This window comes from Bradyrhizobium sp. BRP56 (assembly GCF_020194035.1).
Taxonomy (GTDB): domain Bacteria; phylum Pseudomonadota; class Alphaproteobacteria; order Rhizobiales; family Xanthobacteraceae; genus Bradyrhizobium; species Bradyrhizobium australafricanum.
Genome location: NZ_JADYVV010000059.1, coordinates 1 through 57,193 on the forward strand (window position 1 = coordinate 1; position 57,193 = coordinate 57,193).

The following is a 57,193-nucleotide window of genomic DNA, read 5'->3' on the forward strand; positions in this document are numbered from 1 at the left end:
CGCAAAACTCGGCGGATGGACCGGCTACGCCTCCCACCGTCCACCTGGACCAATCACCTTCCACACCGGAATGGCCCGCTTCCAAATCCTCGCAAATGGCCCGACAAACGTGTAGATGCACTAGTGCGAAAGCGGGGACCCACAACCACGGATGCTCTTTGTTACGCGATTTGGAACGACGAGTCCGATTCACAACATCCGCCGCGGCGACGACAGCGGTGTATGAGGCGACTGCCTCTACTCCGCCATCTCCGCCGGCGGGTGGGCGGCGGGACCAGCGAGCGGGCGCTCTTCCATCGTGATCATGCAGATCGAGGCGGTGGTCAGCAGCACGGCGGCGGCGCCGAACACGTAGCGGAACGCATGGATCATGTCGGCCATCGGGATCGCGCTGACGGTGCCGGCGGAGGCGGCATGATGCTCGCCGGCGAGCGAGATGTCGGTCCCCAGCGTCATCAGCAGGATGGTGGTGAAGGCGGCGACCGTGAAGGAGGCCATCATCGCGCGAAAGAAGTTCATCGCACCGGTGACGGTACCGACCTGCGGCCGCGCCACCGCGTTCTGCAACGACACCACGCTGATCGGGAATGTCGTGCCGAGGCCGAGCGCGAACACGCTCATCAACAGCAGCAATCCCCACAGCGGCAGCGTCGTCACCGCCATGCCGACGGCGCAGATCGCCGCCACCGAGGTGCCGACGATAGCGACGCGCTTATAGTGTTTGGCCTTCGCCATGGTCCGGCCGGCGATCGCCGCACCGAAGGTCGAGATCGCCGCGAGCGGGATCAGCGCGAGGCCGGCCTCGCTGGCGGTGAGGTGATAGACCACCTCGTAATAGAGCGGCAGGTGCACGGTCAGGCCGACCATGGCGCCGAGCGCACAGCCGCCCGCCCCCATCGCGAACGGCACCACCGAGCCGCCAAGCAGCGACAGCGGCAGGAACGGCTCGTCGGCGCGGCGCGCGTGCCAGACGAAGGCGCCGGCGAGCGCGATCGAGGCGCCCACCATCGCGGTGATGGTCGGCGACAGCCAGGACAGACGGGTGCCGCCCCAGGTCAGCACCAGCATCAACACGACGGCCGAGGCCATCAGCAGGATGCCACCGAGCCAGTCGACCTTGCGCTTGCGGTGGAACACCGGGATCTTGCCCATCTTCGGCAGCAGCAGCGCCAGCGCCGCCGCCGCGAGCGGCAGGTTGATCCAGAAGATCATCGACCAGTGCAGATGCTCGGCGAATACGCCGCCGACCACCGGGCCGAGGATGCCGCCGGCCATCCAGACGCTGGAGAAATAGGCCTGATAGCGGCCGCGCTCGCGCGGGCTCACCACGTCGGAGATCACGGTCTGGACCACCGGCATGATGCCGCCGCCGCCGAGCCCCTGCAGGCCGCGGGCGACGATCAGCATCGTCATGCTGGGCGCGATCGCGCACAGCACCGAGCCGACCACGAACAGGCTGAGCGAGGTGATGATCATGACGCGGCGGCCATAGATGTCGCTCAGCGTGCCGAACACCGGCGCCACCGCGGTGGAGGCGAGCAGATAGGCCGTGATCACCCAGGACAGATTGGTGACGTCGTGAAACTGGCGCCCGATCGTCGGCAGCGCGGTCGCGACGATGGTCTGGTCGAGCGCGGCCAGGAACATCGTCAGCATCAGACTGATGACGATGGTGCGGACTTCGTCCGGATTGAGCGGTGCCGGCGGCGCCAGCGGCGGCGCTTCGCTGAGTTCGATCACCTCGCTCGGAAGGCGGGACAGCTCTTCGGCAATGTCGTCGGGCAATGTCGCTTGGTCGGCAGGAATCCGGCTCTGCCGTTCATACTTGTTCATTTGAGGCGTAATGCTGCTGCGCGGGCGCGTCCCGCGATGGAATCATTCTCTGCTTCGCAACTTATGCAGCAATTGAATGCTGAGGCAGGCACCCCAGCGCATGGGTGCATCCCGCGGCGACGTTCTCGCGGTGACGTGATCGCGGACGCGGCGACGACGTCACGCTTTAGTCGTCTTGCCCAGCATTTTCGGCCGCTTCTTCAATTGTGCCCGTTTCGGCAGCAGCGCCGGCCATCGCACGATATGATCCTCGAGATCGGCGTCGTTGACGTCGAGCTCGGTGCCCTCCACCCGCCCGCGCACCGAGACCCCGGCTTCATGGACGGTGTTGGGATCGCCCGAGATCAGGGGATGCCACCAATAGAGGTCCCGCCCCTCGGCCACCAGCCGGTAGCCGCAGCTCGGCGGCAGCCAGTTCAGCGTCCGGACGTTTTCGGGCGTCAGGCGGACGCAATCCGGAACCTGGTCGGAACGGTTCGGGTAGTCCTTGCAGGTGCAGAGGCCGGAATCGAGCAGCTTGCAGGAGATATGGGTGAAATAGATCTTGCCGGTGTCCTCGTCCTCGAGCTTCTCCAGGCAGCACCGTGCGCAGCCGTCACACAGGCTCTCCCATTCGGCGTTGGACATCTCTTCCAACGTCTTGGTTTTCCAGAAGAATCCCTCCTGGTCCGACGGGCGCTTGGGCGATGCGGTCATGATATCCCTGAAATGGCGGTGCCACTCTTCTTGGGATGCCGGCAACGCTTGCGCAAGGGGGTGGTATTGCGGGGTCGAAAAAGCCGGTGGGCAGCGTTACGGCTCCCATTAAATTCACAAGCCGCGCCATTGGTTTATGGCAGCCGCTCGGATAGAACAACGAACGAGTCCCCATCGACGCAAAAGCGCCTTGGGATTGCCGCAACATCGAAGCAAGACGCTGCCCTGTGCCCGGTTTGGGCGCCCGCAGCGCAGTCGAACTGATCAAGGGTCCGGTCCTTTCAGATCATGCCGTCCCATTGGAAACAGAAGGTCCGGAACTTCTTCCTGGACCTCGATGCGCGTATCGACTCGACGCTGTTCTCGTCGGGCAAGGGCCTGCGCGAGCTCTACGAGCGCTATTCCACCTTCATGGACCGCTTCTATGTCGGCCGCTGGAAGCGCTGGGTGTTCATCGAGCCGCTGTCGGAGGCCGCGACCCTCGGGCTCGGCGGCATGATCCTGATGCTGACACTTGCGATCCCCGCCTTCCGCGAGACCGCCGACGAGGACTGGCTGAAGAAGTCCGACCTCGCGGTGACCTTCCTCGACCGTTACGGCAACCCGATCGGCAGCCGCGGCATCAAGCATAATGACTCGATCCCGCTGGAAGACTTTCCGGACAATCTGATCAAGGCGACGCTCGCGACCGAGGACCGCCGCTTCTACGACCATTTCGGCATCGACGTGCCGGGCCTTGCCCGCGCGCTCGTCACCAACGCGCAGGCCGGCGGCGTCCGCCAGGGCGGTTCGTCGATCACCCAGCAGCTCGCCAAGAACCTGTTCCTGAACAACGAGCGCACCATCGAGCGCAAGGTGAAGGAAGCCTTCCTCGCGATCTGGCTGGAGACGCGGCTCACCAAGAACGAGATCCTGAAGCTCTATCTCGACCGCGCCTATATGGGCGGCGGCACCTTCGGCGTCGACGGCGCGGCGCACTTCTACTTCAACAAGTCGGTGCGCGACGTGAATCTCGCGGAGGCCGCGATGCTCGCCGGCCTGTTCAAGGCGCCGACCAAATACGCCCCGCACATCAACCTGCCCGCGGCGCGCGCCCGCGCCAATGTCGTGCTCGACAACCTCGTCGATGCCGGCTTCATGACCGAGGGCCAGGTGTTCGGCGCCCGCCGCAATCCCGCGGTCGCGGTCGACCGGCGCGACGAGAACTCGCCGAACTACTATCTCGACTACGCCTTCGACGAGATGCGCAAGCTGGTCGACACCTTCCCGAAATCCTACACCGAGCGCGTCTTCGTGGTCCGCACCGCGATCGACATGAACGTGCAGAAGGCGGCCGAGGAAGCGATCGAGAACCAGTTGCGGCAGTTCGGGCGCGACTATCACGCGACGCAGGCCGCGACCGTGGTGTCCGATCTCGACGGCGGCATCCGCGCCATGGTCGGCGGCCGCGACTATGGTGCGAGCCAGTTCAACCGCGCCACCGACGCCTATCGGCAGCCGGGCTCGTCGTTCAAACCCTATGTCTACACCACGGCGCTGCTGAACGGCTTCACGCCGAACTCGAAGATCGTCGACGGCCCGGTCTGCATCGGCAACTGGTGCCCGCAGAACTACGGCCATTCCTATTCGGGTCAGGTCACGCTGACGCAGGCGATCACCCGCTCGATCAACGTGGTGCCGGTCAAGCTCTCGATCATGATGGGCGGCAAGGAAGGGCCGAAGGCGGGCCGCGCCAAGATCGTCGAGGTCGCGCGCCGCTTCGGCCTCAAGGCGCCGCTGCCCGATACGCCGTCGCTGCCGATCGGCTCCGACGAAGTCACGGTGCTGGAGCACGCGGTCGCCTATGCGACCTTCCCGAACCGCGGCAAGGCGGTGACGCCGCATTCCGTGCTCGAGGTGCGCACCGGCGCCGGCGACCTGGTCTGGCGCTGGGATCGCGACGGCCCGAAACCGCGGCAGGCGATTCCGCCGAACATCGCCGCCGACATGGCCGGCATGATGAGTCACGTGGTCAGCGAAGGCACCGCGCGCCGCGCCGCGCTCGACGGGATTCCGACCGCCGGCAAGACCGGCACCACCAACGCCTATCGCGACGCCTGGTTCGTCGGCTACACCGGCAACTTCACCTGCGCGGTCTGGTACGGCAATGACGACTATTCGCCGACCAACCGCATGACCGGCGGCTCGCTGCCGGCGCAGACCTGGCACGACATCATGGTCGCGGCGCATCAGGGCGTGGAGGTCAAGGAGCTCGTCGGCGTCGGCATGGGCCAGAAGCTGCCGCCGCAGCCGGCGCAGGCCAATGCCCAGGCCAACGCGGCTCCGCGCGTATTGGAAACCAAGCCGGGCCCGCCGCCGGTCTTGACCAAGCGCGGCGCGGATATCCTGGTGCGGGTCGAGAAGCTGCTCGATGACGCCGCCAGGACCGCCGGCAAGACCACGCTGAACGAGTCCTCGAAGACCGGCAAGGCCGAGTCCTCGAGCGCGCTGGCGTTCCCCGAAAACTACGTTGCCGCGGCCGGGCCGGACGGCGCGACACCGGCACCGCCACGCAAGAACTAACGTGCGGCTCCTCCTCACCACTTTGCTGGCACTCGTCATCGCCACCGCCGTCGGCCTCGGCCTGACCTACGCGACGGCGACCCGCGGCACCGATCTCGGCACGCTGAAGATCGGCGCCTGGACCGCGCGGCCGAAGAGCGGCACCTCCGACGTGGATCCCTATTCGCGCGCCACCATCGCGCGCAGCGGCGAGCTGCCGATCGGCACCGGCGACGGCATCGCGTTCTCGGCGATATCAGACGACAAGAACAAGCCACTCGACGGCCGCTGCGACATCGTGGTCAGCGGCGTGACACCGGCGGCGCGGTTCTGGACGCTGACACTGTTCGACCGCAAGGGGCACCTGGTCGCCAACTCGCTGCAGCGCTACGGCTTCACCAGCCAGGAGATCATGCGCGCCTCCGACGGCACGTTCGAGATCCACATCGCCTCGCGCTCGCGCGCCGGCAACTGGCTGCCGACCGGCGGCATCGAGCGCTACGCGCTGATGCTGCGGCTCTACGACACGCCGGTCGGGGTCGCGACCCGTACCCAGCGCGACGCGCCGATGCCGTCGATCGCAACGACGGGCTGCCCATGATCCGCGTGCTGCTCACCATCCTCGCAGGCGTGCTGCTCGGCGGCGTGGTGCATCTCGTCAGCGTGCTGGCGCTGCCGCGCATCGCCTCGCAGGATGCCTATTCGCGGCTGACGCCGATGACCAAGCTCAACGAGGTGACGCAGCTGCCGCTGGCCGACCCGAGCCATTCGCCGATGCCGCTGATGGATCCGGCCTTCGCGGTGGCGATCTGCCGCTACGATCTCTCCACCGGGCCGCTCAAGCTCACCGTGCCGGTCAGCCAGGCCTATACGTCGGTGTCGTTCTACACCCGCAACGAGGTCGCCTATTACGCGATCAACGACCGCTCGGCCGGCAAGAAGGTGATCGAGCTCGACCTGATGACGGAGGCGCAGCACAACGAACTGCCGGAGGACGAGGAAATCACCGCCGCCGACCGGCTGATCATCGACTCGCCGACCTCAACCGGCCTGATCCTGCTGAAGGCGCTGGCGCCGGAGCCCGGCCTGATGCCGCAGGCGCAGGCCTCGCTCGCCGCCTCCTCGTGCAAGGTGCAGACCGAGCCGGTCGCGGCCAAGCAGGAAGCGCCGCCGCCTTTGCCCGCACCGGCTCCGCCGCCTGCCGCTCGCAAGCGTTAGTTCACATCCAGTGCATGCCGGCCGCAGCGGCAGGTCTCGTAGTCGACGGGATCGTGGCTGTTGACGATCGTCACATCGGCGTCATGCGCCGCCTTCAATTGCCGCAGCCGCTCCTGGTTCTGTATGCGCGTCGCGCGATCCATGTCCGCCCGGCGCTGGAACATGCCGAGCACCAGCGGGATCCGTGGCCTGGCATCGAGCTGCGCGTGGTGGAAATAGGCGTCGCCGGCGTGCAGCAGCCATTTGTCCTTGTCGCGCACCGCGATCCCGCAATGGCCGAGCGTGTGGCCCGGCAACGGGATCATCAGGATGTCCGGCTCGCGGTCGCCGAGCGCGCGCACGCCCTTGAAGCCGAACCAGTCCTCGCCGCCGGCACCATAGAACGTCCAGTCCGGCCCGTGCTGCCACTGCGCCGTGATGTAGCGCCCCTGCGGCGGCGTAACCTGATGCGTCACCGCCATGTCGTACTCCTTGCGATGGACGTGCACCTTGGCCTTCGGAAAGTCCGGCACACCGCCGGCGTGATCGCGATCGAGATGCGTCAGCAGCACATGACGCACATCGTCCGGCGAGAAACCGAGCGCCTTGACCTGCCACGCCGCCGTCTCGGCCGGATCGAGCCGCGGCGTCGTCTGCCGCACCCATTTGCGTCCGAGCCGAGGCGGGTCGCCGATGTCGTCGAGCCCGATCCCGGTGTCGACCAGTACGAGGCCGTCATTGCTCTCGACCAGCAGGCAGTGACAGACCATCCGCGCCCGCTGGAAGATGCTGCCGCTGCCGTTCACGAGCCGCTTTCCGATCGGGCACATCGTGCCGGTGTTGAGATGGTGGATGCGCATGACAGGTCCTCCGCTGTAACAGGCGCAGACTTGCCACTCGTTTTTCCATAGGTAAAATATTGTCTTTCTATCCATGTGATAGGATATGCCTATGGATATCCGCGAACTCCGCTACTTCGCCGCAGTCTACCGCGAGCGCAATCTAACCGCCGCGGCGAAGCGCTGTTTCATATCGCAGCCGTCGATCTCGGCGGCGATCACCAGTCTCGAGGCCGAGCTCGGCACCACGCTGTTCATCCGGCACAAGAAGGGCATGGCCCCGACGGCCTCAGCCGCGCAGTTTCACGGCATCGCCCGCCGGATCATCGACGAGGCGGACGCGGCGCGAAATCTCTTCCGCAAGCCCGCGACGCGGCAGGCGCTGACGCTCGGCCTGTTGCGGACGCTCGATCAGGCCCGGACCATCGCACTGCTGAAGCCGCTGACCGGCAATACCGATCTTGCGCTCCGGCTGGTCGGCGCCAGCGAGAAGGCCGACGCGCGGATCGTCGCCAAGACCATGGTCGGCGCCGGCGAGCACTTCATCCCGCTGTGGAGCGAGCGCTATGTCGCGGCTCTGCCGCCCTCGCATCCCCTGACGCTGAAGGAGACGCTCCGGACCACCGACTTCGCCGGCGTTCCGATGATCGATCGCTGCCATTGCGAGCAGCAGGAATTCTTCAAGCGCACGTCACCGCCGCGCAAGCCGGTGGCGATCGCGGAATCCGAGGAGTGGGCGATGGCGCTGGTGGCGGCCGGGGTCGGCGTCGCCATCGTCCCCGAGGGCGTGGCGCGCGGCAATCCTGATGTCGCGATGCGCGCGATCGATATCGACGTGACGCGCCAGGTCGGCCTCGCCTACCCCTCGGCCCACCCGCCCTCCGATGCGCTGAAGGAATTCATTGCGAGCCTGCCGCGGCAAGCCAACAGTCGCCGGGTCAAATCGACGGCGAAGAAAACGAAGCGTGCCTAGACTAGCCCTTCGTCACCACGGCCTGGCCCGTCACCGGCGCGGAGATGAGCGGCGCATTGGCGGTGAGCCGGGCGAGTTCGTTGATCTGGCGTTCGGCGTCGGCGGCCATGCCGTCGGGCGCCTGGATCACCAGTCGCTCCAGCGCCCAGCGATAGGACGAGATCCGCCGCTCAAGGGCTTGCTGGACCCATTGCACGATCAGCGTGTTCTCTTCCATCCGCGCCACCGCATCAGCCCGCTCGCGCGGCGACACGTCGGCGATCATGTGGAGGCTGGCATTGCGCTTGCGATCGAGCTCGATCACCTGGATCGCGGTGGCGAAGAACGGCTCGAAGCGGGTGATGTCGTCGCGCACCTCGTCGATCAGCAGCGAATAGCGCGAGGCGAACGAGCGATGCGGCTCATCGATCAAATTGCGGCCATAGGCGGTGCGATCGAACACGACTCGCTGCCGCCACGGCGAAGGCAGCGGCTGGTAGTCGCCGAATACGCTCTTCCACGCCGGACGCGACAGCGGCGGCTCGATGAACTGATAGGCGAGGTCGCGCAGCTGACGTTCGTGTTCGGTGAGCTGGAATTGCGAGGCGTTCTTGCCGATGCTGCCGGTCGCCTCGGCACCGATCCAGCGATGCATATCGTCGTTGCGGAAATCGGCCCGGGTGCGGCCGAAATCGCCGCCGCTGCAGCCGGCGAGCGCCGAGCCCGCCAGCAGCAGGATCAGCGCCGGGAGTGACCGCCGCGCGACGGTCCGCTGCACAAGCTCCGGCATTGCCCGATGTCCGCGATCAGGAGCGGCGTCGGCGACGGCGGCCCTGCGCAGTGCCCTGCTCCGGTCCGCGACCACCGCCGGTCTCCTCCGTCGTTCGCTCGATCCGGACGACGGGAAGGATCAGTACGGTCCCCATGCCTTCGCCGGCAGCACCGGCCATGCTCGGCCGCCGTGCAGCCGCATCCGCCGGAAACTCAACGATGGTGCCCATGTTCCGTTCTCTCTGGCCCCGCACGGACATGATTTGCCCCGCGCACGCCGAGTTAAGAACGCGCATGGTTAATGACATCTTAAGCCGCCGGTACGGACGGTTACGGATATGGCGCTGTGCCTTAATAGACACGCGCAAATTCAAGCATTCACCTTCACGGCTTGTTTTCCTTAACTGCCTCTTAAAACAGCCTGCGTAGGCTCGCTGCCACAAGGTTTTCAAATCGAAGTCTACTGGCAAGTCGCGTACGCCCCGAGATGAGCGCAGCTCCGCTATTTCCTGGTTTCGATGGGCTGATGACGCTCTCCCGTCGCGAGGGCGTCGACATCCGCCCGACGCTGCTGCGCGTCCTGACCGACCTCTATGTGCAGGCGAGCGCACACTCCGCCGATGAAGAGCGCCAGTTCATCGAGTTGACGACGCGCCTGATCGACGAGGTCGACGACGCGACCCGTGCCGCGGTCCGCGCGCGGCTTGCGATCTATCCGGCGACGCCCGCACGGATCGTGGACAAGCTCGGGCTGCGCCGCGTCGGTCCCGATCAGCCGATGCCGGCGGCCGCGCCGATTCCTGCGCCCGCCCCCTCCGCGCTGCCGGCCAATATCCCGACCGAAGCCGAGCTGCGGATGGCCGCGAGCCTTGCCATGCGGCCGAACGATGCCGCTGAAATCTCCGACATGTTCTTTGCCGCCAGCACGAAGGAGCGCGCGCAGATCCTGCACAATCTGCAGGAGACGCCGCTGAAGGCCGCGGCGCGGATCCCGGCCGCGCGCGCAGCGCGCGCGATCCATATCCTGGAGATGGCAGCGTTTGCCGAGGACCTCGATAACTTCACGCTCGAACTCGGCGAAGCGCTGATCCTGCCGTCGCGGATCGCCGCGGACGTCGTCAACGATTCCGGCGGCGAGCCACTCGCCTGCGCGATGCGAGCGCTCGACGTGTCGAGCGCCGCGTTCCAGCGGATCCTGATGTTCCTCAATCCGGAAGCCGGCTCCTCGGTCAATTACGTCTATCGGCTGTCGCGGCTCTACGATCGCCTGAGCGAGCGCTCGGCGTTGGTGATGCTGGCGGCGTGGCGCGGCTCGACCATGGCGGTGGCCCGCGCCAGGTATCGCTCGTCGCTCTATGACGATGAGCGTCATCGCGTGCGCGCGACATCCTCGCAGACGCGCCCCGCGTTGCAACCCGGCAGCGCGCCCGCTGTCCGAAATCAGAAGTCTGGAAGTTAGCCCTTCGCCAGATCGAGGAAGTGCCGCCCGGCACGGTCCTCGGTCTCGACGATCCAGGCATCGGGATCGAAGCGGAGCTCCTTGGTCAAGCGCTCTTCGACAGATGGCTCCGACACCGGCTGTGGCGCGGTCGGCACGAACAGCCGCTCGACCGGACGGCTGTCGTCATAGACCGTCTGCGGCGCCGGCGCATACAGCATCGCGTTGCCGTCCATCAGCGCCACCTTGACGAACACGGCCCCGGCTTCCTCGGCGCCCTTCTTGCGGACCGCGCCGAACACGCCCTCGGTCTGGCAGCGGCGCAGATACGCCGCGACCCAAATGCTTGTTTTCAATCGCATGCGCCGACCTATAAGCCAGCGGCGCGGTCACGTCCAATTGTCACAGATGTCGTCACGCCGCGGCGGGTTGACCGAACCAATCGTCACCCATATCCTTGGATACGCGGTGCAAGCCGCGCCCGGGTCCACGGGAAGGGTTGAACCCACTTGCATCAATTGAGCGGCCACCCAAGCCTTTGTGCAGCCGGTTTTGTGGACCATCGGCGATGATGCACGGAGGTTTCCATGGACCGATCGCCCGCGCGATTGAATCTCGATCATCTGAAGAAGCAGGCCAAGGAGCTCATTCGCCTTTATCGGCGGCAGGCGCCAGAGGCCTACGCGCGTTTCCGGCATGCGCTTCCGGCTGCGGCCGGGTGCAGCGACGCTCAAATCGCCGCGCTTGATCTGCGGCTGCACGATGCGCAGTCCTGCGTGGCGCGCGATCTCGGCTTCGCCTCCTGGCCGGATCTGCGGCGCTATGTCGACGCACAATTGCCGCTTGGTAAAAGCAAGGCCGATCGCGTGCGGCGATGGCTGCAGCTGGTCTATGCCGCGGACGTCGCCGGCACCACCGACCGCGCCAATCCGCGCGTTGCGGCGCGGATGCTCACCGAGGATTCCAGTCTTGTCGCCGACGATCCCTATCTCGCCTGTGCCATCGGCGACGCAGAAATCGTTCGGCGTACCGCAATGAGTGATCCCACGTGGGTCAACCGTCCCGGCGGTCCGTTCAAACTGCCGCCGTTGGTCGCCGTAACGCATTCCAGCCTGCTGCAGCTTCCGGAATTTCAGACGCGGCTGCATCGCTGCGCACGCCTGCTGCTGCAGGCCGGCGCCGATCCCGACCAGCACATCAGCAGCCGCTGGCCGCCCGGAACGCTCGACGCACCCGATGACAGCAATCCGCTGTCAGCGCTGTACGGCGCCGCCGGCCGCAACCACGATCTCGAACTGACCAGACTGTTGCTCGAAGCGGGCGCCAATCCGAACGACAATGAATCGCTCTACCACTCGCTCGAAGGCTCGGTGACGACTGGCCTGCTGCTTGAGCATGGCGCACGGATCGCCGGCACCAACGCGATGTACAAGGTGCTCGATGACGAGAACGTGGCGGCGCTCGACCTGCTGCTGCGGCACGGCGGCAATCCAAACGAACCCGCCGGCAACGCGCCGCTGACCGAATGCGGCTCGCCGTTGCTGTGGGCGATCCGCCGGCGGCGGTCGCGAACCTGCATCGCGATACTGCTCGACGCCGGCGCAGATCCGCGCATCACAACACCAGGCGGGCTCAGCGCCTACCGCTACGCATTGCAGTTCGGACTGACCGATGTCGCCGAGTTGCTGCGCGAACGCATCGGCGATGAGACGCTTGCCGATGATGAGCGGTTCGTCGCGGCGTGCAGCAGCGGTGACGAGAACGAGGCGCGGCGAATCCAGGCCAGTCGGCCCGATCTTCCAGGTTCACTTTCACCGCAGCAATTGCGATTGCTTCCGGAGCTTGCCGCGGCAGGCGGCGACGATGCTGTGCGGCTGATGGTCGAGCTCGGCTGGCCGATCACGGTGCGTGGCGGCGACTGGGATGCGTCGGCGCTCAATCACGCCGTGTTCCGCGGCAATGCCGAACTGACGCGATTCCTGCTCGAGCACGGCGCGGAGTGGACCGAGCAGCACGGCTTCGGCGACAACGCGTCCGGCTCCTTGTCATGGGCCTCCTGCAACGAGCCGGTCAGCGGCGGCGACTGGGTGGGCTGCGCGCAGGCCCTGCTCGATCACGGCATGCCGCGCGCTATTCCGGATCGCCACGATCCGGAATGGGTGCTGGTGGCCGGCCGCAGGAAGCTGTTCTCCGACGAGGTCAGGGACGTTCTGCTTGGCGACGCGCCTTAACTCGTCATGGCCGGGCTTGTCCCGGCCATCCACGTCTTGGCTGCAACAAGTCTCAAAGACGTCAATGCCCGGGACAAGCCCGGGCATGACGAATACATCTTCAATGCCTTCGCAGAGAGACTACTCGATCGAATGGCCGATCATCGCGCCGAGCTCGCGCACCAGGCGATCGGACATCTGTCCGGTCACCGGCAGCTTGCGGGCGCGCTCGAACTTCGCGATCGCGTGCTGGGTGTCGGCGCCGATCGTGCCGGTCGGCTTGAGCTGGCCGTAGCCATACTCGGTCAGTGTACGCTGGACCGCGGCGATGCGTTTTCCGGCCGGGCTCAGATGCGCGGTCGGGATCGGTGCCGGCGGACGAACGACGTTTGACGGTCCGGCGGCCGGGGACGGTGCGGCGGCCGCCGGCGCGGTGGTCGATTTCAGCACCAGATTGGCCATCGGATCGACCGGCTTGGCCTCGGCCTTGGGTTCTGCCGGCTTGGCTTCGACGGACCTGGTCTCGGCCGGCCTGGTCTCCACCGGCTTCACGTCGACGGGCTTGCTCGGCTCCATGGCGGCCGGCTCAATCGATCGGGCAGCGGCCTCGGCCGGACGCGGCCGCGGTATCGGGCTGGTGGCCGCGGCAACCGGGGCCGGCGGCGGCAGCGTCACAACCGAACCGCCGAACATCGGCGACGGATGACGGCCGGCCTGCAGGAACAGCGCATTGATCAGGATCGCAACGATGGCGGACGTCGCCAGCACGCCGGCAACCAGATCCTTCGGACTGTGCAGCAGCAGGCGCAGGACGAGGCCACGTTCCTCCTCGGCCGCGATGGCCACTGCCTTGGCGCCGCGGCGACGGCGCGGCGTTTCATCGTCATCCAAAGTCTGTCTAGGCACTCTTCTTCACCTGATGGGTTTGCTCTTGTAGTCCGGAACGCAGCGCGGGCTTCAGGGTCGAGACGTTGCTGGACGGCTCGACGGCGGCGGGCGGGGTGAACGCCAGCGGCAGCGCGACCGATACAATGGTGCCCTCGCCCACCTTGCTCTCCACATTGATTTCGCCGTGGTGCAGGCCGACCAGCCCCTTCACGATGGAAAGACCAAGACCGGTGCCCTCGTGGCGGCGCTGATAAGTCTTGCCGGCCTGGAAGAACGGATCGCCGATCCGCTTGAGATCATCGGCGGCAATGCCGACGCCGGTGTCCGAGACACGCAGCACCAGCCGCGATCCCTCGACGCCAGCCGACACGGTGACCTTGCCGCCGCGCTCGGTGAACTTGATGGCGTTGGAGACCAGATTGAGCACGATCTGCTTGAACGCGCGCGGATCGCCGTTCACGATCGGCAGATCGTCGGGCACGCGGGTGACGAGATCGACGCCGCTCTCGCGCGCCTTCAACGCCACCAGATTGCAGCAATTGAGCAGCGCCGGCCGCGGCGCAAACGGCTCCGGCGAAATCTCGAAATTCCCCGACTCCATCTTCGACATGTCGAGGATGCCGTTGACGACCGACAGCAGATGCTGGCCGGAATCGTTGATCAGCTGCGCGTATTCCTTGCGGCGGGCCACGTCGAGGCCGAGCACGTCTTCCTGCGCGATCATCTCGGAGAAGCCGATGATGGCGTTGAGCGGGGTGCGCAGTTCATGGCTCATGGTGGCCAGGAAGCGCGTCTTCGACGCATCGGCCTGCTCGGCCACGTTGCGCGCCTGTTCGAGCGCCTGCTCCTGCACCTTGCGATCGGTCACGTCGCGGATCACGGCGACGACCTCGGCATCGGCGGCGGCCTGATCAAGCGGGCGGCAGCGCATCTCAGCCCAGATGAATTCGGCGGCGACTTCGCCCCGCGCACCGTCACGGCGCACGCGGAACTCGACGCTGCGCGAGTCACCGCGCGCGGCGTCCGACAGCGCCGTGAGATAGGCCGGGCGATCGGCGACATGAACGCGGTCGAACAGGCCGTGGCCCAACAGCCGCGATGCCGGCACGCCGAGCATGTTCTCGGCCGCGGGCGAGATGAAGCGCACCGCACCGTTGCGGCTGTGCCGCGACAGCACGTCGCTCATGTTATGCGCGAGCAGGCGGTAGCGCTCCTCCTCGACATAGAGCAGCGCCACGCTGGTGCGCGCCAGCGACTCCGCGCCGAAGGCGAGCCCGGCCGCGTAGAAGATCGCCGATACGAGGCCGAAGCCGACCAGCGTGCTGTTCGAGGCAACCGCGGGATCGATGACCGGCAGCACATGATAATGGCCGAGCACACTCAGCAGCGCCGCGCAGATCATCGCCAGCGCGAACGCAAACGCCACCACGCGCCGCGAGGCCGACAGCGCCGCCTCGATCGGAATGACGACGAGCCACACGGCGGCGAACGAGGCGATGCCGCCGGTCGTCGCCGCGATCATCATCACGAGACCGGCGAGCGCCAGCGACGACAGCACATGCGCGCCTTCATAGCGGCCGGTGCGCGACAGGAACCACGACAGCAGAATCGGCGCGATCAGCCAGGCGAATGCCGCGACCTCGATCGCCGTCGGCGCACCGCGCATCGCAAGAAAGGCAGGGAACGAGGCAAGCGCCGCCAGGCTGCCGAGCAGCCGCGGCGCCATGAAGGCACGATGGCGCGCACGCGTCAGCGCATCATATTGCGCCGACGGATGCAGCAGCGCATCCAGGCAATCGCGGATCAGACTCAAACTACTCACAGCACTCGCGCTTCGGCTCAATCGTCAACACAGACGCGCCGGAACGCCTCCTTCGTGATTGCAGGTCAACGTGTCAGAGCGAACTTAAGCGAACGCTAAGGCTGGGCGGCCTGCCGCCAAACACCGTGCATTGGAGCGGGTTTGACCCGCTATTCACCGGCCATTTGTCGGGGATGGTGAACGGCTGGTTTCCGGATGCGACATTCTATGGTTTCGAAATGGTGGACGCGGCGAATCCTGCGTATCCGGCGGGCGTCGGCCGCCATCAATCGAAAATTTACGGCGAATCAATTCAGGCGAATTTTCCGCGATTTTTCGGCGGATTTACTTCAAGGCAGATACTTCCGATTTATCGACCGATGCTAACCCTCAAGGCCAATAGCGGCATCGACCGCGCAAGAAGCAAGACAAGACAGACGACCGGGATCGCGCCATGTTCTTCCTGCTGCGTTTGGCATTCTGGCTCGGGCTTGTGCTCGTGCTGCTGCCGAGAGACAAAACACCCGAAGCGGACAAGACGCCGCAGATCAGCGCGTCGGACGCGGTGTCGGCCGCGACTGCGACGATCAACGACATGGGTCAGTTCTGCAAGCGCCAGCCGTCCGCCTGCGAGGTTGGCGGCCAGGCTGCGACCGCGATCGGCCAGCGCGCGACCGACGGGGCGCGCAAGCTCTACCAGATCATCACCGACAAGAAGCCACCCGACCACACCGGCTCGATCGGCCAGGACGAGACCAATTCAGCCACCGCGTTCCGCGACACGCTGACCGCGGAGGATCAGTCGATCGAATTCCGCCTGCCGCCTACGCCGTGAGCGGAAACCAAAGCGCGATCGAGCGAGGCAGGCACCGGTTCGCGTGAAGAAAACGCGTCAAAACAGCCGGGAACCGGTTCCATTTTCATCGCTTTCGCGGCCCGCCTTCCTATATAAGCCGTCAAGGACAGGACGCGGGCCACGATGACGACGATCGACGAAATCAGGGACAATTTTGCGCTGCTGGACGAGTGGGACGACCGTTACCGCTATGTCATCGAGCTCGGCCGCACGCTCGAACCGTTGTCGGAGGCAGAGCACTCGGCCGAGAACAAGGTGCAGGGCTGCGTCAGCCAGGTCTGGCTGTCGAAGCGGATCGAGCGCGATGCCAACGGCGAACCGCGCCTGATCTATATCGGCGACAGCGACGCCCACATCGTGCGCGGCCTGGTCGCGATCGTGCTGACGCTGTTTTCCGGGCAAACGCCCAAGAAAATCCTCGGCACCGACGCGCTCGCGCTGTTCGACGAATTCGGCTTCCGCGACCATCTGACGCCGCAGCGCTCCAACGGCCTGCGCTCGATGGTCGACCGCATCCGCAACGATGCGCGCGAGGCGCTGGCGTCCGCCGCGTAGATCTTTACTTCCGCTTCCGCGCCTGCTGGCCGAGGCCCATCTTCTTGGCGAGCTGCGATCGCGCCACCGCATAGTTCGGCGCCACCATCGGATAATCGGCCGGCAGGCCCCATTTGTCGCGATACTGCTCCGGGGTCATGTTGTACTGGGTGCGCAGATGGCGCTTCAGCGACTTGAAGCGCTTGCCGTCCTCGAGGCACACCAGATATTCGGGCGTGATCGACTTCTTCATCGACACCGCAGGCTTGGCCGGCTCGCTCGGCGTGTCGTTGCGTCCGCTCGACACCCGCAGCAAAGCGGAGTGGACCTGGCTGATCAGGTTCGGAATGTCCGAGGCCGGCGTCGGATTGTTGCTGAGATAGGCCGAAACGATGTTGGCGGTCAGCTCGACCGGCGTTTTGCCTGACGTATCGGACATGGCTCAATCTTCCCGTGCTATCGACAGCCCGGCGCCCACCGGACAGTATCCATGCGCAGCAATACATTAATGGAATCGCGTACTACTTTGCGAATATGCACGAATTGCAGCAAATCTGACAACAACGGCCGCGTTTCCGGCTTCGGGCCGGCTGCGCGCAAGTATTGGCGCGGATCTAAGGCCGCTGCTCCAGATGCGACCTGAGCTCGTCGATCGAGGCAAATCGCATCATGCCCTCGGGCATCTGCGCCTCGATCGATCCGTCCGAATAGAGCGAATAGGCCATGCCGTCGACGACGCCGGATTTGAGCACGGTCACCGGCGGCTGCTCCTGGGGCGTCGGCGGATGGCCCGATGACGGTGAGGCGGCGGCCGACTGGGCCTCGCCGAAGGTCGATGGCGTCCGGGGGCCGCGCCGCGGGGCGACGTCGACCGACCGCGGCCGGTCGGCTCTCGGCCAGGCATCGTCGAAGGTTGCCGGCGCGGGTTCGGCCGAACCGCCCGGATTCGGGCGCAGTTCCGGCGACAACAGATCCGGCGTGAGCGGTTCGGCGGCACGCCCCTGGCTCCGCTCGCGCTCCTTGCGCGAGGAGGAGAACAGCAGATTGCGCCGCTTGGGCGGCGCAGCGCCATCCGCGGGCGCGGCGGCCGGTGCAGGCGGCGGCACCTCGCCTGATGCGCCGCGCGAGGCGATCTCGTCGTGCCAGGGCGGCGGCGCCGCGGGAGCGGACGGCGGGAACGCTGGAGCCAGCGGCGGAGGCGCCGAGACCTTCGGCTCAGGCGGCGGGAACACCGGATCGTCGGGAGTGCCGCGCGGGGAAGTTGCAGACGGCGACCCGGACCGCAGACCCACCGCAACGACGGCATCGAGCCGGTCGCCCATGGCCTGGAGTTCGCGAAGGATGGCGGCAAGGGCCACAACAATCACGCCGGTACATGCGCCGGTCACGCCTGTTGCGATCAACGTGCCGCCGACGCTGAATTCCTTGTTTGGAATTCCGAGGCCGATCGCCGCCAAGCCCGCCACGACCAGGCCCGCGCCGACGACCAACAGACCAACCTTCATCGACCTAACCCCCGGGAGACCCGACCGAAAATCGGCGCGGGCCACCAACGCCACGATACCGTCATATTGCCCACACCGCCAACCGCCAATTGTAGACAGAGTTCCCTAAAATCCCGCTTAACCAAGCCGCGATGCGTTGTTTCACCGCGGCCGCAGTGACTGTCGGGCAGCCAGCTCCCGTAGATTTACTGGCTACGAATTGCTGCCAATTTATTGCAACGCATCTGGGAAATTACGCCACAATTACCAATTACTCGGAAACGGAACTGCGCTATGGATGCCGGGGAATGAGGCCCTAAAGCGCCAATCTGGGCCACAGGCACGCCGGTATCACTAGCTATGTCATCGATTACGACGTCTGCCCTCGAGGCGCCTGCGCGGCGCTCGGTGGAGAAGACCTGCGACGATCTCGCTGTCCTCGTCCTCGGCGTGGTCGCCGTGGTCGCCGGCTTGACGTTCCGCGATTACGGTCTGGGCTGGGACGATTACACCCACGCTGAATATGCCGACCTCCTGCTGCGCATGTACGAGTCCGGGTTCAAGGACACCGGCGCGCTGTCGTTTGCCAATCTGTATATGTACGGCGGCGGCTTCGACATGGCCGCGGCCCTGCTGCACAAGATCATTCCGCTCGAACTGTTCGAGACGCGCCGCCTGCTCGGCGCGATCGTCGGCGTCATCGGCCTTGCCGTAACCTGGCGCCTGGCACGCCGCGTCGGCGGCCCGCTGGCGGGACTGGCGGCGCTGCTGCTGCTGGCGCTGTGCCCGACCTTCTACGGCCACATGTTCATGAATCCGAAGGATGCGCCGTTCGCCGTGGCGATGGTGGTCCTGATCATGGGCCTGGTCCGCCTGATCGAGGAATATCCGGCGCCCTCGCCGCGCACCATCCTGATCGTCGGCCTGGGCGCCGGCCTGTCGATCGGCTGCCGCGTGCTTGGCGGGCTCGCATTGATCTACGCCGTGGTCGGCTTCGTCCCGCTCCTGATCGAGGAATTCCGCAAGCAGGGCCCGCGCGAGGCGACCCACCGCTTTGCCCATGTCGTCTATGTGCTGCTGCCGGGACTTGTGCTGGGCTATCTCGTGATGGGCCTGATCTGGCCGTGGTCGATCATGGAGCCCGGACATCCGCTCGAAGCGGTGACCTATTTCTCGCACTTCTTCGAGAAACCGTGGAAGGAGATGTTCGACGGCGCGCTGGTGTCGGTGCCGGACATGCCGTGGTCCTATCTGCCCACCTTGTTCGCGCTGCAGCTTCCCGAAGTGCTGCTGGTGCTGCTGGCAGCCGCCGTCGTCATCACCTTGATGTCGCTGTCGCGCTACGACGTCACCGCAAAGCGCAAGTCGATCATGCTGATGCTGACGCTGGCGGCGACGCTGCCGCTGGTGATCGCGATGGTGAAGCGGCCGGCGCTCTATAACGGCATCCGTCACTTCATCTTCGTGATTCCGCCGATGACGGTGCTGGCCGGCGTCGCATTCGCGCGCGGCATGGACTGGCTCGGCGAGAACCGCCGGGCCTGGCAGCCCGCGGCGCTCGCCATGTTCGCATTCGGCCTCTTGCTGCCGCTCAGCGAAATGATCCGCCTGCATCCGTATCAGTACACGCACTTCAACCACATCGCCGGCACGGTGCGCACCGCGGACAACTTCTTCATGCTGGACTATTGGGGCCTGGCGCTGAAGCAGGCATCCGACGGGCTGCGCGAGCAGCTGGCGGAGCGGCAGGAAGTGCCGCCGCAGAACCGCAAGTGGAAGGTCGCGGTGTGCGGACCGCAGCGCCCCGCACAGGTCGCGCTCGGCCCTGATTTCACGATCGGCTGGGACAGCAACGCCGCCGACTTCGCGATGACGCTCGGCGAATTCTACTGCAAGGGGCTGGCCGCGCCTGTCATGGTTGAGATCAAGCGCGACGACGTCGTGTTCGCCCGCGTCTACGACATCCGCGGCCGCAGCATCTCGAGCCTGCTGGCGATCCCGGCGCCGTAAGGCATCACGCTGCCCACTGACAATTGCCGTTCCGATCGTGGGCCGCATGCCGACATGACTGTCACGCCGTTACCCTGCCTTGCTGCGGTCCGGCGGCGGCGCTACGCTTGGACCAAGCAATAACGCCATCAATGGAGCAATCGGTCATGTCGCCAGCGGAAGCGCGCCTGAAGGAAGTGCCGTCGGATATGAGTGCGGCGGAATGGGAGCAGCGGATCAATCTTGCTGCCTGCTACCGGCTGGTCGCGCTCTATGGCTGGGACGATCTGGTCGATACCCACATCTCCGCCCGCGTGCCGGGGCCCGAGCATCACTTCCTGATCAACCCCTACGGGCTGATGTTCGACGAGATCACCGCGTCGAGCCTCGTCAAGGTCGACCTCGACGGCAACCAGCTCTCGAAGAGCGACTACAGCATCAATCCGGCCGGCTTCACCATCCATTCGGCGATCCACGAGGTGCGCGAGGACGCCGGCTGCGTGCTCCATCTGCACACCGTCGACGGCACCGCGGTGTCGAGCGGCCCCGACGGGCTGCTGCCGCTGAACCAGACCGCACAGCTCGTCACCCACGACCTCGCCTATCACGACTATGAAGGCATCGCGCTCGATCATGACGAGCGGCCGCGCCTGCAGCGCGATCTCGGCAGCAAGAACCACATGCTGCTGCGCAATCACGGCACCCTGACGGTCGGCCGCTCGGTCGCATCCGCCTTCGAGCGGATGTACCATCTGGAGCGCGCCTGCTCGATGCAGGTGGCGACCCGCGCGCTCGGACCGATCGCCTATCCGGTCGACCAGCATGCGATCGACAAGAACACCGAGCTGCTCTCCAACCCGGACCGCGCCGAGCTGCGCTCGACCCAGCTGGTCTGGCCGCCGCTGCTGCGCAAGCTCGACCGGGTCAATCCCGGCTACCGTGATTGAAATTTCACAATCTTCGGGTAGAGTGCTCGCCAACACCCTCTGCACTATCGGCATCAAAACGCCGCCCAATTCCGGGCGGCGTTTTTACGTTCGGGGGCCTGGCCGAGACCCGTAGGATGGGTAGAGCGCAGCGAAACCCATCACGCCTCAGCATCAAGACCGCTCACCGAACGCTCCATCCGTTCTCTCCCCGTCGCCAGCCCAGTCCTCCGGGTAGACTCCGAGCCTGACCATGCGATGAAACGACGAATACGGCCAGTCCCTCACCCGCTTCACGAGGCCGTGCTTGAGTGGATTGATGTGCAAGTAGTCGATGTGACGAGCGAGGTCACTTTCATCCCGGATCGTGTGCTCCCAGTAGCGTCGCTGCCAGATGCCGCGTTCCGACCTGGCAGCTCGGCTACCCGAAATGAGTTCGCCGACCGGAAGGCTTCGTGAAAATGCCGATTTGATCTGCCGCCAGCGCGTCGCAAAGTCAGCATCACCTTCCGGCAAGCTCCACACTGCATGGAGGTGATCGGGCAGAATGACAATCGCCTCGGTCGTGAAAGGATGCCGTTCGCGCGTTTCACGGAAGGCGGCGCGCAGTTGATCGATGTGGTCTGTCAGCAATCGCAGACGCCGGTCCTCTAGATTGACCGTGAAGAAGAAACTGCCTCCAGCAATGAAATTACGACGATAGGTGACCATGACTGATTGCAATGAAGAAGCGATGGGTTTCGCTTCGCTCTACCCATCCTACATCCGAATCAAAACGCCGCCCAATTCCGGGCGGCGTTTTTACGTGCAGTGTGCCTCGCGCTATTTGGCGTCGGCGAACGCCGCCAGGATCCGCGCCCAGGAGCGAATGCCCTTGTGGTAGCTCTTGAGGTCGTACTTCTCGTTCGGCGAATGGATGTTGTCGTCGTCGAGCCCGAAGCCGATCAGCACGCTGTCGAGACCGAGCGTGTGCTTGAAATCGGCGACGATCGGGATCGAGGCGCCGGAGCCGATCAAGAGCGCCTCCTTGCCCCATTCGTCGGTCAGCGCACGGCGCGCGGCTGCCAGCGGCTTCATGTTCCAGTCGAGCGCGATCGCCGGCGCGCTGGAATGGTCGGTGAACTCGGCCTTGCAGTCGGCCGGCAGGCGCGCCTTCACATAATCGCGGAACGCCTTGCGGACCTTCTCGGGATCCTGTCCCTCGACCAGGCGGAACGAGACCTTCGCCGACGCCTCGGCCGCGATCACCGTCTTGGAGCCCTCGCCGGTATAGCCGCCGACGATGCCGTTGATGTCGCAGGTCGGGCGCGAGGAGACCTGCTCGATCAGGAGCCGGTCCTTTTCGCCGGCGGGCACCGAGAGGCCGATCGGCTTGAGGAAGCTCTCCGGCGTCAGATTGAGCTGCTTCCACTGGGCCAGAATATCCGGCGGCAAATCCTTCACGCCGTCATAGAACCCCGGGATGGTGATGTGGCCGTTCTCGTCATGCAGGCCGCCGAGGATCCGCGTCAGCACGCGGATCGGGTTCTGCGCGCCGCCGCCGAACACGCCGGAATGCAGATCGCGATTGGCAGCCTTGATCTTGACCTCGTCATAGACCAGGCCGCGCAAGGAGGTGGTGATCGCCGGCGTATTCGGGTCCCACATGCCGGTGTCGCAGACCAGCGCGAAGTCGGCCTTGAGATCGTCCTTGTTCGCCTCGAGGAACGGCACGAAATTCTTCGAACCGATCTCCTCTTCACCCTCGATGACGATCGTGATGTCGACCGGCAGCGATCCCGTCACCGTCTTCCAGGCACGGCACGCCTCGACGAAGGTCATCAACTGTCCCTTGTCGTCCTCGGCGCCGCGCGCGACGATGATCTTGCGCCCGTCGGCATGGTCGGTCACGACAGGCTCGAACGGCGGACGGTGCCAGAGATTCAGGGGATCGACCGGCTGCACGTCGTAGTGGCCGTAGAACAGCACGTGCGGTCGTCCATCGGTTGAGCCGTTCAGCTTGCCGACCACGGCCGGATGGCCGGCAGTCGGCCGCACTTCGGTCTTGAAGCCGAGGGTCGCGATATCCTTGGCGAGATGATCGGCAGCCGCCTTGCAGTCATCAGCGAAGGCCGGATCGGCCGAGATCGATTTGATCCGCAGCAGCGTGAACAGCCGCTCGAGACTGTTGTCGAAATCGGCGTCGATGCGGTCGAGGACGGGCTGCAGCTTGGCGTTGGACATCGCGGATATCCTTTTTGTTGGACGTTGCGCCAGGTTGTAGCGCGCCGGCCGCGGGAGGCAAAGCCGGTCTCCCGCTTCGGCCGGCCGGCGCGATGCTATCGGCGCAGCAATCCACCGAGAGCGCCGCGCACCAGCGCCCGGCCGATCGAGCCGCCAACCGAACCGCCGAGCGATTTGCCGAGATCGGCGGCCACGCCGCCGATCACCTTGTCGGTCACCGAGCGCGTGACGCTGCGCGCGATCACCTGCCCGGTCGACATGCGGCCGCGCTTGACATTGGTGCCGAAGATCGTGGACGCGATCGAACCGATCTGGCCGAGGATGCCGCCACCCTCGCCGCCGGCGCTGCCGTCCGCCGGCGCCGCCGTCCCGGCGAGCCGCTTCCGGATGATCTCGTAGGCGGATTCGGCATCGACCGCGGTGTCGTATTTGCCCTTCACCGGGCTCGCATCCATGATCGCCTTGCGCTCCTCCGGCGTGATCGGCCCGATCCGCGCCGACGGCGGGCGCACCATGACGCGCTCGACCATCGACGGCGTGCCGCCGCCCTCGAGGAACGACACCAGCGCCTCGCCCTTGCCGAGCTCCATGATCACCCGCGCGGTGTCGAGCTTCGGATTGGGCCGGAAGGTCTGTGCGGCCGCGGCAACCGCCTTCTGATCGCGCGGCGTGAAGGCGCGCAGCGCGTGCTGCACGCGGTTGCCGAGCTGCGCCAGCACCTTGTCCGGCACGTCGATCGGATTCTGCGTGACGAAATAGACGCCGACGCCCTTGGAGCGGATCAGCCGCACCACCTGCTCGATCTTGTCCATCAGCGCCTTCGGCGCGTCGGTGAACAAGAGATGCGCCTCGTCGAAGAAGAACACCAGCTTCGGCTTCGGCAGGTCGCCGGCCTCCGGCAATTCCTCGAACAATTCCGAAAGCATCCAGAGCAGGAAGGTGGCGTAAAGCCGCGGGCTCTGCATCAGCTTGTCGGCGACCAGGATATTGACCATGCCGCGGCCGTCGCGGTCGGTCCGCATGAAATCCTTCAGCGTCAGCGCCGGCTCGCCGAAGAACTTTGCACCGCCCTGGTTCTCGAGCACCAGGAGCTGACGCTGGATCGTTCCGACGGTCGCCTTGGACACATTGCCGTAGCTCTGTGCCGCTTTGCGGATCGGCGCCAGCGGATCCTCCTCGTCGTCGGCAGGCTTCTTGCTGCCGTCCGGGGCGATCGCATCCAGCAGCGCTCGCAGGTCCTTCATGTCGATCAGCGTGAGGCCGTTCTCGTCGGCGACACGGAAGGCAACATTGAGCACGCCCTCCTGCACGTCGTTCAGATCGAGCATCCGCGAGAGCAACAACGGTCCCATCTCGGTGACGGTGGCGCGCACCGGATGGCCCTGCTCGCCGAACACGTCCCAGAATACGGTCGAGAACTGATCCGGCTGGAAGGTCAGGCCCATCTCCTTGGCGCGCTTCAGGATAAAGTCCTTGGCCTCGCCGACTTCGGAGATACCGGAAAGATCGCCCTTGATGTCGGCTGCGAAAACCGGAACGCCGGCGCGCGCAAATCCTTCAGCCATGACCTGTAGCGTGACGGTCTTGCCGGTTCCGGTCGCACCGGTCACAAGGCCGTGGCGGTTGGCCAGCGCAAGCGTCAGCCAGGCTGTTTCCTCGCCCTTGCCGATAAAGATCTTCTCATCGGTATCGGCCAACTTGGTGTCGGACGTCGCCATCGCTTCGCCTCTTAACGCGATTTTAAATCGGCTCGATCCATTCGAACCGATGACATCATATTGCATCTTGCAGGTCGATTGAAACCATCGGCGCGCACTGATGTATATTGTCGCTCCACCAGTTCCTCATACTTTATTCCCGGCCAAGTGACGAAAGGCATTGCGCATTGCGACAAGATGGTGTGAATCCGCCGCTCAATCTTGCAGAGGTGCAACACTCCCGACGCGATCGAAAAAGAAAACGAACTGAAATGCGCGGATCGCTTGTATTTCGTGACACAGGCGCTCAAGATAAATCTTCAAGAATAATCCGGCAAAAACCGGTTGAGGCGGGGCAATATGGACGAATTGGTTGGGCAGCTGGCCGCGAAGGCCGGCATCGACGGTGCTGTCGCTGAAAAAACCATCGGCATCGTTCTGGGTTTCCTCCGTAACGAGGGACCTTCCGACAAAGTTCAGGCTCTGATCGACCAAATCCCCGGCGCCGAAGCGGCAATCGCCGCCTCCAACAACAGCGGTGGTCTATCGCGGTTGATGGGTGGCGGTCTGATGGCTGTCGGCACCCGGCTGATGGCGCTTGGATTGAGCATGAGTGAGATTCAGAACGTCGCGCGTGAACTTTTCAGGTTCGGCCGCGACAAAATCGGAGCGGATCAAATGGGCGAGATCATCTCGGGGACGCCGGGCCTCAGCCAGTTTGCCTGAAGCATTCTCCCAAAACGCCATTGCACGTGCGCTCCCTTCTACCTGCATACGAGTATCATGACATACCCCCTCTCCGAGATCGAAGGCCTGTCCGCCTATTGCGCCACCAAACTGAAATCGCAAGGTATCCGCACGACCGACGCACTGCTTGAAGCCGCCCGCACCGTCAAGGGACGCAAGGCGCTCGCCGCCAAGACCGGGATCAGCGAACAACAATTGCTCGAATGGGCCAACATCTCCGACTACATGCGGATTCCCGGCATGGGCAAGGCGAAGGTCGGCCTGGTCCGCGCCGCCGGCGTCACCACCGTGCGCGAGCTCGCGCACCGCAACCCGTCGCGGCTCGCGCAGAGCATGAAGGACGCCAATGTGCGGCGTAAGCTCGTCCGCGTGATGCCGTCGGAGAAGTCGGTCGAGCTGCTGATCGAAGAGGCACGCAAGCTGCCTCCCAAGATCACCTATTAGCCTGTCTTAACGGCATTCGGCCGCGGGCCGCGTCACCCGTCAGCGCCACACCTTGACTTGCCGCTGCGGTCAGCGCAAAGCCACCGCATGATGGCGAGCAAGCCCATGGCATCGACGGTGACCGGCCCGGCCGTATCGGCGGTGCTGCCGGCGCTGTTGTCGCGGCCCTATCCGGCCGTGATGGGCATCCTGAACGTGACGCCGGACTCGTTCTCCGACGGCGGCCAGTTCGCCGCACCCGAAGAGGCGCTGGCACAGGCCCGCAAGCTGGTCACCGAGGGCGCCGATATCATCGACATCGGCGCGGAATCTACCCGTCCCTACGGCTCGCAGCCGGTCACCGCCGAGGCCGAGATGGCGCGGCTGAAGCCCGTGCTTGCCGACGTGATCGCCCTTGGCGTGCCGGTCTCGATCGACAGTATGAAATCGGAGGTCGTGGCCTGGGCGCTCGACCAGGGCGCTGTCATCGCCAATGACGTCTGGGGCCTGCAGCGCGATGCCGGCATGGCGCCGCTCGTCGCCGCACGCGGCGTGCCCGTGATCATCATGCACAATCGCGAGCAGGCCGATCCGGCGATCGACATCATGCAGGACATCGCCGCCTTCTTCGAGCGCTCGCTCGCGATCGCCGCGAGCGCCGGCATTTCGCCCGACCGGATCGTGCTCGATCCCGGCATCGGCTTCGGCAAGACCCCGGAGCAGAGCATGACCGCGCTGGCACGGCTCGCCGAGCTCGACGCGTTCCGACTGCCGCTGCTGGTCGGCGCCTCGCGCAAGCGCTTCATCAGCACGGTCGTGGCGTCGGAGCCGCAACAGCGGATCGGCGGCTCGATCGCGGCGCATCTGATCGCGGCGCAAAATGGCGCCCGTATCATCCGCGCGCATGACGTCGCCGAAACCGTTCAGGCGCTGCGCGTGGCGGCGGCAATCGAGGGACAGCAATGACCGATACGATCTTCATCACCGGGATCGTCATCCATGCCCGTCATGGCGTGATGGAACATGAGACCGAAGTTGGGCAGCGCTTCGTCATCGATCTCGAGCTCTATACCGACCTCTCGGAATCCTCGCGCACCGATCGCCTCTCCGACACCGTCTCCTATTCCAACGTGGTGGCGACCGCGACGTCGGCATTCAAGAACACCAACTACAAGCTGCTAGAGCGCGCCGCGGGTGCGGTGGCCGAGGACATCCTAGCGAGCTTCCCGCGCATCCGGGCGGTCAAGGTCACGGTGCACAAGCCGCACGCGCCGATCGCCGCGATCTTCGACGATGTCGGCGTGGTGCTGACCCGCTCGCGCCATCAACCGCCCCAGGGGTGAACGCCGATGGCTGACGTCCTGATCGCCCTCGGCGGCAATGTCGGCGACGTCCGCACCACGTTTCGCAAGGCGATCGCCAATATCTGCGGCATGACCCAGGCCGCGCTTATCGCACGCTCGTCGGATTATTCGACGCCACCCTGGGGCGAGCAGCAGCAGGACAGCTTCATCAACGCCTGCATCGAGATCGAGACCAGTCTCGATCCGCACGCGCTGCTGTTCACGCTGCACAAGATCGAAGCCAAATTCGGCCGCGACCGCGCCAATGAGCAGCGCTGGGGGCCGCGCACCCTCGACCTCGACCTGATCGCCTATGACGACGTCACACTGAACAAGCCGGAACTGACGCTGCCGCACCCGCGTTTGTTCGAACGCGCTTTCGTCTTGGTGCCGCTCGCCGAGATCGTTCCCGACCGCGTCATCGCCGGGCGCCGCGTCGCCGATGCGCTGGCGAAGGTCTCTACAGACGGTATTTTCCGTCTAGCGGACCTCGATTAAAGCCAAACCACCGCAAACAACCGTTTGGCTTGGCCGCCCGCCCGTGGCAATTTCCGGCCAAATCAAGGGGCCCCGCGCGGGGCCGGTGAAGGACGATTTGGGCGGATGACGACCTCGACTGACGATTTGGCTCTGGCTTCGGATTTTCGACCTGCGACCTATGACGACTGGCGCAAGCTGGTCGACGGCGTGCTGAAGGGCGCCCCGTTCGAGAAGCTGGTCGGCAAGACCTATGACGGCCTGAAGATCGATCCGATCTACCGCCGCGCCACCAATTCAAGCCCGCTTGCCGGCCGCGCCGCCGCTGCACCCTGGCAGATCCTGCAGCGGGTCGATCATCCCGATGCCGCACAGGCCAATGCGCAGGCGCTGCAGGATCTCGAGAACGGCGCGACCGGCCTCGAATTCGAGTTCGCCGGCGGTCCCGGCGCGCGCGGCTTCGGTCTTGCCGATGCCAGCAAGAAGACGCTGGCGCGCGCCTGCGGCGGCGTCCATCTCGATGCCGGCATCATGATCGCGCTCAACCCGGTGATCGGCCGCGAGAACGCCGGCGAGACCTTTGCCGACATGGTCGAGGCCCGCAAGCTCGACCCGGCCAAGCTCGATCTGCATTTCAATTACCAGGCGCTCAGCACCATGGCCGTGCGCGGTGCTGCGGCCATCGCCTGGCCCAACTACGAAAAGTCGTTCGGCCAGGTCGTCAATGGCCTGATCAAGCGCGGCTTCAAGGGGCCGTTCGTGCTGGCCGACGGCCGGCCGGTCCATGATGCCGGCGGCTCCGAGGTGCAGGAACTCGCGTTCACGCTCGCGCTGGGCCTCGCCTATCTGCGCATGCTGGAAGGCGCCGGCATCGATCTCGATGCGGCGCGCGCGGGCATCTCGTTCCGCCTCAGCGCCGATGCCGACCAGTTCCTGACCATGGCGAAATTCCGCGCGCTGCGCCGCCTTTGGGCAAGAATCGAAGAGGCCTGCGGGCTTGCGCCGAAGCCGATCTTCGTCAACGCGCAAACCGCCTGGCGCATGCTGACCCAGCGCGATCCCAACGTGAACATGCTGCGCGCGACGATCGCGACCTTTGCGGCCGGGCTCGGCGGCGCCAATGCGATCACGGTGCTGCCGCACACGCTGGCGCTCGGCCTGCCCGACGACTTCGCCCGGCGCGTGGCGCGCAACACGCAACTCGTGCTGCTCGATGAGTCCAACCTCGCCAAGGTCTCCGATCCCGCGGCCGGCGCCGGCGGCATCGAGACGCTGACCTCGCAACTCTGCGAGGCGGCGTGGACGCTGTTCCAGGAGATCGAGAAGGCCGGCGGCATCTTCGCCGCGCTCGAGCAGGGGCTGCTGCAAAACAAGGTCGCCGCGACGCGATTGCTGCGCGAGACCAATGTGGCGAAGCGCCGCGACGTGCTGACCGGCGCCAGCGAATTTCCGGATCTGCGCGAGGCCGCCCCCGCGGTGCTGGATGTGAAACCATCAGCGCCGGCGTCCCTCGCCGGCACCAAGGTGAAGTTCGACGCCCTCGCGCCGATGCGGCTCGCCGAGCCGTTCGAGGCGCTGCGCGACAAGTCGGATGCCGCGCTGAAGGGGCATGGCGCACGGCCGAAGATATTCCTGGCTAATCTCGGCACCGCCGCGGACTTCACGGCCCGCGCGACCTTCGCCAAGAGTTTCTTCGAAACCGGCGGGATCGAGGCCATCGACAGCGAGGGCTTTGCCGACGCGGCGGCGCTGGCCGCGGCCTACAAGGCCTCGGGCGCCACGATGGCGTGCATTTGTTCCTCGGATAAGGTCTATGCCGCCAGCGCCGTTGAGGCCGCCAGGGCCCTTCAAGGCGCCGGTGCAAGGCATATCTATCTGGCAGGGCGGCCCGGCGACCAGGAAGCGGCGCTGCGGGCGGCCGGCATTGGCGAGTTCGTCTTCGCCGGCGGTGATGCGCTGGCGGCATTGCGCGACGCCTATCGGCGGATGGAGCAGACATGAGCGCAGAGGCACCATCGACACCCGTTCTGACCGGCGGCTGCCAGTGCGGCGCCGTCCGATTTGCCGTCTCGGCCGCACCGACCCGGATCAGCATCTGCCACTGCCGAATGTGCCAGAAGGCGTCCGGCGCGCCATTTGCCTCTTTCGCTGACATCGATCGCAACGACTTCAGATGGACCCGCGGCAAGCCCGCCGCGTTCAGGTCCTCCTCGATCGCCGAGCGCGACTTCTGCGCGGCCTGCGGAACGCCCCTGAGCTTCCGCCGCATCGACGGGCCCCGCATCGAGATCATGACCGGCGCTTTCGATCGGCCCGACCGGGTGATACCGACGCAACAATTCGGAACCGAGTCCCGCCACGGCTGGGTGGTCGGCATCGCCAACCTGCCGAGCCAGACCACGATGCAGAATTACGGACCGGACAAGATGGCGACGATCGTCAGCCATCAGCATCCAGACCATGATTGAGTTAGAAGCTACAGCGATTGATCGAACGCAATCGCCAGTTTGAGGAAGCCCAGGAATGACCCGCATTCCCAATTTCGCCGATGTCGCCTTCCAGCCCGTTGCCACCGCGGCCCCGGCCGCGAGTGCCGAGCCGTGGCTGACGCCCGAGGGCATCCCGGTGAAATCCGTTTACGGCGAGGCCGATCTCGAAGGCATCGACTTCCTCGAGACCTGGCCGGGCATCGCGCCCTATCTGCGCGGCCCCTACCCGACCATGTATGTCAACCAGCCCTGGACCATCCGGCAATATGCCGGCTTCTCCACGGCGGAGGATTCCAACGCGTTCTATCGCCGTAACCTCGCCGCCGGACAGAAGGGCCTGTCGGTCGCCTTCGACCTCGCCACCCACCGCGGCTATGACTCGGATCATCCGCGCGTCTCCGGCGACGTCGGCATGGCCGGCGTCGCGATCGATTCCATCTACGACATGCGCACGCTGTTCGCCGGCATCCCGCTCGACCAGATGAGCGTGTCGATGACCATGAACGGCGCGGTGCTGCCGATCCTCGCGCTGTTCGTCGCGGCTGCCGAGGAACAGGGCGTGCCGCCGGAGAAACTGTCGGGCACCATTCAGAACGACATTCTGAAAGAGTTCATGGTGCGCAACACCTACATCTATCCGCCGGCGCCCTCGATGCGGATCATCTCCGACATCTTCGCCTATACCTCGCAGCGGATGCCGAAATACAACTCCATTTCCATTTCCGGCTACCACATGCAGGAAGCCGGCGCGACGCAGGACCTCGAGCTCGCCTATACGCTGGCCGACGGCGTCGAATATCTGCGCGCCGGGCTTGCCGCGGGCCTCGACGTCGACCGCTTTGCGCCGCGGCTGTCGTTCTTCTGGGCGATCGGCATGAACTTCTTCATGGAAGTCGCCAAGATGCGCGCCGCGCGGCTGTTGTGGGCCAAGCTGCTCAAGCAGTTCAATCCGAAGGATCCGCGCTCGCTGTCGCTGCGCACCCATTGCCAGACCTCGGGCTGGTCGCTGACCGCGCAGGACGTCTTCAACAACGTGATGCGCACCACGATCGAGGCGATGGCGGCAACCCAAGGCCACACCCAGTCGCTGCACACCAACGCGCTCGACGAGGCCCTGGCGCTGCCGACCGATTTCTCGGCGCGCATCGCCCGCAACACCCAGCTGTTCCTGCAGCAGGAGAGCGGCACCAACCGCATCATCGATCCTTGGGGCGGCTCCTACTATGTCGAGCGGCTGACCCGCGATCTCGCGCAGAAGGCCTGGGGGCACATCCAGGAGGTCGAGGCGCTCGGCGGCATGGCCAAGGCGATCGAGGCCGGCGTGCCGAAGCTCAGGATCGAGGAAGCCTCCGCCAAGACCCAGGCGCGGATCGATGCCGGCCGCCAGGCGGTGATCGGCGTCAACAAGTTCAAGCCCGAGAACGAGAAGCCGATCGACGTCTTGAAGGTGGAGAACTCCACCGTGCGTCGGCTGCAGATCGACAAGCTGGCGCGACTCAAGAAGGAGCGCAACCAGAAGGACGTCGATGCGGCGCTCGCCGCGCTTACCCGCTCGGCGGGCGAAGGCAACGGCAATTTGCTGGCGCTGGCGATCGACGCCGCTCGCGCCAAGGCCACCGTCGGCGAAATTTCGGACGCCATGGAAAAGGTGTTCGGCCGCCACCGCGCCGAGATCAAGTCCATCACCGGCGTCTACAAGCGAGAGGCAGCGGCGATGTCCAACAAGGTCGAAAAAGTGCAGGCCCTGATCGATGCGTTCGAGGAGGCCGAGGGCCGCCGCCCGCGCATCCTGGTGGCAAAAATCGGCCAGGACGGCCATGACCGCGGCCAGAAGGTGATCGCATCCGCCTTCGCCGATGTTGGCTTCGACGTCGATATCGGACCGCTGTTCGCAACCGCCGACGAAGCCGCCCGCCAAGCGGTCGAGAACGACGTCCACATTCTCGGCGTCTCCTCGCTTGCCGCGGCGCATCTCACCGCGGTGCCCGAATTGAAGGCCGCGCTGAAGAAACATGGCCGCGACGACATCATGATCATCATCGGCGGCGTGGTGCCGCCGCAGGATTACGACGCGCTGTATGCCGCCGGCGCCGAGGCGATCTTCCCGCCGGGCACCGTGATCTCGGATGCCGCCGAGGAGCTGATCCACAAGCTCAACGCCCGGCTCGGCCATAGCGCGGCGGCGGAGTAGCGCTGCCGTATACGCTCTCCTTTCAGGAGCCTTCCATGCGCGCCGCTCGCTCGATGACGCCTGTCCGCATCATGGGTCTTGCCAGCGTGCTCGCGTGCCTTTGCCTTCCTGCGCGCGCCGCCGACCCCAAACCCGACGCCACGATCAAGAATGCGAGCATCGAGGCGAGCGTCTATCTCGACGACAAGATCAAGGCAGACAGCGCGCTGGCGGCCGATTGCCTCGGCGAGGGCAAGAAGTGGATCGAGAAGAATGCCGCCGAGGCTGCGGCCGACCGCAAGCAGGAGCCTGAGCTTTTCAAAGATCGCGGCGGCTACTCGTTCGAACGCAAATACTCCGAGCGCTCCGTCGTCGACGGCCGCTATGTGAGCGTGCTGCGCGACGACTACATGGACACCCACGGCGCGCATCCGAACTCCGACGTCAACACCATCCTGTGGGACACCACGGCGAAGAAGCGCATCAGCATCCGTCCCTTCTTCACCGAGACGACGGACAACGGCCCGACCCTGACGGCGATGCGCAAGGCCATCGTCAGCGCGCTCAACGCCGAGAAGAAGCGGCGCGGCGCCGGCGAGACCGCAACCGCCGAGTGGTACAAGGAGTTGAAGCCGACCCTGCTCAAGATCGGCGCCGTGACGCTGGCGCCGTCGACCGTGTCAGGCAAGAGCTCCGGCCTCACCTTCCACTACCCGCCCTACGCCGTCGGCCCCTACGCCGAAGGCCAGTATGTCATCTTCGTTCCGTGGGAGACGCTGAAGCCGTATCTGACGGCGGAAGGCGCAAAAATCTTCGCCGGCGCGCGGCCGAAGGGCGATACGGACGAGCAGCAATAAGGCTTCATCAACAAGCCACGCCGGCGCCGATCCGCGTTCCCCTCGCCTGCCATGGCCAGCCGTTGTAAACCAACCCCATGATCGCATCGAAGCCTGCTGCTCCCGACATCAGCGCCCTCGCCAAGGACCTCCGTGCCGGCCACCGCGCCGCGCTGGCGCGGGCGATCACGCTGGTCGAGAGCCGGCGCGGCGATCATCAGGCGGCGGCGCGCGAGCTGGTGCAGGCGCTATTGCCCGACACCGGCAAGGCGGTGCGGGTCGGCATCACCGGCTCGCCCGGCGTCGGCAAGTCGACCACCATCGATGCGCTCGGCATGTTCCTGATCGAGCGCGGCCACAAGGTCGCGGTGCTGGCGGTCGATCCCTCCTCGGCGCGCACCGGCGGCTCGATCCTCGGCGATAAGACCCGGATGGCGCGGCTCGCCGTCTCCGACCAGGCCTTTATCCGTCCCTCGCCCTCCTCGGGTACGCTCGGCGGTGTCGCGGCGAAGACCCGCGAGGCGATGCTGCTGTGCGAGGCGGCCGGCTTCGACGTGGTGCTGGTCGAAACCGTCGGCATCGGCCAGTCCGAGACCGCGGTCTGCGATATGACCGATTTCTTCCTGGCCTTGATGCTGCCCGGCGCCGGCGACGAGCTGCAGGGCATCAAAAAGGGCCTTGTCGAGCTCGCCGACATGATCGCGATCAACAAGGCCGACGGCGACAACCTCAAGCGCGCCAACCTCGCCGCCGCCGACTATCGCAGCGCGCTGCACATCCTGGCGCCGCGCTCCGAGCATTGGCATCCGCCGGTGGAGACCTATTCCGCGCTGACCGGCGCCGGGCTCGACCGGCTCTGGCAGAAGATCCTCGACCACCGTACCGCGATGAACGCCTCGGGCGAGTTCGCCGGCCGCCGCCGGGAACAGCAGGTGAAGTGGATGTGGTCGATGCTGGAGAGCCGGATGATGGCGCGGCTGCGCTCGGATGCCGCGATCCGCGCCAAAGTGAAGAAGATGGAGGCCGAGGTCGCCGGCGGCCGCATCTCGCCCGCGGTCGCCGCCGAACAGATCGCGGAGATGCTGCATTGAGCGGCAGGCTGCGCGTCCTCGTTACCGGCTTTGGGCCGTTTCCGGGTGCGCCGTTCAACCCGACCATGCCGTTGGTGAAGCGGCTGACCGCCCTGCGCCGCCCGGCCTTCGACGACGTCGCGCTGTCGAGCCACATCTTCGACGTCACCTACGCGGCCGTCGATCGCGAATTGCCGGAGCTGATCGCAGAACACCGCCCGCAGGCGCTCTTGATGTTCGGCCTCGCCGGCCGCACCGACTATCTGCGGATCGAAAGCCGTGCTCGCAACGCGGTGACCACGCGCTTCCCCGACGCCGGCCGCCAGCATGCGCGCAAGGGATCGATCGAGGGCGGCGCCGATGCGCGCATGTTCGGGCCTCATACTGAAAAACTACTGCGCGCCGCGCTGACGTCCGGGATCGACGCGCGAGCCTCGCGCGATGCCGGCAGCTATCTCTGCAACTATCTGAGCTGGCGCGCGATCGAGGCCGTCAACGGCGACAATGATCTGCGCATCGCGCAATTCGTCCACGTCCCGCCGCTCGCCCATGACGGCACGGCTGCACCCGGCAAATCATCGATCACGCTGGAAGCGCTCGTCGATGCCGGCGAGGCCATGCTGATGGAGCTGGTGAAACTGACCCGGCAGGCCTCGCGCGCGTGAGCGTGCGGATCGGGCGGTGTAAGTACACGCCCCTAGTTGGCATCCTCCAACTCACGCGTACGCAAGCTCAACCGTAGACCCCAGCAAATGCTAAAATTGGATCGAATGACGAGGTCTGCAACGGCCATTCAGTGTCGTCCCGGCGAAGGCCGGGACCCATAACCACGAAAGATCATTGTTGAGCGTCGCTGCAATGACGAGTCCCGTTCACAACACAAGCCGCAGCGTATGGGTCCCGGCCTTCGCCGGGACGACGCCTGGGAAGGAGCCGTGGGCCCGCATCTCCCCGGTGTCGGGCCCGCGCATACGCGCGTGATGACACCGGGGAACGCCTGTTTGACAACGTGAAGCGGTTGCACCCGCGATTAACCCTACCGCCAACAATCGCCCCGCTGCGTCGGCGCGTTCACCATGCCGCGCCGCGTTTCGCGCTACCACTCGACCCGCGAACGTCACCGCTCGCGAATGTTGCGAGGGCCTTGCCCATGGACGTCAACCGCCGCCATCTGATCGGAGTAACCGCCGCCGGCGCAGCCGGCGCGCTTGCGATGTCGCCTGACGCCGCGCGTGCCGCCGCGCCGTCGACCGGCTCGCTCGGCCGCGACGTCACGCAATATGGCGTGCACCCCGGCAGCCCGGACGACCAGACCCGCAATTTGCAGCGCGCGATCGACGACGCCGCGCGGGCGCAGGTGCCGCTGGCGTTCCCGCCCGGCGTCTACCGCACCGGCCTGTTGCGGCTTGCGCCCGGCAGCCAGCTGATCGGCGTGCGCGGCGCCAGCCGGCTGGTGTTCAACGGCGGCGCCTCGCTGCTGGAAGGCGAAGGCGCCGGCGGCGTCGTCCTGATGGGCCTCACCTTCGACGGCGGCAACGTCCCGCTGCCGAACCGGCGCGGCCTCGTGCACTGCCTATCCGGCCGCGACATCCGCATCACCGATTGCCGGTTCACCGGCAGCGGCGGCAACGGCATCTGGTTCGAGCAGATGTCGGGCGACGTCAGCAACAACGTCTTCACCGACATCGCGACCACGGCGCTGGTGTCGTTCGACGCGATCGGCCTGATGGTGTCGCGCAACACCATCAAGGGCACCAACGACAACGGCATCGAGATCCTGCGCACCGCGATCGGCGACGACGGCTCGATCGTCGCAGACAATCGCATCGAGGACATCAAGGCCGGCCCCGGCGGCTCCGGGCAGTACGGCAACGCCATCAACGCCTTCCGCGCCGGCAACGTGATCGTGCGCGGCAACCGCATCAAGAACTGCGACTTCTCGGCGGTGCGCGGCAATTCGGCCTCCAACATCCACATCACCGACAACAGCGTCAGCAATGTCCGCGAGGTCGCGCTCTATTCGGAGTTTTCGTTCGAGGCCGCGGTGATCGCCAACAACACCGTCGATGGCGCGGCGATCGGCGTCTCCGTGTGCAATTTCAACGAGGGCGGCCGCATCGCGGTGGTCCAGGGCAACATCATCCGCAACCTGCTGCCGAAGCGCCCTGCAGGCACCGACCCGAACGACGGCGCCGGCATCGGCATCTATGTCGAGGCCGACAGCACCGTGACCGGCAATGTAATCGAGAACGCGCCGACCTTCGGCATCGTCGCCGGCTGGGGCAAGTACCTGCGCGATGTCGCGATATCAGGCAACGTGGTCCGCAACGCCTTCGTCGGCATCGGCGTCTCGGTGGTGCCGGGCGCCGGCACCGCGCTGATCAACAACAACATGATCTCGGAAACCCCGCGCGGCGCGGTGGTCGGGCTCGACCATGCCCGCCCGATCACGCCGGATCTGTCGGCAGGCGGCGCCCAGCAATATGCGCAGCTCGTGGTCGGCGCGAACGCGGTGCGGCGCTAGATCCGGAAAAGGGCGAAGCGGCTTTTCCTCGCGACAAACGCGGAACGCGCTTGCGCGGAGATCATGCTCAAAAAATAAGCGAGAGCGGTCGCCTACAGCGCGTTGCGCAGCAGCGGATAGCGCCGCTGGATGGTGTCGAGATCGAGCACCGGCGGCGGCACAGCCGGAGCGGGCATTTCCAGCGGCGGCGCGTCGGCCACCGTGGGCGGCTGCTCCAGCACCTCGGCCGCCGTTTCCAGCGCGGCCGCGACCGCTTTCATCGCCGCCTCGGCCAGGACCGCAGCCTCCGGCCGGCGCGCGGGCGGCGGCGAGATGGCGGCCGGCGGCAGTTTCGACCTGCCGCGACCGAGCCAGGACAGATCGATCGGCGAATTGTCGAGCGAGGCTTCGCGGGACAGCAATTCGCGCCAGATGTCGACCGCGGCACGGGCTTCCCTGATGTTCTCGAGAAAGGCCTGCTCGCTGTGATAGCGCCGCCAGCGCCCGGTATCGAACAGTTCGGTAAGGTGCTCTAGCCTTTGCTCGGCGAGGTTGCACCAGCGTGCAACGATCTCCTGGCCTCTGGCCACGTCGGTCCGATGTGTCATTCAACTTGCCCGCAGGAAAAGAAACGGACGCAGACGCAACCGAACGAACCGAACCGAACCGAATCAACTGGACGTGAGACCGATATTCTGTGGAAAAGGTAAATAAAGTCTAACTAAATTCTTAATCGCGAACGGTCGATCGAAGAAGTCCGCTCGACTACGGAGTTTCTCGCTCGAACTGCCTCAAGTCATCGACTTGCCGTGGTGACGATGCTCCGGGCGGAATGATCCACGGCAAACCACCGCCGCCGTCGCGCGCTTGCCCATCCCGCTGCGATCGGTCGACGCCATCGCGCCGCGCACCGTCGAGTCCGTCATGCAAGGGGTGCCCCCAAAATGAAAGACCCGTCCGGGGGGACAACCGGACGGGTCAAAGCCATATGGGCGCTTGGGGTGGATGGGCGCTCGCGCCTGATATAGCCGGGGAGGGTAAACCGCTCCCACACACATAAGTCGTGAGAGGAAGGCGGACGTTCAAATCGCCGGCGATTTTTTTAACCTTCTCGCGCCGCGGTTCCATCGCACCGTTGCAGGCGTTCGGCGTCGAAAATCACTGCGCAGCACGGCGATTTGCAGCGGAATCCTCCGATGCGATCGACGGCGCGGGTTCATTCGACGTGCGGCTCACGGAAGTGTTATTGCCGTCGGCCTGCTGTGCAGGCTGCGACGGTTTGTCCGCGGCAGAGGCAATGGGAGCACTGGTCGCCGCCATCACCGCGGCAAGCGCATCCGCTTCCCCCGCACCGAACAGATCGTCACGTCCAGGTGTCCCGAGATCGCGCGCCGTGCTGGTCAGGACCCGTCGCACCTCGGCGGGCTTCAATGCCGGATTGCGTTCCAGCACCAAGGCCGCGATGCCGCTGACGAACGCGGCCGAAAACGAGGTGCCCGACATCAGCTGGTATTTGCCGTCAGGCACCGGCACGAGGAGGTCGGCGCCCGGGGCCGCCAGCGCGATATGGCTGCCGCGGTTCGAGGCGGCCATCAGCCGGTCGCCGGCATCGGTGCCACTCACTGCGATCACATCGGGATGGGCGGCCGGATACAGCGGCGGCGATGTCGCGCCAGCATTGCCGGCCGCGGCGACCAGCACGACGTCCCGCATCACGGCAGCGGCCACCGCGCGCTCGACCAGGGCGTCCTTCGGTCCGGCGAAGCTCATGTTCACGATCTGCGCGCCATGCGCCACCGCGTAGTCGAGGCTCCTGAGGATCACATAGGAGGTGCTCCCGGCGCCGCCCGCGACCGCACCGAAGGCGCGGATCGCCAGGATCCGCACTTCCGGCGCGCTCCCCGTGAGCCTGACACGCGCCGCAATCGCGCCGGCAATGGCGGTGCCGTGGGCGTTTGGAGCATCCTTGCTGCCGAGCGCATCGAACGTATCGGCGACCGTGTTCGCCAATTCCGGATGGGCGGCGTCGACGCCGGAGTCGATCACGGCAATGGTGACATTCATCCCGCGCGCCAGCTTGTGGGCGGCGGGCAGATGCAACTGTGTCTGGGCATATTGCGTCGGATCGCTGCCGCCCGACGCCTTCTGGTCCTGCAGCGCGTAACGGTAGTTGGCCTGTACGGAGCGGACGCCGGCATCGCTTGCGAGCTCGCGGCTCGCCGTTTCGGCCGAACGATTGCCCAGGATGCGGAACAGGCCGATCGTCGCACCCAGCAGCGCGACATTCTGCGAGGCGATCCGCCTCAACCCATGACGGCGCGCGAGTGCATCTGCTTCCGCCTTCGTCAATGCACCGTCGATTTCGGCCACGAGCTCATTCGGCACGGTTCGCACGCTCGACGCATCCTGTGCACGCAAACTGCCGCCACCGCCGGCCCTGCCCTTCCGCGTTGCGCCCTTGCCGCCGCCGTTGCCGGCAACCGGCCGGTCGGAACATTGGCCGCGATCGCCGTCATCGCAGCTGGCAGAGAGACGGGGCGCGGGGCGCACGGGAGACGGCACGCGCAATCGCGGCCCATCGTAGGTCCACGACGTGGCCGGGCCGCGGTCCACCGTCGGCGGCATGCGGCCAACTGGGCCGCCGAACCCGCCGGCGGGATTGCCACCAACCCTTCCCATACCGGGATTGGCCCGCAACCCGGGCGAGACCTGTGGCGCGCCACCGGTCGGCGATCGCATGAAATTCTGGGCGGAGGCGGAGCCGGCAACACAGACCAGCAACAAGGCTGCGGCTGCGCCGATCGCGTGGTTCGTCAATCTGGTCCGGCCGTTGGCGGCCATGGTGACCTCAACTCGGCGCAGAACCGTCAGCCGCCGACTACGGCGTTTCGACCGCGAGGCTGACGATCTTCTCCTTCTGCAAACGCGCGATCAGCGCAGCGACGCTGCTCTTGTCCATTGCGCGGAACTGCAGCCGGAACATCCCGCCCTTCCCGTCGAGGATCGAGGCCTGGTAATTGTCGAGTAGCGACGTGATGTCGGCGACCCTGGCATCGGGTGTGAAGCGCACCAGCAGCCGGGTCGGCGTCGCCGCCACGCTGGCGCCGAGGTCGCGGGTGATCGGCGCACTGGGCGCGACCGGCGCACTGCGCTCGGCGACATCGAGCGACGCCGTCTGGAACAAAGCCGGCTGGCTGCGCATCAGCACCGCGCCGATCACGCCCGCCTGCAACAACACCACGACCGCACCGAGGCCGGACGACCACGCCAGCGTCCGCGGCGACAATTTCGAAAAGAACTCCGAGACAGAGGCCGACATGCGCGCGCCCATCGACGGCTTGTGCTCCGGCTCGGCATCGATCGCGGCGAACAGCTTCTGCATCGCGCGCGCCGATGGCGCACCGAGGCTCTCGTTGAGGCCGATGGTCTCGGCATATTCCTCGCGAATGACGGCATATTGCCGGGCGAGCTCCGGATCGCTCGCAAGCGCGTCCTCGACGCGGCGCGTGTCACGCGCGTTCAGCGTGCCGGCCGCGTGCCAGGGCAGCAGCATCTCGATATCGTCAGGCTCTTGCACCTTTGTTCTCGCAGCCATCATGGCCAACCTCGCTCGACACCGGCTGCCTTCAGCAACTCGGCAAGTTTCTTGCGCGCATAGAACAGGCGCGTCTTCACGGTATTCTCCGGAATCCCCACGATCTCAGCGACATCTTCCACGGATTTCTCGTGATAGTAGACAAGATCGACAATTTCCCGATGTTCCGCCGATAGTCCCGTCAGGCACCTACGCAGCGTGTCACCGGTGTCCTTCTTCTGCACTACCGTTTCCGGATCGTCGGACGTGTCCTCGATCGCGTTCGCGGCCTCATCGTCCAGCTCGGCGTCCTTCCTTCGCCGCAGCGAAGACAACGCCTTGAACCGGGTAATCGCCAGAAGCCAGGTCGAAACGGCGGATCGTCCCTCAAACTTGCCCGCCTGACGCCACACGTCCAGAAAGACCTCGCTGATGAGATCTTCCGCCACCTGTTCGTCCCGCACGAGCCGAAGCCCGAAGCGGTACACCCTGACATGGTGCCGCCCGTACAGCACCTGCATGGCAAGCCGGTCGCCTTGAGCGATCCGAGCGATCAGAACGTCGTCTGAAGCCGCCTGTGTCGCGCTCAATGCCCGTCTCGCAAAGTTGGTCTGAAGGGGGCGGTGCGTGGTTCGACGCGAGAGCCAAGATTCTTCACATTACGGCAATGTCCGCACTGCATGTGTGATCTATGCCACAGTCGGCGCTTCCAACGAGGAAAAATCAGCCGAGGCTCGATAAACGGTATCATAATAGTGAAAACTCTCGCGGACAGGCACCATCCGGCGCGACCATACCAAGGCTTTATCGGCACGCCAGCACCGTCACGAAGTCCGCCACAGCGCAGGCTTGCCGCACATCGCTCCCGTCTCGCCTCTGCGAACGGATTCCCCTTACGAAACAAGGGCGATGACCGGGTTACACCGGGGTAGATTCGGTTCCAAAAGATACCAAACCTAAAGGCTTTCCCACGTAGATTTTCGCCGGATTTCACCAATGGCGAGACCATGGGCAGCGCTGCGTCGTCACTTCCCAGCCCGATCGCGGGCGCATCGGAAAGCGGCCGTCCCAGGCTGACGGCCGAGCGCCTGGCGCGCCGGGCCAAGCAGCGCCGCCAGATCCAGTCGATGATCGCGGCCTGCTTCGTGCTCGACGCCGTCGTGCTGCTGATCTACGCGCATGGCGGCACCACGTCGGTTTGGGTGGCGGCGGGCTACGCGCTGACCGGCCTCTGTCTGGTCGCCGTCTATGTGGTGCTCTCCGAGCGCGGCTTTCACGAGCGCTTCCGCGACCACTATCTGGTCGCGCCGCAATCGGCCATCAACATGGTGAACCTGCTGGTGTTCACCTACATCGCGCCGGAAGTCGGCGTGCTGTTTCTCTGCAACCTGTTCGTGGTGTTCGGCTTCGGTGCGCTGCGCACCTCGGCGCGGCAGACTGCGATCGTCTGGACCGTCATGGTGCTGGGCCTCGCCGCGCTGTTCCTCGGCACCGACAAGGCGATCGGGATGCCGACCGCGACCCGGATCGATCGCCTCGCCACCATGCTGGTGTTCGCGCTGACGATCGGGCGCTGCATGTGCCTCGGCATCTTCTCCAGCTCGATGCAGCAATCGCTGTATCAGAGCGGACTGAAGCTGAAGGAGGCCTATCGGCGCATCGAGGAGCTCGCGGAGCTCGATGAATTGACCGGCGCCTCCAATCGCCGCAGCATCATGCGCACGCTCGAAGAGGAGATCGCGCGCTGCGCGCGCAACGGCAGCTCCTGCGCGGTTGCGCTGATCGACCTCGACCATTTCAAGCGCATCAACGACGTCTACGGCCATCCGATCGGCGACGAGGCGCTGCGCACCTTCGCCATCGGCATGTTCGCCAACCTCCGCAGCGTCGATCGCTTCGGCCGTTACGGCGGCGAGGAATTCTTGCTGGTGCTGCCCGACCTGTCGCAGGATCAGGCGATGCGCGCGCTCGAACGGCTGCGCGCGATCATCGCCGATCTCGACTGGAGCGCATTCTCGCCCGGCATGCGGGTGACGATCTCCGCAGGCGTCACGACGCTCAAGCCGCGCGAAAACTCTGACACATTGCTCGCCCGCGCCGATGGCGCGCTTTACGCAGCCAAGGCCAGGGGACGCAACCGCATCGCCAGCGCCTGAAATCCATTTCCCTCTTCGGCGCCGGAGAAGCCGTCGCCACCGCTCCAGGACAGAGTCATGAGTTTGAAGCCCGAGACCGCCCCCGAAAGTCTGCTCGACGAGCTGCAGACGACGCTCGCGCACGGCACCGTCGCACGCCGCGTCGAGACGCTGCGCCGCGTGACCGACCTCTTCATCAACGGCTCGGTGAACTATTCCAACGAGCAGATCGTGCTGTTCGACGATGTTTTCCAATGCCTGCTCGAGCACATCGAAAACTCGGCCAAGGCGCTGCTCGCCGACCGCCTCGCCCCGATCGACACCGCACCGCCGCAGACCATCCGCACCCTTGCCTTCGACGACCTGATCGAGGTCGCGGGCCCTGTGCTGACGCTGTCGCCGCGGCTCGACGACGACACCCTGATCGAAACGGCGCGCAGCAAGAGCCAGGCGCATCTGCTCGCGATCTCGAACCGCAAGACGCTGAGCGGCGCCGTCACCGACGTGCTGGTGCTGCGCGGCAATGACGAGGTGATTCAGAGCGCGGTCAACAATCCCGGCGCGGAATTCACCGAGCGCGGCTTCACCCGCCTGGTCAGCCGCGCCGAGGGCGACGACAACCTGTCGACCTGCGTCGGCCTGCGCCCCAACATCCCGCGGCATCTCTATCTCAAGCTGGTCGCCAAGGCCTCGGACGCGGTCAGGCAGCGGCTCGAGGCTGCCAATCCGCAGCAGGCCAAGGAGATTCCGATCGCGGTGAAGGAAGCGACGCGACGCGCGCGCTCGGCGCCGGCCGCCGTGACGCCGGACACCACGATCGCGCATGCCTTGGTCAAGTCGCTCTACCAGGACGGCCGGCTCGACGAATTCCAGCTCGCAGCTTTCGCCGAGGCCGGCAAGTTCGACGAGACCAATGCCTCGCTCGCCGCGCTCGCCAACGTCTCGGTCAGCGTCGCCGAGAACATGATGATCGAAACCCGTGCCGAAGGCGTCATGATCCTGGCCAAGGTCTCGGGCCTGTCATGGTCGACGGTGCGGGCGATCATCAACCTGCGCGACGACATCTCGGGCGGCGAGCCGACCGATCTGCAGGCCTGCAAGGACACCTATGAGCGGCTGCGGCCGTCGACCGCACAGCAGGTGCTGCGCTTCCATCGCATGCAGCAGTCCGCGCCCGCAGCCTGAACTCTCAGCCTGATCTCCGTAGCCCGGAGCGGAGCGCAATCCAGGCTACGACGTTCTCTTCCCCTTCCCCCTGAAAGGGGGAAGGTCGGGATGGGGGTGAGCCGCAGGCGACGCTGCCCTTGGAGAGAGCTGATCCCCACCCGCTTTGCTCTGACGAGCAAAGCGACCTCCCCTTTTCAAGGGGAGGTTAGGGCTCAGCCGGATTTCGCTCCGCCCGGGCTACAAGCAGTCAGTATCGCAACGCCCGGTTTCCCATCAGCGCGCCGACGCTCGCGACGATCGCGGTCGCCAGCGTGTACCAGGTGGCGACGAACAGCGGCGAGTCATCCGTGCAGTGCGACGCGTAGACGGTTGCCGCGAGCCCCGCCGAGAGCAGGCCGGCTATCGCACCCGCGACCGCTGGCCGCGCCGGCGCGCCCTGCCGCAGCCCGTACAGCGCGCCGACCAGCAGCGGCAGCGACATCGCGGGGATCGCGGTCATGCAGGCCATCGAATTCTTGCCGATCAGCCGCGTCATCATCGGCGTACGCTGCGGCATCATCATCTCGCCGCTGATGGCGGCGACGAGGATGCCGGCGGGAATCAGCAGCCACCAGCCGAAGCCGCGCAGCGAAGCCTCCGGGCGCGACAGATGCAGGCTGACCGCGATCGCCGAGGCGGCAAGCGCCAGCGTCACGGCGAATTTCAGGTCGAAGAACGGATTGTGCATCGCGATCATCACGTCGGGCCGCACGCCGAGTTCGGCGAAGAAGATCAGGAGCGAGACCGGCGCCGCCGCCAGTAGTGCCAGCATCAGCGCAAGACCGATCGGACGCGCGCGATAGGCATTGTCGGCGGCCAGGGTTCGAATGAGTTGATCGGTGTCCATGCTCATCGATCCCGTAATTTCGCAGTGAGGCTCGCAAGCCCGCGATGCAGCGCGACCCGCACCGCGCCCTCGGTCATCGAGAATTTCGCCGCGGTGTCCTTGATCGAGGCGCTGTCGACCGCAATCGATTGCAGCACCTCGCGCTGCCGCGCTGGCAAAGCCTGCAACTGGGCGCTCACCTCGCCCGGCGAGGCCGTCGGTTCCGGTGTTTCCCCGGGCAGCGTCTCGGCGAAATCATCGATGTTGACGAAGATCCGCTTGCCGCGGCGGCGCAGCGCGTCGATCAGCTTGTTGCGCGCGATCGCGAAGAGCCACGGCGCGAACGCCGCGCTGGTGTCCCAGGTCTGTCGCTTCAAATGTACCGCCAACAAGATGTCCTGCACGATGTCCTCGGACTGATCGACCGGTTGTCCCGCGCGCGCCAGGCCGCGGCGCGCCGCAGCACGGAGTACCGGCGTGATGGCCTTGAGCAGGCGATGGTACGCCGCATCATCGCCTGAAATGGCCGACCGCATCAGGCCGGTCCATTCATCCTCACGTTCGCGCACGCAGGCTCCTGAATTGCAATTCGGCCGATCTTTCAGTTCGTTACGCGGCATGCCAGACGATCACGAATTCGTGATCTCTATCCTCCAGCAAGACCGCGCCGAGGATCGGCCTCAAAGAATCGCTCCGGCGGGTTTCCAGACGTCACGGCTCATAACACCGATCGGTCCGACAAGCATCGGTGCTGCTGCCGTCGATGGGCCACTGGGAAGAAATTGCCCAGCTTTTGCCCCCGGATGCCCGAAGATTCCCTTTTTCTGCCCCGGTGTGGACACGCAGCGGGGTCTCTTTTCGCCCTTGGGCGGGCGACATGGGGAGATCATCAAAATGAAGATCAAAGCCAGCGGGCGCTTGGCATTGATGGTTGCGACAGGACTGACAGGGCTTCTTGTGTGTCTCGCGGCTCCGTTGCCGGCGCATGCGGCCGGATCGGACGCATCGGCATCGAAATCCGACAGCGCAACGACCGACAAGTCTGCCGAGCAGAGTTCGCGGCATGGCCGGCGCTCGGCACGCCACCGGTCCTCCAGGACCGCTGACAAGACCGCCGACAAATCCGACAGCAAGAAGGCCACCAATAACGACGCCGGCAGGGTCACCTCGGCAGGCATTCCCGCCACCGTCGCCAACGCCAATGCGGAGCTGACCTCCGGCGACGACAATGCAGCGGCGACGCCGGTGAAAGCCAATGTGTTGATTGCCGCGGCCGACAAGCCCACAGACCAGTCCGACGGTAATGTGGTCGCATCCGACCAGCTCAACGAGGTCGACCGAGCCCTGCAGCAGGAGCAGCCGGCGGAACAGCCGCAGCCGGCCCAGCCGCAGACCGCTCAACAGGAGGCATCGCCGGCGCCGCCGCCGACGGTTGCCGTGGCTGCACCCAAGCCGGCCCCGGTTCTGGCGAGCAGCGACAGCGCGAGCTGGGACCAGACCTCGCTGATCGGGAAGATCTTCATCGGGTTCGGCGCTTTGCTCACGGTGGCCTCCGCCGCGCGCATGTTCATGGCCTAGCGGAGGCACCTGCGGTGCGGCGCGGGGGGCGCCGCACCGCAGCCCAAAGCCTCGTTTCAGCCACTTGAAGCGCATCCCGTCAGCGGGCACATTGCCCGGCAAATCAGGCACGGGGTTTGCGTCCATGGCTACGTTCGAATTCATCATTGTCGAAAGCAAGGGACCGGTCGGCGTCATCACGCTGAACCGGCCGAAAATGCTGAATGCGCTCTCGTTCGGCGTGTTCCGCGAGATCGCCGCGGCGGTCGACGATCTCGAGGCCGACGACAAGATCGGCTGTATCCTGATCACCGGCAGCGAGAAGGCCTTCGCGGCCGGTGCCGACATCAAGGAGATGCAGCCGAAAGGCTTCATCGACATGTTCAACAGCGATTTCACCGCCATCGGCGGCGACCGCGTCGCCCGTTGCCGCAAGCCGACCATTGCCGCGGTCGCGGGCTATGCGCTCGGCGGCGGCTGCGAGCTCGCGATGATGTGCGACATCATCATCGCCGCCGACACCGCCAAGTTCGGCCAGCCGGAAATCACCCTCGGCACCATTCCCGGCATCGGCGGCACGCAGCGCCTGACCCGTGCGATCGGCAAGTCGAAGGCGATGGACCTCTGCCTAACCGGGCGGATGATGGACGCGGCGGAAGCCGAACGCTCGGGCCTCGTGTCGCGGATCGTGCCCGCCGACAAGCTGCTCGAGGAGGCGCTCGCGGCGGCCGAGAAGATCGCCTCGATGTCGCGCCCGGCGGTCGCGATGGCCAAGGAAGCCGTCAACCGCGCGTTCGAGACGCCGCTCGCAGAGGGCATGAATGTCGAGCGCAATCTGTTCCACTCGACCTTCGCGCTCGAGGATCGCTCCGAGGGCATGGCGGCGTTCATCGAGAAGCGCAAGCCGGTCAACAAGAACCGCTAAAGCATGATCCGGAAAAGTGCGAAGCGGTTTTCCGGACAAGATCATGCGCAGACAACAGGCTAAAGCGCGATGGTCTCATCGCGCTTTAGCCCATCCGGCTCCGTTGCAAGGCCGCTGTGACGAGCGCGCGATAGGCGCGCTCAGCGAAATGCGTCGGCTTGTCGAGACCGAGCCGCGCCAGGCATTCGCGGTCGGCGGCATCGGGCGGATGCCGCATGCCCTGCCACAGCAGGCCGGCGAGTTGCAGCGGCGTGTGCTGCGCCTGCTGCAATAGCTGCAACGCCGGAATCAGCCGCTGCTCGACATCGGTGAAATCGCTGCCGAACGGGAATGACGGCAGCAGCCCGGCATTGCGCGCGGGCTTCAGCGCATCGCCGATGCGCTCGGGATAATTCTCGCGATGCGCCGCAGGAATCTCGTAGCTGCGCGGCAGCTTGCCGGCGTCCTTGGCCTGCCGCATCAATTCGCCCTGGAAGCGGGAGTCCGAGACCTGCAGCATCGCGGCGATCACGTCGGCATCGGATTTCCCCCTGACGTCGGCGACGCCATATTCCGTGACAAAGACATCGCGCAGATGCCGCGGGATGGTCTCATGTCCATAGGACCAGCGGATGTTCGACTGCGCTTGCTTGCCGGACTGACGGGTCGCCTCCAGCGCCAGCACAGAACGTGCGCCCTCGAGCGCGAATGCCTGCGCCACAAAATTATACTGGCCGCCGACCCCGCTTACGACCTGGCCGTCCTCGAGGCCGTCCGAGATCGCAGCGCCGAGCAGCGTCGCCATCATCGCATTGTTGACAAAGCGCGCATCGGCCCGGGCGCGACGCTTGCCGTCCTCGTCGCCGAAGATCTCGTTGGTGAAGGAAACCGGCATCATCTGGATTCGCGCCAGCTGCTCCGGTGCCATCTCGCGCAGCACCCGGTAGAATGATGGCGGGCCCAGGAAGAATGCGCCGTGCAGGATCACGCCGCCGACCTCGCGCTTGAGGATGCCGGCGTCGATCAGCCCGAGGAACGCCTCGAACAGCATCTCGCTGACGCCGTAGAGCCCCTTTTCGAACGACCCGGTCTCGGCCGCGGCGAGTTGCCCGGTACCGGGCGCAAGGCGCTGCATGATGCCGTGGAATTGGGCGTTGTCGCGATGGCGGACCACGAGCCCCTGCGCCAGCGCGTCGCCAACCTGCCCGATGCCGATCTGCAACGTGCCGCCGTCGCGGACCAGACCGGCGGCGTGCAAGCCGATCGCATATTTGGTGTCGCTGATCGGCTCGGACGGCGGCGCGAACAGCGGGAAATCGGTCTCGGGACTGTCGAGCACCGCGGCGAATTCATCCGCCGGCAGGTCGCCGGCGCCGGGCATGAACGGCAGCTCGGAATTGACCTGGCCGATCAGCTTGAACGACGCCCGCCCCTGCGCACGGGCGCGCAGCACGTCGAGCGTGGTGTCGGTGTTGCAGCTCAGGCTGTAGCGCGGCGCGCCGTCGACCATGCGCTTGGCAACGAGCTGAGGCACGACATTCAGTCCGCGCGACAACAAATATGACGCCGCATGGGTGTAGTTGGCGGAAATGTAGTGCTGTTGCGCGAATGGCTGGTGCAGCCACTGCCCCGCGAGGAAGAAGAACTCGATCACCTTGATGTTGGGCGGGAGCGCGCCGTGATGCAGCGCATCCGCATAGGCGAGATCCGGATAGCCGCCGAACAGGCGGTCGATCACCGGTCCGATGAAGCGCCGTTCGAGCAGGCTCTTCGGTTTCGGCTTTTCCAGCGTCAGCGCGGAGAACAGCGTCAGGTTGATGGAGCGGTCGGCCACTGCTCGCGCATACAGCGCGTTGACGATGTGGTTGGCCTTGCCGAGGCCGAGCGGCAGCCCGACCACCAGTTCGGTTCCGACCTCACGAATGATGTGCTCCGCGATCGCCTCGGGGTCGGAGAAGAATATCGGCATCAGCAATGGACCCGGACGAGACGGTGGATAACCGGCATCGTTGAATCGACGGCCGGCGGTTCAAACTTATACTTTATATGACCGATACGTGCGCCTGTGACGAACCGGCAACAGACAAGAACTGAAATGATGTGCAGATGTCGCGCGGCGGTTTGTCTGTGGCGGCACCGCCCCGTAAACAGGTAGATGTGTCGGCGGCGTCGGCGGGGGGCGCACTGCCGGAGTTTTGGTTTGCGGGATCACATGGTTGAGCGTGCCGCCAGGGTTGGCGACGTAGCGAGGCGCGTGCTTTTGTCGGGCATCGGCCTTGGCGTGCTGGCATGTGCGCTGCTGACGGAGACCGCGGCCCGCGCCGAGAGCCTGCCGGAAGCCCTGGTCAAGGCGTATCAGACCAATCCGCAACTCAACGCCGAGCGGGCGCGCCAGCGTGCGACCGACGAGAACGTGCCGCAGGCGCTGGCCGGCTACCGTCCCCAGATCATTGCCGGCCTGTCGGTCGGCCTGCAGGCGGTGCGCGATCAGCTGCCCGGCAATGTGATCCAAACCGCAACGCTGAAGCCGTGGCAGATCGGCGTCACGGTGACGCAGACCCTGTTCAACGGCTTCAAGACTGCCAACAGCGTCCGCGTCGCCGAGTTGCAGGTGCAGTCCGGCCGCGAGGCGTTGCGCAATGTCGGCCAGGGTGTGCTGCTCGACGCCGTCACCGCCTACACCAATGTGCTCGCCAACCAGACCTTGGTCGAGGCGCAGCGCGCCAACGTCGCCTTCCTGAAGGAGACCCGGGCAATCACCGAACGGCGCCTCAATGCCGGCGACGTGACGCCGACCGATACCGCCCAGGCCGAGGCACGGCTCAACCGCGGCCTCGCCGACCTCAACGCCGCAGAGGTCAATTATGCGATCAGTCAGGCTACCTATGCGCAGGTGGTTGGCAGCGCGCCATCCCAGTTGCGTCCGGCCGAGACCATCGACCGGCTGCTGCCGCGCAGCCGCGAGGATGCGATCGCGCTCTCGCTCCGCGAGCATCCCGCCGTCACCGCGGCGGGCTTCGATGTCGACGTCGCCTCGACCTCGATTCGCGTCGCCGAGAGCAGCCTGATGCCGAATGTCTCGGTGCAGGGCAGCGTCAGCCGCAGCCGCGACACCGACACCACGCTCGGCAGCTTCGGCACCGATCAAGCCTCGGTGATCGGTCAGGTGACGCAGCCGATCTATGACGGCGGCACCGCCGCATCGCAGACCCGGCAGACCAAGGAAGTCGCGGCGCAGAGCCGGCTGGTGCTGGATCAGGTCCGCAATCAGGCCAAGACCGCCGTGGTCAGCGCGTGGGTCGCCAATGAGGGCGCCAAGATCGCGGTGTCGGCCTCGGAGTCCGAGATGAAGGCCGCGGAAGTTGCGCTCGCCGGCGTGCAGAAGGAAGCCGCGGGCGGCCAGCGCACCACGGTCGACGTGCTCAACGCGCAGCAGGATCTGATCACCGCGCGGGCACGACTGATCGGTGCGCAGCGCGACCGCGTGATCGCCTCCTACACGCTGCTCAGCGCGACCGGGCGCCTCGACGTCAAGACGCTGAACCTGAAGACGCCGGACTACCTGCCCGAGGTGCACTACCATCAGGTACGCGACGCCTGGCACGGCCTGCGCACGCCGTCGGGACAATAGGCATTACGGAACCGTTCGCACCGCGAACTTGCCCTTCCCGCCTGCTCTCTCCGCCGATAACCTCCGCCCCCGCCGGCAACCCATAATGCCGGCGCGCGTATGACGCGCATAACAGCCGAGCACGCAGGGAGACGTCCAATGCTGACGCGACGCGATATGATGCTGGCTTCCATCGCAGCCGGAGTGACCATGACCAGCAGCAACGCATTTTCCAAGGCAGCGCAACCATCGACCGCGGTGAATTTCGACGTGCCTGCCGGGGCATGCGACTGCCACACCCACATCCATGGCGACCCCGAGAAATTCCCGTTCTTCGCCGGCCGCGTCTACACGCCGGAACCGGCCTCGCCGGAGGAGATGAGCGCGCTGCACAAGGCGCTCCATGTCGAGCGCGTGGTGATCGTGACGCCGAGCGTCTATGGCCCCGACAATTCGTCGACCCTGTTCGGCATCACGGCCCGCGGGCCGACCGCGCGCGGCGTCGCCGTGATCGACGACAAGACCAGCGAGAGCGATCTCGATGCCATGAACAAGGCCGGCTTCCGCGGCATCCGCCTCAACCTCGCGACCGGCGGCGTCAACGATCCGAATGTCGGCCGGCAGCGCTTCTCGGCCGCGATCGAGCGGATGAAGGCGCGCGGCTGGCATGTGCAGCTGTTCACCAGCCTCGCCATGATCTCCGCGATCAAGGATCTCGTCGCCACCGCGCCGGTGCCGGTCGTGTTCGACCATTTCGGCGGCGCCGAGGCCGCGCTCGGCACAGACCAGCCGGGATTTGCCGACCTGCTCGCGCTCGTCAAGTCCGGCAAGGCCTATGTCAAGATTTCCGGCGCCTACCGCGCCTCCAAGCTCGCGCCCGACTATGCCGACGCCACGCCGCTGGCGCAGGCGCTGATCGCGGCCAATGCCGAGCGCATCGTCTGGGGCACCGACTGGCCGCATCCGGATTCGGTGACGCCGCAAGGCAAGAAGGTCACCGACGTGACGCCGCTGTTTCAGATCGACGACGGCCGCCTCCTCAACCAGCTTCCGGTCTGGGCGCCGGACGCCGCGGTCCGCAAGGCGATCCTGGTTGACAATCCGGCGCGGCTCTACGGCTTCACCTGAGGCTGTCCTTCGGCCGGCGCGAGAAGTAGGAGATCAGCACCGGCAGCGTGATCAGGATGACCAGCGGCGCCAGCATCATGCCGGTGACGACGACGATGGCGAGCGGCTTCTGCACCTGCGAGCCGATGCCCTCCGACACCGCCGCCGGCAACAGGCCGACGCCCGCCACCACGCAGGTCATCAGCACCGGACGCAGCTGCAGCTCGCCGGTGCGGATCACCGCGCGCATCCGGTCGTAGCCTTCATCGATCAGCTGGTTGAACTGCGACAGGATGATGATGCCGTCCATCACCGCGATGCCGAACAGCGCGATGAAACCGATCGCCGCCGACACGCTGAACGGAATCCCCGAGATCAGAAGCCCGAGCACGCCGCCGAAGATCGCCATCGGGATCACGCTCATCGCGAGCATGGTGTCGACCATCGAGCCGAAATTGAAGAACAGCAGCACCGCGATCAGCGCAAGGCTGATCGGCACCACGATCGACAGCCGCCTGATCGCGTCCTGCAGGTTGCCGAACTCGCCGACCCATTCGACACGCGATCCCGGCGGCAGCTGCACCTGCTCGTCGATCTTCTGCTGCGCCTCCCGGATCGCGCTGCCGAGGTCGCGCTCGCGCACCGAGAACTTGATCGGCAAATAGCGCTCCTGCTGCTCGCGGTAGATATAGGCCGCGCCGGAGATCAGGTTGATCGAGGCCACTTCGGAGAGCGGGATCTGCGTGATGCCGCCATTGGCGTTGGCCACCCCGATCCGCAAGTTCTGGATCGCCTCCGCGCTCTTGCGATATTCCGGTGCAAGGCGGACGATGATCGGGAAGTGCCGGTCGCTGCCGGGCTCATAGAGGTCGCCGGCGCTGTCGCCGCCGACCGCAACCCGGATGGTGGCGTTGATGTCGCCCGGTGACAGGCCATAACGCGCGGCGCGCGCGCGATCGACGTCGATCTGGATGGTCGGCTGGCCGAGCGAGGTGAACACCGCAAGGTCGGTGACGCCCTGCACCGTCGACAGCACCGACTTGATCTTGTTGGCGGTGTCGGTCAGCGCCTGCAGATCATTGCCGTAGAGCTTGATCGAGTTCTCGCCCTTCACGCCGGACACCGCTTCCGACACGTTGTCCTGCAGATATTGCGAGAAATTGAATTCGACGCCCGGGAATTTCTCCTGCAACTGCGCCAGCAGTTGCGCGGTCAGCACGTCCTTGTCGTGAGTATTTGGCCATTCGCTGGCCGGCTTCAGCGGCGCGAAGAATTCGGCGTTGAACAGGCCGGCCGCATCGGTGCCGTCGTCGGGACGGCCGTGCTGCGACACCACCGATACCACCTCGGGACGGCTGCGGATCAGCTTCCGCATCTCGTTGACATAGGCATTGCCCTCCTGCAGCGAGATCGTCGGCGGCAGCGTGGCGCGGATCCACAGATTGCCCTCTTCCAGCTTGGGCAGGAATTCGAGGCCGAGGAAGCGCGCGAAGATGATGGTCATGACCACGAGGCCGGCCGCGCCGGCCATCACCAGCTTGCGGTTGGCGATCGCCCAGTTCAGCACCGGCAGGTAGATCGCGTCGAGCTTCTTGACGATCCAGGTCTCGGTCTCGTGGATATGCGCCGGCAGGATGATCGCGCTGAACGCCGGAGTTACCGTGAACGTCGCCAGCAGCCCGCCGGCCAGCGCGTAAGCATAGGTGCGCGCCATCGGGCCGAAGATGTTGCCCTCGACACCGGACAGCGTGAACAGCGGCAGGAACGCCGCGATGATGATCGCCGCGGCAAAGAAGATCGAGCGCGACACGTCGGCGGCTGCCGACAGGATCGCGTGGCTCTTCATCCCCATCACCGTGTCCTCGGAGATGTGGCTTCGCTCGTCTTCCGACAGCGCGGTGGTCTGCGAAAGCCGGCGGAAGATCGCCTCCACCATGATCACGGTGGCATCGACGATCAGACCGAAATCGATCGCGCCGACCGACAACAGATTGGCGGATTCGCCGCGCAGCACCAGGATGATCACGGCGAAGAACAGCGCGAACGGGATCGTCGCGCCGACGATCAGCGCGCTGCGGAGATCGCCGAGGAAGATCCACTGCAACAGCACGATCAGGAGGATGCCGACCACCATGTTGTGCAGCACGGTGTGGGTGGTGAGCTCGATCAGGTCCTTGCGGTCGTAGATCCGCTCGATCTTCACGCCGGGCGGCAGGATCGAGGAATGGTTGATGTCGTGGACGAGCTGCTCGACGCGGGAGATCGTCGGCGAGCTCTGCTCGCCGCGGCGCATCAGCACGATGCCCTGCACGATGTCGTCGTCATTGTCGAGGCCGGCGATGCCGAGCCGCGGCTTCTCGCCGATCGTGACATGGGCGATGTCGCGCACCAGCACCGGATTGCCGCCGGACTGCGAGACCATGGTGTTGGCGAGGTCGTCGATCGAGCGGATCAGGCCGACGCCGCGCACCACGGCCGATTGCGAGCCGATGTTCACGGTGTTGCCGCCGACATTGATGTTGGCGTTGGAAACCGCCTGCAGCACCTGCGGCAGCGTCAGGCCGTTGGCGACCAGCTTGTTGAAGTCGACCTGGATCTCATAGGTCTTGGTCTTGCCGCCCCAGCCGGTGACATCGATCACGCCGGGCACCGCGCGGAAGCGCCGCTGCAGCACCCAGTCCTGCAGCGTCTTGAGGTCGAGCACGCTGTAGTTCGGCGGTCCCTTCAAGCGGTAGCGGAAGATTTCGCCGATCGGGCTGAGCGGCGAGATGCCGGGCAGCACGTTGCCGGGCAGCGGCGCGAGTTGCGACAGGCGGTTGAGCACCTGTTGCAGCGCCTCGTCATAGGTGTAGTCGAAGGAGAACTGCAGCTTGACGTCGGAAAGGCCGTACAGCGAGATGGTACGGATGGTCTTGAGGTTCTTGATGCCGGCGACCTGGGTCTCGATCGGGATCGTGATGTAGCGCTCGATCTCCTCGGCCGAGAGGCCCGGGCTCTGCGTCACGATGTCGACCATCGGCGGGGTCGGATCGGGATAGGCCTCGATATTGAGCTGCCTGAACGCGAGCAGGCCGCCGATGAGGACGGCCACGAACATGGCCACCATCAAGTAGCGGCGATTGACGGCAAGGGCGACGAGGCGATCCATTCAGATCGGCGCTTTCAACTGGAAGGGAATTTTCTTATTGAGCGTGATCTCCGCGCAAACGCGTTGCGCGTTTGTCGCGAGGGAAAACCGCTTCCCGCTTTTCCGGATCATGCGCTTAGGTGCCTGATGCGGCGCGGTCGATGAAGAGGCTTCCCTTCGTCACGATCTGCTCGCCCGGCTTGAGGTTGCCGGCCACCTCGACGAGGTCGCCATTGATGAGGCCGGGCTTGATCTGGCGCAGCTCGATGGTCTTGTCGTCGGCCCTCGCGACCCAGAGCCGAACTTGGTCGCCCTCGTAGATCAGCGCCTGCTTCGGCACCCCGACTGCCGGGTGATCGCCCTTCGAATACAGCGTCACATTGGCGAACATCTCGGGCTTCAGCCGCTTGTCGACGTTGTCGATGGTGGCGCGGACCAGGAGCCGGCGCGAGGTCGCGTCGATCGCCGCGGCGACATAGTTGACCCGGGCGTTCAGCGTCTTGCCCGGCAGCGCCATCACGCTGAAGGTGAGGTCCTGGCCGACCGCGACATTGTCTGCGTCGGATTCGCGGACGAAGGCGATCAGCCAGACCGTCGACAGATCGCCGATCACGTAGACCGGGTCGCTGGCGCCGGTCGAGACATACTGGCCGGGACCGGCCTTGCGCTGGACCACGGTGCCGCCGATCGGCGCGAACACCGTCGTCTCCGGATTGAGGCGGCCCTTCTGCCGCAGCGTCGTGATGTCGTCGTCGCCGAAGCCGAGAATGTGCAGCTTGTTCTGCGCCGCTTCCAAAAGCGTCTGCGCCGAGCGCGCATCGTTCTGCGCTTGCACGAGCGCGGTCTGGGCCTGCTGATAGTCCTTCAGCGGGATCGCCTTGCCCTCGGACAGATCCTTGGCGCGCTTCTCCTGGATCTGCGCCAGGTCAAGCGCCGACTGCGCCTTGTTGAGGCCGGTCATCGCCGCGATGTAGTCGTTCTGTGCCTGCACGGTGTCGGCCGCCTCGATCACGAACAGCGGCTGGCCCTTCACCACGGCATCGCCCGGCCGCACCATGAGGCGGGTGACGCGCCCGGTATAGGGCGAGTAGACCGGGGTGGAGCGGTCCTCATCGATGCCGATCTTGCCCTCGGTCACCAGCTCGGAGCGGAAGGTGTGCTCGCTCACGGTCTGGAAGGTCAGGCTGGCCCACTCGGCCGCCGACGGCGCATAGCGCGCGCCGCCCTTGCGGGACTGGCTGGAGACTTCCGAAGATGTCTGCTTTTCCGAGCCGAAACGCGTGTAGCCATAGGCACCCGCGCAGGCAACCGCCAGCAGCGCCGCGGCCACGACTAGGCGCGGGCGGCTAAAGCTCTGCATTCTCTTGGTAAACTCTTTCACCATGCGGTCCGCGGGGGCAATCGTTGCAGCATCCGGCGGGACGGCCCCAGCGGTGCGCTAATAGTGCTGAATTGGCGTCTCAAACAACCTAAAAATCGCCCTTCGGCGATGCCTGTCGTTAAAGTTTGCATAGCCTGAACGGCAGCTGAATGTCTCATCCGGGAAACTCCGGGGCAGGAAACTCCGGAGGGTGGCTGCCGAGCGGCATGGCCGGACGGGACCAATGGGCCGGTGTGCTGGACAGCACGGCGGCATGCCGAACCGAGCTCAGCGTGCCAAAGCCGGACGGCAGCCGTTCGATGAAGGGCTGCACCACATCCGCCGTCAGGTCCTCGGTCGCAAGGCCTCCTTCGAGGCGGCCGAGATTCCACAGCCAGCGTCCGGTCTGCGCCAGCGATACCCGGACGTGCCAGCTGCCGCCTTCGCGGGCCTGGCGGGCCTTCGCCATCATGGCACCGAACGCCATGAAATATCCGGTGGCGTGGTCGAGCATCTGGGCCGGCAATTCCTTCGGCCCATCTGTGCCGGCCGCCTGTCCTTCGGCATAATTGAAGCCGGTCGTGGTCTGCACCAGCGAGTCGAAGCCGCGGCGCCCGGCCCACGGGCCGGCATGGCCGTAGGCCGACAGCGTCACATAGACGATCCCGGGATTGATCCGCGCCGCTTCCTCCGGCGAGAAGCCGAGCCGCGCGATCGCCTGCGGCCGATAGCCCTGCGAGAGAATATCGGCCTGCGCCAACAGCCCCTGCATCACACCCCGCCCCTCCTCGCTCCGCAGTTCGAGGAAGCTCGTGAGCTTGCCGCGGCCGGTGTCGATGGTGAGCCAGGGGATC

The 57,193-nt window shown here is 65.7% G+C and carries 51 protein-coding genes (1 of these 51 cut by a window edge); 28 read left to right on the plus strand and 23 right to left on the minus strand.

Annotated elements, in window-relative coordinates; all coding sequences use genetic code 11:
• Positions 1 to 237 precede the first annotated feature (237 nt).
• Both I6F38_RS32135 and I6F38_RS32140 read right to left on the minus strand, forming a co-directional pair.
• Positions 238 to 1,833, minus strand: coding sequence for an MDR family MFS transporter (locus I6F38_RS32135; protein WP_076833187.1), 1,596 nt, complete (start codon positions 1,831 to 1,833; stop codon positions 238 to 240).
• A 159-nt stretch (positions 1,834 to 1,992) separates the two neighbouring features.
• A complete protein-coding gene (locus I6F38_RS32140) occupies positions 1,993 to 2,529 on the minus strand; it encodes a YcgN family cysteine cluster protein (RefSeq protein ID WP_092079527.1) in 537 nt (178 codons plus the stop codon).
• 288 nt (positions 2,530 to 2,817) lie between these two features.
• Between I6F38_RS32140 and I6F38_RS32145 the strand changes: the two genes are divergently transcribed.
• The 3 genes from I6F38_RS32145 to I6F38_RS32155 are packed head-to-tail and all read left to right on the plus strand — an operon-like array spanning position 2,818 to position 6,288.
• Positions 2,818 to 5,091 (plus strand): PBP1A family penicillin-binding protein, encoded by a 2,274-nt coding sequence (locus I6F38_RS32145; RefSeq protein WP_225163240.1) that lies wholly within the window; start codon positions 2,818 to 2,820, stop codon positions 5,089 to 5,091.
• 1 nt (position 5,092) lies between these two features.
• Entirely contained in the window at positions 5,093 to 5,671 is a 579-nt protein-coding gene (locus I6F38_RS32150) for a DUF1214 domain-containing protein (protein ID WP_092079521.1), read from the plus strand.
• Complete coding sequence (locus I6F38_RS32155; RefSeq protein WP_028345337.1) at positions 5,668 to 6,288, plus strand: DUF1254 domain-containing protein; 621 nt, start codon at positions 5,668 to 5,670, stop codon at positions 6,286 to 6,288. Before I6F38_RS32150 ends, I6F38_RS32155 begins: the two co-directional genes overlap by 4 nt.
• On the opposite strand, the gene I6F38_RS32160 is transcribed toward I6F38_RS32155, so the two are convergent.
• The gene (locus I6F38_RS32160; protein WP_225163241.1) at positions 6,285 to 7,127 is read right to left on the minus strand and encodes an MBL fold metallo-hydrolase; all 843 of its coding nucleotides are present in this window, start codon (positions 7,125 to 7,127) and stop codon (positions 6,285 to 6,287) included. The two genes, I6F38_RS32155 and I6F38_RS32160, sit on opposite strands and share 4 nt — an antisense overlap.
• A 91-nt stretch (positions 7,128 to 7,218) precedes the next feature.
• Here I6F38_RS32160 and I6F38_RS32165 point away from each other — a divergent pair, with 91 nt between their 5' ends.
• Complete coding sequence (locus I6F38_RS32165) at positions 7,219 to 8,079, plus strand: LysR family transcriptional regulator (RefSeq protein WP_225163242.1); 861 nt, start codon at positions 7,219 to 7,221, stop codon at positions 8,077 to 8,079.
• 1 nt (position 8,080) lies between these two features.
• Here I6F38_RS32165 and I6F38_RS32170 read toward each other — a convergent pair whose 3' ends face one another.
• Both I6F38_RS32170 and I6F38_RS32175 read right to left on the minus strand, forming a co-directional pair.
• On the minus strand, positions 8,081 to 8,848 hold the full coding sequence (locus tag I6F38_RS32170; RefSeq protein WP_038379546.1) for a hypothetical protein: 768 nt from the start codon (positions 8,846 to 8,848) through the stop codon (positions 8,081 to 8,083).
• A gap of 16 nt (positions 8,849 to 8,864) precedes the next feature.
• Positions 8,865 to 9,059, minus strand: coding sequence for a hypothetical protein (locus I6F38_RS32175; protein WP_024579523.1), 195 nt, complete (start codon positions 9,057 to 9,059; stop codon positions 8,865 to 8,867).
• Between the two features lie 296 nt (positions 9,060 to 9,355).
• Between I6F38_RS32175 and I6F38_RS32180 the strand changes: the two genes are divergently transcribed.
• Complete coding sequence (locus tag I6F38_RS32180; RefSeq protein ID WP_225163243.1) at positions 9,356 to 10,288, plus strand: DUF2336 domain-containing protein; 933 nt, start codon at positions 9,356 to 9,358, stop codon at positions 10,286 to 10,288.
• Here I6F38_RS32180 and I6F38_RS32185 read toward each other — a convergent pair.
• Positions 10,285 to 10,629, minus strand: coding sequence for a DUF1491 family protein (locus tag I6F38_RS32185; RefSeq protein ID WP_016841837.1), 345 nt, complete (start codon positions 10,627 to 10,629; stop codon positions 10,285 to 10,287). The two genes, I6F38_RS32180 and I6F38_RS32185, sit on opposite strands and share 4 nt — an antisense overlap.
• A 225-nt stretch (positions 10,630 to 10,854) precedes the next feature.
• Between I6F38_RS32185 and I6F38_RS32190 the strand changes: the two genes are divergently transcribed.
• Positions 10,855 to 12,498 carry an ankyrin repeat domain-containing protein gene (locus I6F38_RS32190; RefSeq protein WP_225163244.1) on the plus strand — a complete coding sequence of 548 codons (1,644 nt, stop codon included), beginning with the start codon at positions 10,855 to 10,857 and terminating at the stop codon, positions 12,496 to 12,498.
• Between the two features lie 120 nt (positions 12,499 to 12,618).
• Here I6F38_RS32190 and I6F38_RS32195 read toward each other — a convergent pair whose 3' ends face one another.
• Positions 12,619 to 13,383 (minus strand): peptidoglycan-binding domain-containing protein, encoded by a 765-nt coding sequence (locus tag I6F38_RS32195; RefSeq protein ID WP_225163245.1) that lies wholly within the window; start codon positions 13,381 to 13,383, stop codon positions 12,619 to 12,621.
• Complete coding sequence (locus tag I6F38_RS32200; RefSeq protein WP_225163246.1) at positions 13,376 to 15,187, minus strand: ATP-binding protein; 1,812 nt, start codon at positions 15,185 to 15,187, stop codon at positions 13,376 to 13,378. The genes I6F38_RS32195 and I6F38_RS32200 overlap by 8 nt, the downstream gene beginning before the upstream one ends.
• Positions 15,188 to 15,620: 433 nt before the next feature.
• Here I6F38_RS32200 and I6F38_RS32205 point away from each other — a divergent pair, with 433 nt between their 5' ends.
• Positions 15,621 to 16,001 carry a DUF5330 domain-containing protein gene (locus I6F38_RS32205; protein ID WP_225163247.1) on the plus strand — a complete coding sequence of 127 codons (381 nt, stop codon included), beginning with the start codon at positions 15,621 to 15,623 and terminating at the stop codon, positions 15,999 to 16,001.
• Positions 16,002 to 16,145: 144 nt separating this feature from the next.
• Positions 16,146 to 16,577 (plus strand): SufE family protein, encoded by a 432-nt coding sequence (locus tag I6F38_RS32210; RefSeq protein ID WP_076833160.1) that lies wholly within the window; start codon positions 16,146 to 16,148, stop codon positions 16,575 to 16,577.
• Positions 16,578 to 16,581: 4 nt separating this feature from the next.
• On the opposite strand, the gene I6F38_RS32215 is transcribed toward I6F38_RS32210, so the two are convergent.
• Together I6F38_RS32215 and I6F38_RS32220 are read right to left on the minus strand one after the other, a co-directional pair.
• Complete coding sequence (locus I6F38_RS32215; protein ID WP_057015640.1) at positions 16,582 to 16,995, minus strand: MucR family transcriptional regulator; 414 nt, start codon at positions 16,993 to 16,995, stop codon at positions 16,582 to 16,584.
• A gap of 175 nt (positions 16,996 to 17,170) precedes the next feature.
• A complete protein-coding gene (locus I6F38_RS32220) occupies positions 17,171 to 18,061 on the minus strand; it encodes a DUF308 domain-containing protein (RefSeq protein WP_225163248.1) in 891 nt (296 codons plus the stop codon).
• A 339-nt stretch (positions 18,062 to 18,400) separates the two neighbouring features.
• Here I6F38_RS32220 and I6F38_RS32225 point away from each other — a divergent pair, with 339 nt between their 5' ends.
• A complete protein-coding gene (locus tag I6F38_RS32225) occupies positions 18,401 to 20,050 on the plus strand; it encodes a glycosyltransferase family 39 protein (RefSeq protein WP_028331641.1) in 1,650 nt (549 codons plus the stop codon).
• A 146-nt stretch (positions 20,051 to 20,196) separates the two neighbouring features.
• Positions 20,197 to 20,976, plus strand: a complete 780-nt coding sequence (locus tag I6F38_RS32230) for a class II aldolase/adducin family protein (RefSeq protein ID WP_028331642.1) — start codon at positions 20,197 to 20,199, stop codon at positions 20,974 to 20,976.
• Positions 20,977 to 21,129: 153 nt separating this feature from the next.
• Here I6F38_RS32230 and I6F38_RS32235 read toward each other — a convergent pair whose 3' ends face one another.
• The 3 genes from I6F38_RS32235 to I6F38_RS32245 form a co-directional block, all read right to left on the minus strand.
• Positions 21,130 to 21,666, minus strand: coding sequence for a transposase (locus tag I6F38_RS32235; protein WP_225163249.1), 537 nt, complete (start codon positions 21,664 to 21,666; stop codon positions 21,130 to 21,132).
• A gap of 111 nt (positions 21,667 to 21,777) precedes the next feature.
• Positions 21,778 to 23,178, minus strand: coding sequence for a M20/M25/M40 family metallo-hydrolase (locus I6F38_RS32240; protein ID WP_225163250.1), 1,401 nt, complete (start codon positions 23,176 to 23,178; stop codon positions 21,778 to 21,780).
• A 95-nt stretch (positions 23,179 to 23,273) separates the two neighbouring features.
• Entirely contained in the window at positions 23,274 to 24,896 is a 1,623-nt protein-coding gene (locus I6F38_RS32245; RefSeq protein ID WP_225163251.1) for a helicase HerA-like domain-containing protein, read from the minus strand.
• A gap of 339 nt (positions 24,897 to 25,235) precedes the next feature.
• Here I6F38_RS32245 and I6F38_RS32250 point away from each other — a divergent pair, with 339 nt between their 5' ends.
• The 12 genes from I6F38_RS32250 (at position 25,236) to I6F38_RS32305 (ending at position 36,954) form a co-directional block, all read left to right on the plus strand.
• On the plus strand, positions 25,236 to 25,601 hold the full coding sequence (locus I6F38_RS32250) for a hypothetical protein (protein WP_016841849.1): 366 nt from the start codon (positions 25,236 to 25,238) through the stop codon (positions 25,599 to 25,601).
• A 57-nt stretch (positions 25,602 to 25,658) separates the two neighbouring features.
• On the plus strand, positions 25,659 to 26,066 hold the full coding sequence (locus I6F38_RS32255) for a DUF4332 domain-containing protein (protein WP_018270650.1): 408 nt from the start codon (positions 25,659 to 25,661) through the stop codon (positions 26,064 to 26,066).
• A 105-nt stretch (positions 26,067 to 26,171) separates the two neighbouring features.
• A complete protein-coding gene (gene folP, locus I6F38_RS32260) occupies positions 26,172 to 27,011 on the plus strand; it encodes a dihydropteroate synthase (RefSeq protein ID WP_225163252.1) in 840 nt (279 codons plus the stop codon).
• Complete coding sequence (folB, locus tag I6F38_RS32265) at positions 27,008 to 27,388, plus strand: dihydroneopterin aldolase (protein ID WP_016842351.1); 381 nt, start codon at positions 27,008 to 27,010, stop codon at positions 27,386 to 27,388. Before folP ends, folB begins: the two co-directional genes overlap by 4 nt.
• A gap of 6 nt (positions 27,389 to 27,394) precedes the next feature.
• Complete coding sequence (gene folK / locus I6F38_RS32270; RefSeq protein WP_028331647.1) at positions 27,395 to 27,886, plus strand: 2-amino-4-hydroxy-6-hydroxymethyldihydropteridine diphosphokinase; 492 nt, start codon at positions 27,395 to 27,397, stop codon at positions 27,884 to 27,886.
• Between the two features lie 105 nt (positions 27,887 to 27,991).
• Entirely contained in the window at positions 27,992 to 29,866 is a 1,875-nt protein-coding gene (locus I6F38_RS32275; protein WP_225163253.1) for a methylmalonyl-CoA mutase family protein, read from the plus strand.
• Entirely contained in the window at positions 29,863 to 30,333 is a 471-nt protein-coding gene (locus tag I6F38_RS32280; RefSeq protein WP_057015646.1) for a GFA family protein, read from the plus strand. Before I6F38_RS32275 ends, I6F38_RS32280 begins: the two co-directional genes overlap by 4 nt.
• Positions 30,334 to 30,388: 55 nt before the next feature.
• Positions 30,389 to 32,545 (plus strand): methylmalonyl-CoA mutase, encoded by a 2,157-nt coding sequence (gene scpA / locus I6F38_RS32285; RefSeq protein WP_225163254.1) that lies wholly within the window; start codon positions 30,389 to 30,391, stop codon positions 32,543 to 32,545.
• A 71-nt stretch (positions 32,546 to 32,616) separates the two neighbouring features.
• Positions 32,617 to 33,381: an RsiV family protein gene (locus tag I6F38_RS32290; RefSeq protein ID WP_225163266.1), complete on the plus strand. Its 765-nt coding sequence runs from the start codon at positions 32,617 to 32,619 to the stop codon at positions 33,379 to 33,381.
• Between the two features lie 77 nt (positions 33,382 to 33,458).
• Positions 33,459 to 34,451 (plus strand): methylmalonyl Co-A mutase-associated GTPase MeaB, encoded by a 993-nt coding sequence (gene meaB / locus I6F38_RS32295; protein WP_225163255.1) that lies wholly within the window; start codon positions 33,459 to 33,461, stop codon positions 34,449 to 34,451.
• Positions 34,448 to 35,095 carry a pyroglutamyl-peptidase I gene (locus tag I6F38_RS32300; protein WP_225163256.1) on the plus strand — a complete coding sequence of 216 codons (648 nt, stop codon included), beginning with the start codon at positions 34,448 to 34,450 and terminating at the stop codon, positions 35,093 to 35,095. The genes meaB and I6F38_RS32300 overlap by 4 nt, the downstream gene beginning before the upstream one ends.
• 485 nt (positions 35,096 to 35,580) lie before the next feature.
• Positions 35,581 to 36,954 carry a TIGR03808 family TAT-translocated repetitive protein gene (locus I6F38_RS32305; protein ID WP_225163257.1) on the plus strand — a complete coding sequence of 458 codons (1,374 nt, stop codon included), beginning with the start codon at positions 35,581 to 35,583 and terminating at the stop codon, positions 36,952 to 36,954.
• Positions 36,955 to 37,046: 92 nt separating this feature from the next.
• Here I6F38_RS32305 and I6F38_RS32310 read toward each other — a convergent pair whose 3' ends face one another.
• The 4 genes from I6F38_RS32310 to I6F38_RS32325 all read right to left on the minus strand — a co-directional run bounded on the left by I6F38_RS32310 (position 37,047) and on the right by I6F38_RS32325 (position 41,097).
• Positions 37,047 to 37,541 (minus strand): TIGR03809 family protein, encoded by a 495-nt coding sequence (locus I6F38_RS32310; protein ID WP_225163258.1) that lies wholly within the window; start codon positions 37,539 to 37,541, stop codon positions 37,047 to 37,049.
• A 550-nt stretch (positions 37,542 to 38,091) separates the two neighbouring features.
• Entirely contained in the window at positions 38,092 to 39,774 is a 1,683-nt protein-coding gene (locus tag I6F38_RS32315) for a S8 family serine peptidase (RefSeq protein WP_225163259.1), read from the minus strand.
• A gap of 37 nt (positions 39,775 to 39,811) precedes the next feature.
• On the minus strand, positions 39,812 to 40,531 hold the full coding sequence (locus tag I6F38_RS32320; RefSeq protein WP_050387103.1) for a hypothetical protein: 720 nt from the start codon (positions 40,529 to 40,531) through the stop codon (positions 39,812 to 39,814).
• Positions 40,528 to 41,097 carry a sigma-70 family RNA polymerase sigma factor gene (locus tag I6F38_RS32325; RefSeq protein WP_016843228.1) on the minus strand — a complete coding sequence of 190 codons (570 nt, stop codon included), beginning with the start codon at positions 41,095 to 41,097 and terminating at the stop codon, positions 40,528 to 40,530. Before I6F38_RS32325 ends, I6F38_RS32320 begins: the two co-directional genes overlap by 4 nt.
• A 417-nt stretch (positions 41,098 to 41,514) precedes the next feature.
• Here I6F38_RS32325 and I6F38_RS32330 point away from each other — a divergent pair, with 417 nt between their 5' ends.
• Entirely contained in the window at positions 41,515 to 42,663 is a 1,149-nt protein-coding gene (locus tag I6F38_RS32330; RefSeq protein WP_225163260.1) for a GGDEF domain-containing protein, read from the plus strand.
• A gap of 57 nt (positions 42,664 to 42,720) precedes the next feature.
• Entirely contained in the window at positions 42,721 to 43,827 is a 1,107-nt protein-coding gene (locus tag I6F38_RS32335) for a DUF2336 domain-containing protein (protein WP_028331661.1), read from the plus strand.
• 229 nt (positions 43,828 to 44,056) lie between these two features.
• Here the strand turns inward: I6F38_RS32335 and I6F38_RS32340 are convergent, their stop codons facing one another.
• Positions 44,057 to 44,695, minus strand: a complete 639-nt coding sequence (locus tag I6F38_RS32340; protein ID WP_076833110.1) for a DUF1109 domain-containing protein — start codon at positions 44,693 to 44,695, stop codon at positions 44,057 to 44,059.
• Between the two features lie 2 nt (positions 44,696 to 44,697).
• Positions 44,698 to 45,243 (minus strand): sigma-70 family RNA polymerase sigma factor, encoded by a 546-nt coding sequence (locus I6F38_RS32345; RefSeq protein ID WP_076833573.1) that lies wholly within the window; start codon positions 45,241 to 45,243, stop codon positions 44,698 to 44,700.
• 49 nt (positions 45,244 to 45,292) lie between these two features.
• Here I6F38_RS32345 and I6F38_RS32350 point away from each other — a divergent pair, with 49 nt between their 5' ends.
• The gene (locus I6F38_RS32350; protein WP_225163261.1) at positions 45,293 to 46,252 is read left to right on the plus strand and encodes a hypothetical protein; all 960 of its coding nucleotides are present in this window, start codon (positions 45,293 to 45,295) and stop codon (positions 46,250 to 46,252) included.
• A 124-nt stretch (positions 46,253 to 46,376) separates the two neighbouring features.
• Entirely contained in the window at positions 46,377 to 47,156 is a 780-nt protein-coding gene (locus I6F38_RS32355; RefSeq protein ID WP_016843234.1) for an enoyl-CoA hydratase, read from the plus strand.
• A gap of 85 nt (positions 47,157 to 47,241) precedes the next feature.
• Here the strand turns inward: I6F38_RS32355 and I6F38_RS32360 are convergent, their stop codons facing one another.
• Entirely contained in the window at positions 47,242 to 49,104 is a 1,863-nt protein-coding gene (locus tag I6F38_RS32360; protein WP_225163262.1) for an acetyl-CoA hydrolase/transferase C-terminal domain-containing protein, read from the minus strand.
• A 243-nt stretch (positions 49,105 to 49,347) separates the two neighbouring features.
• On the opposite strand from I6F38_RS32360, the gene I6F38_RS32365 reads away from it, so the two are divergent.
• Together I6F38_RS32365 and I6F38_RS32370 are read left to right on the plus strand one after the other, a co-directional pair.
• Entirely contained in the window at positions 49,348 to 50,766 is a 1,419-nt protein-coding gene (locus I6F38_RS32365; protein WP_225163263.1) for a TolC family outer membrane protein, read from the plus strand.
• Between the two features lie 138 nt (positions 50,767 to 50,904).
• Positions 50,905 to 51,873: an amidohydrolase family protein gene (locus tag I6F38_RS32370; protein ID WP_141339530.1), complete on the plus strand. Its 969-nt coding sequence runs from the start codon at positions 50,905 to 50,907 to the stop codon at positions 51,871 to 51,873.
• Here I6F38_RS32370 and I6F38_RS32375 read toward each other — a convergent pair.
• From I6F38_RS32375 to I6F38_RS32385, 3 genes are all read right to left on the minus strand, one after another.
• A complete protein-coding gene (locus I6F38_RS32375; protein ID WP_028331669.1) occupies positions 51,866 to 55,000 on the minus strand; it encodes a CusA/CzcA family heavy metal efflux RND transporter in 3,135 nt (1,044 codons plus the stop codon). The two genes, I6F38_RS32370 and I6F38_RS32375, sit on opposite strands and share 8 nt — an antisense overlap.
• A gap of 115 nt (positions 55,001 to 55,115) precedes the next feature.
• Positions 55,116 to 56,363 (minus strand): efflux RND transporter periplasmic adaptor subunit, encoded by a 1,248-nt coding sequence (locus I6F38_RS32380; RefSeq protein WP_225163264.1) that lies wholly within the window; start codon positions 56,361 to 56,363, stop codon positions 55,116 to 55,118.
• A gap of 151 nt (positions 56,364 to 56,514) precedes the next feature.
• Positions 56,515 to 57,193, minus strand: the 3' end of a protein-coding gene (locus tag I6F38_RS32385) for a CoA transferase (protein WP_225163265.1). Its footprint extends 728 nt past the window's final position; only the last 679 of its 1,407 coding nucleotides appear in the window; the start codon falls outside the window, past its right edge; the stop codon is at positions 56,515 to 56,517.

Bases quoted from the DNA above. Each gene is read 5' to 3' on its own strand.
- I6F38_RS32305 (WP_225163257.1), top strand. From the start codon at position 35,581: ATGGACGTCAACCGCCGCCATCTGATCGGAGTAACCGCCGCCGGCGCA.
- I6F38_RS32205 (WP_225163247.1), top strand. From the start codon at position 15,621: ATGTTCTTCCTGCTGCGTTTGGCATTCTGGCTCGGGCTTGTGCTCGTG.
- I6F38_RS32370 (WP_141339530.1), top strand. From the start codon at position 50,905: ATGCTGACGCGACGCGATATGATGCTGGCTTCCATCGCAGCCGGAGTG.
- I6F38_RS32380 (WP_225163264.1), bottom strand. From the start codon at position 56,363: ATGGTGAAAGAGTTTACCAAGAGAATGCAGAGCTTTAGCCGCCCGCGC.
- I6F38_RS32375 (WP_028331669.1), bottom strand. From the start codon at position 55,000: ATGGATCGCCTCGTCGCCCTTGCCGTCAATCGCCGCTACTTGATGGTG.
- I6F38_RS32135 (WP_076833187.1), bottom strand. From the start codon at position 1,833: ATGAACAAGTATGAACGGCAGAGCCGGATTCCTGCCGACCAAGCGACA.
- I6F38_RS32165 (WP_225163242.1), top strand. From the start codon at position 7,219: ATGGATATCCGCGAACTCCGCTACTTCGCCGCAGTCTACCGCGAGCGC.
- I6F38_RS32340 (WP_076833110.1), bottom strand. From the start codon at position 44,695: ATGGACACCGATCAACTCATTCGAACCCTGGCCGCCGACAATGCCTAT.
- I6F38_RS32185 (WP_016841837.1), bottom strand. From the start codon at position 10,629: ATGCGATTGAAAACAAGCATTTGGGTCGCGGCGTATCTGCGCCGCTGC.
- I6F38_RS32315 (WP_225163259.1), bottom strand. From the start codon at position 39,774: ATGGCCGCCAACGGCCGGACCAGATTGACGAACCACGCGATCGGCGCA.
- I6F38_RS32290 (WP_225163266.1), top strand. From the start codon at position 32,617: ATGGGTCTTGCCAGCGTGCTCGCGTGCCTTTGCCTTCCTGCGCGCGCC.
- I6F38_RS32280 (WP_057015646.1), top strand. From the start codon at position 29,863: ATGAGCGCAGAGGCACCATCGACACCCGTTCTGACCGGCGGCTGCCAG.
- I6F38_RS32175 (WP_024579523.1), bottom strand. From the start codon at position 9,059: ATGGGCACCATCGTTGAGTTTCCGGCGGATGCGGCTGCACGGCGGCCG.
- I6F38_RS32320 (WP_050387103.1), bottom strand. From the start codon at position 40,531: ATGATGGCTGCGAGAACAAAGGTGCAAGAGCCTGACGATATCGAGATG.
- I6F38_RS32365 (WP_225163263.1), top strand. From the start codon at position 49,348: ATGGTTGAGCGTGCCGCCAGGGTTGGCGACGTAGCGAGGCGCGTGCTT.
- I6F38_RS32355 (WP_016843234.1), top strand. From the start codon at position 46,377: ATGGCTACGTTCGAATTCATCATTGTCGAAAGCAAGGGACCGGTCGGC.
- I6F38_RS32225 (WP_028331641.1), top strand. From the start codon at position 18,401: ATGTCATCGATTACGACGTCTGCCCTCGAGGCGCCTGCGCGGCGCTCG.
- I6F38_RS32220 (WP_225163248.1), bottom strand. From the start codon at position 18,061: ATGAAGGTTGGTCTGTTGGTCGTCGGCGCGGGCCTGGTCGTGGCGGGC.
- I6F38_RS32240 (WP_225163250.1), bottom strand. From the start codon at position 23,178: ATGTCCAACGCCAAGCTGCAGCCCGTCCTCGACCGCATCGACGCCGAT.
- I6F38_RS32235 (WP_225163249.1), bottom strand. From the start codon at position 21,666: ATGGTCACCTATCGTCGTAATTTCATTGCTGGAGGCAGTTTCTTCTTC.
- I6F38_RS32155 (WP_028345337.1), top strand. From the start codon at position 5,668: ATGATCCGCGTGCTGCTCACCATCCTCGCAGGCGTGCTGCTCGGCGGC.
- I6F38_RS32245 (WP_225163251.1), bottom strand. From the start codon at position 24,896: ATGGCGACGTCCGACACCAAGTTGGCCGATACCGATGAGAAGATCTTT.
- I6F38_RS32210 (WP_076833160.1), top strand. From the start codon at position 16,146: ATGACGACGATCGACGAAATCAGGGACAATTTTGCGCTGCTGGACGAG.
- I6F38_RS32215 (WP_057015640.1), bottom strand. From the start codon at position 16,995: ATGTCCGATACGTCAGGCAAAACGCCGGTCGAGCTGACCGCCAACATC.
- I6F38_RS32230 (WP_028331642.1), top strand. From the start codon at position 20,197: ATGTCGCCAGCGGAAGCGCGCCTGAAGGAAGTGCCGTCGGATATGAGT.
- I6F38_RS32330 (WP_225163260.1), top strand. From the start codon at position 41,515: ATGGGCAGCGCTGCGTCGTCACTTCCCAGCCCGATCGCGGGCGCATCG.
- folB (WP_016842351.1), top strand. From the start codon at position 27,008: ATGACCGATACGATCTTCATCACCGGGATCGTCATCCATGCCCGTCAT.
- I6F38_RS32360 (WP_225163262.1), bottom strand. From the start codon at position 49,104: ATGCCGATATTCTTCTCCGACCCCGAGGCGATCGCGGAGCACATCATT.
- I6F38_RS32335 (WP_028331661.1), top strand. From the start codon at position 42,721: ATGAGTTTGAAGCCCGAGACCGCCCCCGAAAGTCTGCTCGACGAGCTG.
- I6F38_RS32145 (WP_225163240.1), top strand. From the start codon at position 2,818: ATGCCGTCCCATTGGAAACAGAAGGTCCGGAACTTCTTCCTGGACCTC.
- I6F38_RS32190 (WP_225163244.1), top strand. From the start codon at position 10,855: ATGGACCGATCGCCCGCGCGATTGAATCTCGATCATCTGAAGAAGCAG.
- I6F38_RS32310 (WP_225163258.1), bottom strand. From the start codon at position 37,541: ATGACACATCGGACCGACGTGGCCAGAGGCCAGGAGATCGTTGCACGC.
- I6F38_RS32160 (WP_225163241.1), bottom strand. From the start codon at position 7,127: ATGCGCATCCACCATCTCAACACCGGCACGATGTGCCCGATCGGAAAG.
- folK (WP_028331647.1), top strand. From the start codon at position 27,395: ATGGCTGACGTCCTGATCGCCCTCGGCGGCAATGTCGGCGACGTCCGC.
- folP (WP_225163252.1), top strand. From the start codon at position 26,172: ATGGCATCGACGGTGACCGGCCCGGCCGTATCGGCGGTGCTGCCGGCG.
- I6F38_RS32255 (WP_018270650.1), top strand. From the start codon at position 25,659: ATGACATACCCCCTCTCCGAGATCGAAGGCCTGTCCGCCTATTGCGCC.
- I6F38_RS32180 (WP_225163243.1), top strand. From the start codon at position 9,356: ATGACGCTCTCCCGTCGCGAGGGCGTCGACATCCGCCCGACGCTGCTG.
- I6F38_RS32140 (WP_092079527.1), bottom strand. From the start codon at position 2,529: ATGACCGCATCGCCCAAGCGCCCGTCGGACCAGGAGGGATTCTTCTGG.
- meaB (WP_225163255.1), top strand. From the start codon at position 33,459: ATGATCGCATCGAAGCCTGCTGCTCCCGACATCAGCGCCCTCGCCAAG.
- scpA (WP_225163254.1), top strand. From the start codon at position 30,389: ATGACCCGCATTCCCAATTTCGCCGATGTCGCCTTCCAGCCCGTTGCC.
- I6F38_RS32250 (WP_016841849.1), top strand. From the start codon at position 25,236: ATGGACGAATTGGTTGGGCAGCTGGCCGCGAAGGCCGGCATCGACGGT.
- I6F38_RS32350 (WP_225163261.1), top strand. From the start codon at position 45,293: ATGCCAGACGATCACGAATTCGTGATCTCTATCCTCCAGCAAGACCGC.
- I6F38_RS32170 (WP_038379546.1), bottom strand. From the start codon at position 8,848: ATGCCGGAGCTTGTGCAGCGGACCGTCGCGCGGCGGTCACTCCCGGCG.
- I6F38_RS32275 (WP_225163253.1), top strand. From the start codon at position 27,992: ATGACGACCTCGACTGACGATTTGGCTCTGGCTTCGGATTTTCGACCT.